Raw genomic sequence first — 57,671 nt, 5'->3', positions numbered from 1 at the left:
CGTGTAGGCGCCCTCGGGGAACCCGGCATCGTGGAAGACGCGCTCGATCGCCAGCGCCGACTCGGGGCACTGGGGCGCGTGCTTGAGCAGCACCGTGTTGCCGATGAGCAGGTTCGGACCGGCGAACCGGGCGATCTGGTACGCCGGGAAGTTCCACGGCATGATGCCGAGCAGCACGCCGATCGAGGACTTCCGGATGAAGGCGCTGCCCTCGGAACCGTCCGCCAGGGTGATCGGCTGGTCGGCGAGGAACTCCTCGGCGTGGTCGGCGTAGTAGTCGTAGATGTCGGCGCAGAAGTCGACCTCGCCCTCGGCCTGGTCGATCGGCTTCGCCATCTCGCGCACGATCGTCGCGGCGAGGTCGGCGTGCCGCTCGCGGTACAGGTCGGCGACGCGGTGGAGCAGCGCGGCGCGGTCGGCGACGGTGCTGGTGCGCTCGCGGTGGGCGCGGTCCGCGACAGCGATCGCCGCCCGGAGCTCGTCGTCGCTGATGGTCGGGAAGGTCTCGAGGGTCGTGCCCGTGGTGGGGTCGGTGACGGCGTACATGGCGTCCTCTCGTGGTGCGGTCAGGCCTGGTCGGTCAGCTGCTTGTTCACACCCGTGACGGGCTGGTTCTCGTCGAAGCCCTTCGGTGCGACCCGGAAGCCCTTCGTGATGACGAGCAGGTAGGCGAAGCCGATCGCCGCCCACACTCCTCCTGCGATCAGTGCGTCGGCGTGGAGCTGCGACCAGAGCACGCCGGTCAGGACCATCGCGAGGCCCGGCAGCACGATGTACTTCCAGCGGTCGCCCGCCGTGTGACGACGGCCCTGCCGCACGGCGAAGTGCACGATCACCGTGGCGTTGACGAACGTGAACGCGACGAGGGCGCCGAAGTTGATGTAGGCGGCGACCGTGTCGAGCGAGAAGCTCATCGCGAGCAGGGTGACCGCGCCGACGAAGACGACGTTGAAGACCGGGGTGTGCGTGCGCGGGTGCACGTAACCGAAGACGCGCTTCGGCAGGACGTTGTTCCGACCCATCACCATGAGCATCCGGGCGACGCTCGCGTGCGACGCGAGCCCGGACGCCAGCGCGGCGACGAACCCGGCCGAGACGAGCACCGCCTGGAACACCGGACCGCCCACGAGCAGGCCGATCTGCGGCAGCGGGTCGTCGGTGAACTCGCCGAACGGGGCGTTCGTCGGGAACCGCAGCTGCGCGAAGTACGCGGACACCAGGAAGATCGCGCCGCCGAGCAGCACCGTCAGCATGATCGCCTTCGGCATGATCCGGATCGACTTGGCCTCTTCGGTGTACATCGTCACCGCGTCGAAGCCGATGAACGAGAAGCAGACCACCGTCGCGCCGGTGAGCAGCGCCGACATCGTCACACCGTCGTGCACGAACGGTTCGGCGCTGACGATCGTGCCGGCACCCGCGCCGTGCGTGAGCTCGATCACGGTGAAGACCACGAACGCGATCATTGCCAGGATCGCGCCGACGAGCAGCACCATGTTGAGGTTCGACGTGCCACGCATCGACAGGCAGATCACCGTCGTCACGAACACCGTGTAGACGACGACCGTCACCCACGGGGGCAGCGCCGGGAACACCTGCTCCAGGTAGAGCCGGATGATGAGGGCGTTCACCATCGGCAGCAGCAGGTAGTCGAGCAGGGACGCCCACCCGACCATGAAGCCGAGGTTCGGGTGCATCGACTCCCGCACGTACGTGTACGCGGAGCCGGCGGCCGGGTAGACGCGGACCATCTTGCCGTAGCTGATCGCCGTCAGCGCCATGATGACCAGCGCGATCAGGTACGCGCTCGGCACGGCGCCGTCGGTCTGCCCGGAGACGATGCCGAAGGTGTCGAACACCACCGTCGGGGTCATGTAGCCGAGGCCCAGGCCGACGATCGCCCAGAGCCCGAGGCTCCGCTTCAGGGAGCCGCCGCGCGCAGGTGGTGCCGAGGCCGTCGGTGCGGGGACCGCGGTCGGTGATGCCATGTGACTTCCCTGCTCTTCGGGGCCGGGCAGCGTCGCCCGGGCCGGTTCGGAGCACCATACCGACGCTCCGGCGCCGTGCGGACCGGCCGCGGTGTACAGGCATCGGGCAGTCGCTGTACACCGCGGCGATGGCTCAGACCGCCGGCTGTTGCTGCGTGATGCAGTGCAGCCCGCCGCCGCGCGCGAAGACCTCGCGGGCGTCGACCGAACGCACCTGACGGCCCGGGTACACGTCGGCGAGGATGCCGCGGGCGCGGTCGTCGGCAACGGGGTCGCCGAACGCGCAGGCGATCACGGCGCCGTTCACCACCACGTGGTTGACGTAGTTCCAGTCGACCGGGCCGTCGTCGTCCGTCAGGGTCGACGGGGCCGGTAGTTCGACGATCGTCGCGTCCGTGGCCTGCTCGAGTGCCCGACGGATCTGCGGCATCACCAGGTGGTCCGGGTGGCCGGCGTCGGGCTGCGCGTGCAGCAGGAGGGTGCGGGACGGCGTGGTGGTGTTGGTGGCGTTGGTGCCGCTGGTGCCGCTCGGGGCGCCCGCGAACGTCGCGACCATGTCGACGTGGCCCCGGGTGCCGAACCCGTCGTAGTCACGTGTCAGGCCGCGGGGCAGCCAGACCACGTCCGTCGCGCCGATCGTCCGGGCCAGCTCGAGTTCGACGCGCTCGCGGTCGGCGTACGGGTTCCGTCGCGGATCGAGCTGCACGGTCTCCGTCACCAGGACGGTGCCCGAGCCGTCGACGTGGATCGCCCCGCCCTCGTTCACGAGCAGCGACGGGATCCGCTCGGCACCGGCGGCGGCCGCGACCGTGGCAGCGACCTCGGCGTCGCGGGTCCACGTCGACCACGGGTTCGCGCCCCAGCCGTTGAAGACCCAGTCGACTGCGCCGAGCTCGCCGGTCACGTCGTCGACGACGAACGTCGGCCCGATGTCGCGCATCCAGAAGTCGTCCAGGGGCGCTTCGAGCACGTCGACCTGCTCCGACAGCAGCCGGCGGGCGTCGCTGCGCGCCACCGGGTCCACGACGATGGTGACGGGCTGGTGCTCGCTGATCGTGTTGGCGGTGGTCGCCCACGTCCGCCGCGCCGCCTCGGCGCTCGCCGCGTCGTCACCGAGCGTCAGGCCGGGGCGCGGGAACGCCATCCAGGTGCGTTCCTGCGGAGCCGTCTCGGGAGGCATCACCCACGTCATGCGCGTGCCTCCGGTCCGGCGTCGGTCGCCGCCACCCCGATGGCCGCGTCGATCGCGTCGCGTGCGCCGAACGCGTGGCGGTCCTCGTCGACCGGGGCGACGAGCTCCGCGTAGAGGTCCGGTCGACGGGTCACGTAGAAGGGGAACAGCCGGAGCCACTCCGTCCGGGCCTCGAGGTCGAGGTCCGCCACGAGCACCGCGTCGGCGTCACGCGGTGCCTCGGCGAGCACGCGGCCGAACGGGTCCGAGATGAACGACGACCCGTAGAAGGTGATGTCGCCCTCGTCGCCCCACCGGTTCGGCACGACCATGAACTGGCCCGCGGTGATGCCGTTCGCGACGATGACCTGCCGCCAGATCGGGGCGGTGTCGAAGTCCGGGAACGTCGGCTCGGAGCCGATCGCCGTCGGGTACACCAGGACCTCGCTGCCGGCGAGACCGTACGACCGCGCGACCTCGGGGAACCACTCGTCCCAGCAGGTCGGCAGGCCGAGGCGTACGCCGAGTCCGGCGGGCTCGTACACCGGGAAGGCATCGTCGTCCGTCCCCGGGCGGAAGTAGGTGTCCTCGTGGTAGCCGGCGCTGATCGGGATGTGGGTCTTCCGGGTCCGGCCGACCAGGGTGCCGTCGGGGGCGACGAGGACGGCGGTGTTGTAGCCACGGGGGTCGTCGGGCTGGTCGTCGTCGGCAGGCCGCTCGTACAAGGAGGCGTGGACGAACACCCCCTGCTCGATCGCCTGTGCGCGGGCGAAGGCTACCGTCGGGCCGTCCTCGAGCGATTCGGCGAGGTCCTTCGGGGTGCCGGTCGCCGGGGTGTCGCCGGGGTAGCGGCGCAGGGTGAGCTCGGGGAGGAACACGGCGGTCGCGCCGGTGGCGGCAGCGGTGGCGATGCCGTCGGCGAGCTGTGCGCGGTGGGCAGCGGGGTCCTCGAGCCAGTGCGTCTGCACGAGGGCGACGCGGGTCGTGCGGCGGGGGGCGCCGGTGTCCTGGTGCAGCGGAGACGGGTGCGGGGGAGCGATGACGACGTCCATCCCGCCATTGTTGATCGCATGGTCAACGAGCGCAAGGTCCAACGACGGAGCCCACCACTGCCAGCAGCAATGGTGGGCTCCGCTGTTACTCCAAGCTGGAGTCGGTCACTAGCGGATGCCGAGGATCTGCTTGATCTTCGAGACGATCCAGTCGATCGCCTGCCCGGCGTTGATCCAGTTGAGAACCCGCTGGATGTTGGCTTTCGCCCAGTTGACGGCGCGAGCTCCGTACTTGGCGAGGAGCTGGAGGATTCGTGCGAACACAGCCATTGCTGCGCCCCCTTCACATATTGATCGGCATTGAACGGCCCCCCGCGTGCACTCGGCAGTCCGGCCGCTTCGGCGCGGCGAGGACAACCTTGCAGCCCTGGTCGCCACCTGTCAAATGTAAAATTACAAAACAGGTGCGAGTGAAATGATGCCGTCTGGATCAGTTAATCTTCCGGCGAGAGGGGGCGCTGCGATGCTCATGTTCAGGGACAGGTTGAGTGCAATGGAGGCGTCTGTCGTCGAGGTCCGCGCATGGAGACCTTTCCAGCGATCCCGAGGCGGATCATGACGGAGACGTCGGCGGTTGTTCGCCGGCGGGGCCGGTGGGCGCGCGCTTGGCGGGCAGAATTCTGCCGTTTCGTGAGTCTGCGTGTGCAAGGCGTCCTACTCGCCGTAGCTTCGGCCGGCGCCATCGCCCTCGGCGTTGGCCGCTTGTTCGCCCTCGGACTCGGGGCTCCTGATGAACAGATCCTCAACGCCGTGGCTGCTGGCGGTGACATCAGCCCCTTCTTCGTCGGCCTCGGCGCTGCGTTGTTCGCATCTGCCGATCTGTCGTCCCGACAGTTCGCGCTCACGCTCCTCCAGGTCAAGGGCCGAGTACTGGTGTTCTGCGCGAAGATCAGCGTGCTCGTCTCGACCGCGGTCATCACCGGCGTCGGCGCGATGCTGCTGATCGCGCCGTTCGCCGTGCATCGCGGAGCAGGCGTTGACCGAGTCGCGATCGCCTACTGGCTCGCGGTGCCCGCGTTGCACGCCTTCTTCGCACTGCTGGGTGCTGCGATCGGGATGATCGTACGGTCCGTCGTCGGGACGGTGTTCGTGTACCTCGCGTTCATCTGGGCGCTTCCGCTCGTCGTCGCGATCGCGGGCATATGGGTACCGAGTATCAGCGGTCCACTCCTTCAGATCGCCCCGGTCACCCTGACGGCCGCAATGCTCGACCCAGCCACTCAGATCGGGGCCGCGGCGAGGTTCTGCCTGATGGACGGCGTTCTCCTGGCTGTCGGCTTCGTTTCGCTGCGCCGATGGAGGATCCGATGACCGCGATGACCGCGATGATCGAGCTGATCGGGATTCGTCAGCGCTTCGGGAGCCGTGACGTGCTGACGGGCGTCGACCTCGAACTCCGTCGAGGCGAAGTCCTCGGCCTCCTCGGCGCGAACGGTTCTGGGAAGAGCACACTGCTGCGGATCGTCACGGGGATCGACGCGCCGGCTGCGGGTCAGGTCTCGACGGAGCCCGGTCAGCGACGCTCGGATCTTCGGGTCGGCGCACTTCTCGACCCAGGGTGGCTGGACGTTCGACTCACCTGCCAGCAGCACCTGGCCATCGCGCTCATCAACGCGAACGGTCGTGCAGTTCGATCAGATGTCCGAACTCGGTTGGTCGAGGTCGGCCTCGGCGATGCCGCGCGTCGACGCGTGAAGCACCTCTCGCTCGGGATGCGTCAACGGCTCGCGCTCGCGCTCGCGCTCGTCGAATCACCTGATGCGCTCATTCTCGACGAGCCACTCAACGGGCTCGACCCTGACGGCGTCTTGTGGATGCGAAACCTCATCCGCGAGTTCACGAGCAACGGCGGGGCAGTCTTGCTCTCCTCTCACCTCATGGCTGAGATGGAACGGATTGCTACCCGAGTGCTGCTCCTGGCAGAGGGCTCGGTGTCCGAGCTGGAGCGAGACCGCACAGTGCTCGAGCGAACCGTCCGTGTCCATGCCGTGGCAGGGCAGCGCGAGCTGTGCGCGGCGCTCGAGGAGGTATCGGCGACGGTCCGCGAGGATGATGGCGGCATGCTGACGGTCGACGGACTCGACGCTGCCCAAGTGTTCTGTCTCGCCCGAGACGTCGGGGCGGTCCTGACGCACCTCGCAGTCGACGTCCAGAGTCTCGAGGAGCAGTACCGTGACGCGGTCACCGCGGTCCGATGATCCACGAGACGCGGTGATGGGTCGGGTCTCGATCGGAGCCGCAGCGCGCGCAGTGATCGTGGCCCGCGTCGAAGCGTGCGGCGGGGCTGTGCTGGTCGCATCGGCTGCTGTGCTCCTCTCTCTTCTTCTTCCTCCGGAGTGGACGCTCTACTGTCGCGTGGGCGCGGTGTTGGCCGGGTTGAGTGCGGCCATCGAGTCGGCGGTCATCGCACCGGCGGGCGTTCGTCAGTTCCGGGTCGAGCTGGCACCCACCGGACTCGTGATCCATCGCGGCGCGTTGTGGCGATCTGTGGAGCACGTTCCTTGGCCGAAGGTCGTGGTCATCCGTCAGCAGACTGGTCCGCTGCTGCACAGGCTCGGGTTGGCAAGGTGTGTCATCTTCACACCGGCGAAGGAGGTCACGCTTCTTCCGATGTCGCCACAGGACGTCCATGTCATCATCGCAGCGAGTCTGGCCAGAAGTGCCTGATCGGCAGAGGCTCCGGCGCCCGCACGCTCGGCTGTTGATCGTCCGTGGCCTCGCCGCCATTCGCTCCGGCTGGATCGTTCTCGGTTTCCTCGTGACGATCTTCGCCCTCGCGCCGGACGGCTGGCGCATGCCCGTTCTCATCCTCGGTGCCTACTACTCCTACACCAGGTTGGTCGTCGTCTTCCACGACTGGATCTCACTTCGTTACGCAGCGGATGTCTCTGGCGTCAGGATCAGCGAGGGTGTCGTCGGACGACAGGACAAGCTGCTTCCCTGGCGATCTGTTTCGTCCGTGTCGCAGAGTCAGTCGCTGGCGCAACGTCTCCTTCGCGTCTCGGACGTGCGGATCTCGGTCAATGCTTCCGATGGTGCCGGAGAGGTAATCCCCAGCATCAGCGAGCGTGAAGCGGCGAGGATACAACGCCTTCACCATCGGGCGTCGCGGTCGGCGCCAGGAGCATCGCCGGTCCGGCGCAAACCTCAGCCGGATCAGCCGCATCGCGGGGCCGAAGCCCAGTCGGTGATCTCACCCGTCCTGCGGGGGTGGGACTTCGTCCTCATCGGTGTGGCATCGGGGGCGTTCCTGTGGTTCATCCCGAGTCTCTACTCGCTGGTCGCCGAATTGGCATCGTTCCTCGGGTCGGCACGAGGAATCCTTCCGACGTTCAACGACCTTCGAGGGATCGGGGGGTGGTGGCTCGCCGTCATCCTGACCGCTTCTGCTGTGTGCAGCATTGCGTACGGATCGCTCTTCGCGTGGCTGAAGTACCGTCGTTTCGTCGTAGCGCTCGGGAGCTCGGGGGAGCTCGTCTTCCAAGCTGGCTTGGCGCAACGAGAGCATCGGGTGGTCGCCGCCAGCGCGGTGTCGGCCTACGCACTCCGCCGTCCTCTCCTCCTCATCCCGCTGCGCCGCGCGTCGCTCCGCGCGATGATCCGTGGTGACGGCGGTCAGATAACAGAGGGCAGGCTGCTCCCGTTGACGAGTGTTTCGAACGGACTGCACATGCTCCACGCCCTCACCGACGTGGATCCCGCCGGGTTTTCGTCCCTGGGACGCCCACAACATGGCTGGTTGATGGCGGGAGGCAGCGCTGGAGTCCTCGCCGGGTTGACCGTCGTGTCCTGGGTCGCGGTCGGCCTCGGACCAGCCCTCGCACTGACAGCGGCGTACCTGCTGATCTGGCGTTATGCGGATTCTCGGTTCGGAAGGATCGACGTCGCCACGAATCAGCGCGGCGTGCGATGGCTCGTAGCGCGTCGAGGGGTCGCGTTCCGATCCGTGTGGCTGATCCCCGAGGAAGCCATTGACTTCTCCCGTTGGAGTGGGGTGTTCCGTCACGCGGGAGTCCAAGTCTTCAACGTTCGAGGCCGTCATGTCGCGCGCCTCACGGTGTGGCCGGTCGACCTTCGCACAAGCCTTCGGTTGCGCCGAACGATCGGTTCTCCGCGGTCATCCACCACAGAAAGGCCAGGAACATGATCGATTTCTTCATCGCGGCAGCGGTCGCGGCATTCTTCGGGATGGCTTGGTTGGCAGGAAAGTACCTGCCGAGATTTGTCGGCCTGTGTTTCCCGCTGCTCGCGATCGTGATGGTCGGTACCGTTGCAGCCAACGCCGGATTGACGTCGGTTCGGGACTGGTTGCTGGGTGGCGTGGTCGTGTGCGTGACGGGTGTCGTCGTTCTCGCTGGCCGGGGGACGCGCCGGGAGCGAGCCCCGCGCCGATCATCAATCGATTGAAGGAGCTCGGTTGACTGCGTGCCGCTGAAGTCATAGCGTCGAGGTCACGAGCGTCAGGCTTGGACTGACGTGCTTACCTCGAAAACCCCCCCCGCTCAGCGGGGGGTTTTCTGTTCGTCCGGTGGCGGACCCGGGGCACGGAAGCTTCGAGAGTTGGGTGGGGCGATGAGCGAACCCATCGTCACGCCGCTCGGCTTCTCGCACGTGCGCCTCACGGTCACCGACATCCGCCGCAGCAAGGCCTTCTACGAGCAGTTGTTCGGCATGTCGCCCGGCAGTGACTTCAGCGACCAGATCGACGACCCGACGATCCACGACGACCCGTGGCGGACCTACGGCGGGTGCTCGTTCACGTTCGGCGGGCAGACCCTCGGCCTGCGACCGGTCGCACCTGCCGGCGACCGGTTCGATCCTGACCGGGTCGGCATCGACCACGTGTCCTTCCGCGTCGGTTCCGTCGACGACCTGCATGCCGCCGTCGCGCGGCTGGACGCGGCGGGCATCGCGCACGGCGACGTCACCGACCTGCCGCCGTTCGGTCTGGTGATCCTGTCCGTGCAGGACCCCGACGACGTCAACCTGGAGTTCGCGGCACCGCGGCCCTGAGCACGGTGCGCCGGTGTCCGCTTGCCGCGTCCGTCACCCGGACCTCCAGGTGCCACGGAAGCGGGGAGCGTTGCCTGATCGCGTCAGATCTCAGGAGGAGACAGCATGAGCAAGACCTGGTTCATCACCGGAGCGTCGAAGGGCTTCGGCCGCGAGTGGGCGGAAGCCGCGCTCGAACGTGGAGACTCCGTCGCCGGCACGGCCCGCGACACCGACGACGTGCAAGCACTCGTCGACCAGTACCCGGACACGTTCCTCGGACTGCAGCTCGACGTGACCGACCGTGCCGCGGACTTCGCGGCCGTGCAGCGCGCGGCTGAGCACTTCGGCTCGCTCGACGTCGTCGTGAACAACGCCGGCTACGGCCACTTCGGCATGGTCGAGGAACTCACCGAGGACGAGGTCCGCGCCCAGCTCGAGACGAACCTGTTCGGAGCGCTCTGGGTGACCCAGGCCGCGCTGCCGATCATGCGGGAGCAGGGCTCCGGGCACGTCATCCAGGTGTCGAGTATCGGCGGGATCAGCGCGTTCCCGACGGTCGGCGCCTACCACGCGTCGAAGTGGGCGCTCGAGGGGCTGTCGCAGTCCCTGTCGCAGGAGGTCGCTGGCTTCGGCATCCACGTGACGCTCATCGAGCCGGGCGGCTTCTCGACCGACTGGTCCGGACCGTCGTCGAAGAAGAGCGACGAGATCGCCGCGTACGCCGGCGTCCGCGAGGCTGCGTCGAAGCGCCCGTCGGCCGCTGACCCCGGCAAGCCCGAGGCGACCCGATCGGCGATCCTGAAGGTCGTCGACGCCGAGCAGCCGCCCCTGCGCGTCTTCTTCGGCAAGGCGCCGCTCGGCATCGCCGAGAAGGACTACGAGTCCCGCCTGGCGACCTGGCGCGAGTGGCAGCCGGTGTCGGAGGAGGCACACGGCTCCTGAGCGACCTCAGCTGATGATGTTGACCGCGCGCGAGATGACCAGGGCCAGCAGGATGAACCCGCCGAGTGCCTGGTAGGCCATGATCATCTTCGCGCGCACGGTCATCGGCATGGTGTCGGTCGGGCTGAACGCCACCATGTTCGTCATCGCGACGTAGAGGTAGTCGAGGTACACCGGACGCCACGTGGCGGTCTTCGGGTCGGTCTCCTGGGGGAACTGGAAGTCGGCCTCGTCACTCGTCCACAGCTCGGGACGACGACGAGCCACCGGCCCGCCCCGGTCGAGCTCCCAGTACACGAGCCCGAACGCGATGATCGTGCTCACCCACACCTGCAGGGCGGTGAGCAGCACCGCGCCGCCGTCGGCCTGGCCACCGAGGAGCACCTCGATCGTCCGGACCACGGTCAGCTGGTTCGCGACGGTCAGCAGGATCGCCAACGAGAAGGACACCCACCGCGACCAGGTCGTCTCGCGGGTCAGTCGTCGCGGGTTGAAGACGACGAGCGGGATCAGCAGCAGGACGCCGAGCACCGGGACCACCCACGACGGGAAGAACAGCACCTCGCTCGGCAGGAGCAGGCTGAGCCCGAGGTTGACCAGGACGGCGATCGCCACCGGCGCGCGGTGTTCGTGGCGGTGGCGGGTCCTGGTCGGGGTCACGGTGTGAGTGTCGCGCACCGGCTGTGTGCGGAGGTGACCCGCCGCGGCGCGTCGGTCCGTCGTGTCCACCGCTCGACGGACGTGGGGTCGCCCCGGAGGTGCACGACGGCGAACCGAGCGGCGGACGACACCGGATCGCCACCGGTCGAGGCTGGAGCCATGACCGAACGCATCCACCGCCCCGTCCGTCTCCTGGCAGCAGCCGTCCTGGCCGGGGGCCTGGCCCTCACCGCGACCGGCTGCTCCTTCATCCTGCAGCAGACCGGCGACGCCTGGGCGGTCACGTACCAGGTGCAGGTCGACGGGCCGGCCGGGTCGGAACTGACCGACGTGCGCGTCGAGGGTGCCGAGAAGCGCGGTGACGCCCCGGAGGTGCACCGGCTCGGGGCGCAGGAGACGAGTACCGCGACGACGAGCGGCTCGGCATGGGAGCACGAGGCGATCGTCCTCGCCGAACAGCGCGCCTCGGTCCGGGCGACCCCGCCGCGGGGTGCGACGGCCACGTGCCGGATCCTGCTCGACGGCAAGCGCGAGATCGCCACCGAGACCGCGGCCGCTGGGCAGCCCGTGACGTGCTCGGTCGACACCCCGGCGTTCGACTGAGGTTCAGCGGGGGACGGGCGTCGCGAGCGAGAGCGGCTCGACCTCGGTGCCGAGCAAGCGCCCGGCCGCCCGCAGTCCGGACAGCAGCGCGCCGTGCACGGTGGCCGGGTCGTCGCCCCACGTGGCCTCGCCGGCGAGCTGCACCCGGCCGGACGGCGCACCGAGCCGGTCGTGGTCGTCCGGCGACGCCCCGACGTGCAGGTACGAGTAGGAGCCGCGGGCGAACGGGTCGTCGGCCCACCGGGTGATCCGGAACGCCTCGGGTTCGGGGACCGAGGGGCCGAACATCCGCCGCAGGCCGCCGATGCCCTCGTCCACGATCATCGCGTCGGGCAGGGTCTCAAGGCGCCGGGCCCCGGTCCCACCGACCAGGGCGGCCAGCACGGGCGCTCCGGTCACGCGGGACATGTCGTACCAGGAGTGCCAGTCGACACCGGCAGGTCCCTGCTGGCGGACCACCCACGAATCACCCCAGAACCGTTCCGGGAACCGCAGGAACACCTTGTCGTAGACCCCCATCCCGAGCCGGCCCATCGCACCGGTGACCGTCTCGGACAGTGGTGGGTCGAAGGTCACGTCACCGGCCTGCAGCACTCCGAGCGGGACGGTCACGACGACGTCGTCCGCCGTGACCGTCGAACCGTCCGCCAGCCCGACCACGACGCCCGTCGTGGACTGCGTCACCGACCGCACCACCGCGGACAGCCGGACGTCGAGTCCGTCGGCCAGGGCCGCGGCGTACTGGGCGTAGCCACCGGGGAACACCACCTCGTCACCGGGGACGTGTTCTTCTTCGAGGCCACGGGCGTCGAGGACGGTCACGGGTGCGCCGCAGAGGTCCTCGGAGCGGTGCGCCATGTACTCGCGGACCCGCGCGGCCCGGTCGCCCTGCCACCGCAGGGACCGCAGCACGGTGTCGACGGCGGCCGCATAGGTCGAGGGCGGCGGTGCGTGTGCGACGACGGCGTCCAGGGCGGCGTCGACGGTGTGCAGGTCCGCGACGAACGCCGAGGTCGAGGCCTCGGACAGCGGCGCGCCGGAGGGGCCGTGCCACGCGATCGGCCGGCCGTCGAACTGGAAGCTCCCGACGGTGAACTCGACGGTCTCGATGCCGAACCGGGGCGCCAGGGCCCAGAGCGGGTTGCCGTCGACGCCGTGGATCCACGAGGCGCCGAGGTCGACCGGCACCCCGATCTCGTCATCGGTCCAGGTGCGCCCGCCGATCCGGTCGCGGGCCTCGAGCACGACCACGCGCTGGCCGTCGAGCGCGAGCGCCCGGGCCGCGGCGAGCCCGGAGACGCCGGCCCCCACGACCACCACGTCGGCGTCCATCAGTGGCCCCCGGTCAGCGGTGCCATCAGGCGGGCGGCGAGGCTCGGCCGCCCCGTCAGGGCCTCTTCGCGGTCGGCCAGGTCGGTTGCCACGAGCCCGGCGTTCGCCCCGAGGAACCGCAGGGGCTCCGGCTCCCAGTCGGGCGACCGGTGGTTCACCCACGGCAGCGCGGTCAGCGGCGAGGACACACCCCGCACGAGGTCGGCGAGCGTCCGCCCGGCCAGGTTCGTCGTCGACAGTCCGTCGCCGACGTAGCCGCCGGCGGTGCCGACGTGCCCGTCCCAGGTCACGGACGCGCACCAATCGCGCGGCACCCCGAGCGGGCCGCCCCACGTGTGGGTGATCGGTGCGTCGGCGACGGCGGGGAACAGCTCCACCAGGGACCGCCGCAGGTGCTCGAAGACCCGCGGCACCCGGTCGTAGCCGGGGGTGATCGCCGACCCCCAGTGGTAGCGGGCTCCGCGCCCGCCGAACGCCAGTCGGTCGTCCGCCGTGCGCTGCCCGTACACGAGCAGGTGGCGGTAGTCGGAGAACGTCTGCCCGTGCTCGAGCCCGATGCGGTCCCACACCGCCGCGGGCAGCGGTGCCGTCGCGATCATGAGCGAGTACAGCGGCAGGATCCGCCGCTTCGTCTGCTCCAGCTGCGAGCCGTACCCCTCGACCGCGATCACCACGGCACCGGCCGTCACGGTGCCACGCGACGTGACCACACGCCCGCGATCCCAGGACGAGGCGGGCGTGTGCTCCGCGATCCGGACGCCCCGGGCCTCCAGGGCGGCCGCCAGGCCACGCACCAGCGCGGCCGGCTGCACCCGCGCGCAATCCGGGGTCCACGCGACCCCCGCCGATCCGGCGGCGTCGCCGGGTCGGGCCGCGCGCCACGTCATGTCGTCGCCCCACTCGGCCGACGCGGCGACCTCGTCGTGCGCCGCGCGCTCCTGCACGGCGGAGCGTGCGTACAGGACGGTGCCGCCCTTCACGTAGTCGCAGTCGACCCCGGCTTCGGAGGCTGCACGTCCGACCTCGTCGACGGTGTCGCGCATCGCTGCGCGCAGCGCGAGTGCCGCGTCGCGGCCGTGCTCACGCGCGACGGACTCGGCGGACCGCGGGAACAGCGCCGAGCACCAGCCGCCGTTGCGTCCGGAGGCGCCGAACCCGGCGATCTCGCGTTCCAGGACGACGATCTGGAGGCCCGGGTCGGCCTGGTGCAGGTACCAGGCGGTCCAGAGACCCGTCAGTCCACCGCCGACGATCGCGACGTCCGCGGTCGTGTCGCCGTCGAGCGGCGGCCGGGGCGCCAGGTCGTCGCGTCCGATGGACGCGAGCTGGTCGAGCCAGAACGAGACGCCCCGGTAGCCGCTCACGGTCAGATCTTCGACGAGGCCTCGGACAGGACGCTCCGCAGGATCGAGGTGATCTCGCGGAACTCCGGCTGCCCGATGGTCAGCGGCGGTGCGAGCTGCACGACCGGGTCGCCACGGTCGTCGGCTCGGCAGTACAGCCCCGCGTCGAACAGCGCCTTCGACAGGAACCCGCGCAGCAGCCGCTCGGACTCGTCGTCGTCGAAGGTCGTCTTGGTGGCCTTGTCCTTGACGAGTTCGATGCCGTAGAAGTAGCCGTCGCCGCGGACATCCCCGACGATCGGCAGGTCCTTCAGGGTGTCGAGTTCGGCCTTGAACAGCGGGGCGTTCTGTCGCACGTTCGCGAGCAGGCCCTCTTCCTCGAAGATGTCGAGGTTCTCCATGGCGACGGCGGCCGACACCGGGTGCCCGCCGAACGTGTACCCGTGGTAGAAGGTCGTGTCGCCCTTGGAGAACGGCTCGAAGAGCTTGTCGCTGATGATCGTCGCGCCGATGGGGGAGTACCCCGAGGTCATCGCCTTGGCGCACGTGATCATGTCCGGCACGAAGTCGTAGGTGTCGCAGGCGAACATGGTGCCGATGCGGCCGAAGGCGCAGATGACCTCGTCCGACACGAGCAGCACGTCGTACTCGTCACAGATCTCGCGCACCCGCTGGAAGTACCCGGGCGGCGGGGTGAAGCAGCCGCCGGAGTTCTGCACCGGCTCGAGGAACACCGCTGCGACGGTGTCGGGGCCCTCGAACTCGATCATCTCGCGGATGCGCTCGGCCGCCCAGAAGCCGAACTGCTCCTCGGTGCCACCCGGGAAGCCCATCTCCTCGGCACGGTAGTAGTTCGTGTTCGGCACCCGGAAGCCACCGGGCGTCAGGGGCTCGAACATCTCCTTCATCGCCGGGATGCCGGTGATCGCCAGGGCGCCCTGCGGGGTGCCGTGGTAGGCGACTGCTCGGGAGATCACCTTGTGCTTCATCGGCTTGCCCTGGAGTTTCCAGTAGTACTTCGCGAGCTTGAAGGCGGTCTCCACCGCCTCGCCGCCGCCCGTCGAGTAGAAGACCTTGTTGAGGTCGCCGGGGGCGTGCTCGGCCAGGCGGTCGGCGAGCTCGATGGCCGCCGGGTGCGCGTAGGACCAGATCGGGAAGAAGCTCAGCGTCTCCGCCTGCTTCGCGGCCATCTCGGCCAGGCGCTTCCTGCCGTGGCCGGCGGCGACGACGAACAGGCCGGAGAGCCCGTCGATGTAGCCCTTGCCGTGGCTGTCGTAGACGTGGTGGCCCTCGCCCCGGACCATGATCGGCACGTCGGCACCGGCCTGGTTCGCTCCGTGCCGGGCGAAGTGCATCCACAGGTGGTCCCGGGACTTCCGCTGCAGGTCGGCGTCGTCGACCGGGGCGAACGGGTCGTAGGACCCGAGGCGGGTGGACTGGCCGGTGGCCTGGCCGCTGGTCGTTTCGGAGATGGTCATCGCGTTCCCCAGTCGTAGAGCTGTTTGCGGAGTTGCAGGTAGACGAAGGTCTCGGTGCCGGCGACGCCCGGGATGGCCCGGATCGTGCCGTTGAGCAGTTCGATCAGGTCGTCGTCGTCCTCGCAGACGACCTCGACCATCAGGTCGAAGCTGCCGGCGGTCATGACGAGGTAGTCGACCGCCGGCAGCTGTTCGAGGGCATCGGCGACTGTTCGGGTGTCGCCGCTGACCCGGATGCCGATCATCGCCTGGCGGTGGAAGCCCAGTTGCATCGGGTCGGTGACCGCGACGATCTGCATGACGCCGGTCTCGGTGAGCTTCTGGACGCGCTGCCGGACCGCCGCCTCGCTGAGACCGACGGCCTTGCCGATCTCGCCGTACGGACGGCGGCCGTCCGCCTGGAGTTGTTCGATGATCCGCTTCGAGGTGTCGTCGATCGGTCCCGGACGTCGTGGTGCTGCCGCCATGCCGGACAGCATGGCAGCGAGGTCCGGACCGCGCAAGGGATTCCGTTGTGAACACCGTGTTTCGCGACGATTTCCGTTGTTACGGTTCTCCACAACCTCCGAATCCGTCTTCCGCACCGCCGGAATCCGTGTCAGGATCACCGCCATGTTGGACACGACGGAACCGGTGACCACGACGCACGAGGTGCGCAACTTCGTCGGTGGCGCTGCTGTCGAGTCGAGCGCGGACACCCGGTTCGACCTGGTCGACCCCACCACCGAGCAGGTCTACGGCACGTCGCCCGTGTCCACCGCTGCCGACGTCGACGCCGCGTTCACGAGCGCGAGCGCCGCGTTCGCGACCTGGCGGCGCACGACCCCCGGCGAACGGCAGCTCGCACTGTTCCGGATCGCGGACGCCGTGGAGCAGCGGGCGCAGGAGTTCGCGGACCTCGAGTCACTCGACACCGGCAAGCCCCGAGCCTCCCTGGTCGAGGACGAGATCCTGCTGTCCGTCGACCAGATCCGCTTCTTCGCCGGAGCCGCCCGGAACCTCGAGGGTCGCAGCGCCGGCGAGTACATGGCCGACCACACCTCGTTCGTCCGGCGCGAGCCCATCGGCGTCGTGGCCCAGGTCACCCCGTGGAACTACCCGCTCAACATGGCGGTGTGGAAGTTCGCCCCGGCGCTCGCCGCGGGGAACACCACCGTGCTCAAGCCGAGCGACACCACTCCGCTGTCCACCCTGCTGCTCGCCGAGGTGGCCGCCGAGTTCCTGCCGCCGGGCGTGCTCAACGTCGTCGTCGGGGACCGCACCACCGGCGCCGCGATGATCGACCACCCCACCCCGCAGCTCGTGTCCATCACCGGCTCCGTCCGTGCCGGCACGGAGGTCGCCCGTGCCGCCGCCGGTGACCTCAAGCGCACCCACCTGGAACTCGGCGGCAAGGCCCCGGTGATCGTGTTCGACGACGCCGACATCCCGGCCGCCGTCGCCGGCATCGTCGCCGCCGGGTTCTTCAACGCCGGACAGGACTGCACCGCCGCCACTCGGTTGCTCGTGCAGGACGGCATCCACGACGAGTTCGTGGCGGCGCTCGCAGAAGAAGCACGGCACAACGCGCGAACCGGGTCAGACGGTTACTACGGGCCCGTCAACAACGCGAACCAGCTCGCCCAGGTCCGGTCGTTCCTCGACACGCTCCCCGACCACGCCACGATCGAGCTCGGCGGCGGGCGGCAGGGCGACGTCGGCTACTTCCATCAGGCAACGATCGTGTCCGGCCTGCGCCAGGACGACCGCATCGTGCAGCAGGAGGTGTTCGGCCCCGTCCAGACCGTGCAGCGGTTCTCGACCGAACAGCAGGCGCTCACGTGGGCGAACGACGTCGAGTACGGGCTCGCGAGCTCGGTGTGGACGACCGACCACTCCCGGGCGATGCGCTTCGCCCGCGACCTGGACTCCGGGTGCGTGTGGATCAACACCCACATCCCGATCGTCGCCGAGATGCCGCACGGCGGCTTCAAGCACTCCGGCTACGGCAAGGACCTGTCCCAGTACGGGTTCGACGACTACACCCGCATCAAGCACGTCATGTCCTACATCGGCTGACCCGACCCGTCCGAAGCAGCAGGAGGCACCATGGCAATGACCGGCACGTTCGCCGAATCCGGAGCCGATCTCCGGCTCGAGCAGATCACCAAGTCGTTCCCCGGGCACACCGCCGTCGACGCGCTGGACCTGACGGTGCCGGCGGGGTCCTTCTTCGCCCTGCTCGGCCCCTCGGGCTGCGGCAAGACCACGACGCTGCGGCTCGTCGCAGGGCTCGAGGAGCCCACGAGCGGCACGATCACGATCGGCGGCGAGGACGTCACCGACACGAAGCCGTACCAGCGGCCGGTCAACACGGTGTTCCAGAACTACGCGCTGTTCCCGCACATGAGCGTGCTCGACAACGTCGCGTTCGGCCTGAAGCGGCGACGGATCCCGGACCCGATGACGAAGGCACGCGAGGCCCTGCACCTGGTCGAGCTCGACGCCTCGGCCGACAAGCGCCCCGCCTCCCTGTCCGGCGGCATGCAGCAGCGCGTCGCCCTGGCCCGCGCGATCGTGAACCGGCCGGCACTCCTGCTGCTCGACGAGCCGCTCGGTGCGCTGGACCTGAAGCTCCGGCACCAGATGCAGCTCGAGCTCAAGACGATCCAGGCCGAGGTCGGGCTCACCTTCCTGCACGTCACCCACGACCAGGAAGAAGCGATGACGATGGCCGACACGGTCGCCGTCATGAACGGCGGCCGGATCGAGCAGATGGGCAGCCCGCAGGACCTGTACGAGCTGCCCCGCACCGCGTTCGTCGCGAACTTCCTCGGCCAGTCGAACCTGCTCGAGGGCGAGGTCCGCGGCACCGACGGCCCGCTGCTCGTGGTCGCGACCCCGGCCGGCACCATCGCCGTCCCCGCCGACCGCGCCGTCGCCACCTCGGGCAGCGTCGTCGTCGGCATCCGCCCGGAGAAGCTCAAGATCCGCACCTCGGAGCCCACGCCCGAACCCGGCCGGAACATCCTCGGCCCCGGCCGCGTGGTCGACGTCTCGTTCTCCGGCGTCAGCACGCAGTACCTGGTGGACGTCCCCGGCGCCGGCCGCGTCTCCGTCTTCGCGCAGAACTCGAAGGGCGGGCCGCGGATCGCGACCGGCACCGAGGTCTGGCTCACGTGGGGCGTCGACCACGGGTTCGGCCTGGAGGCGCACCCCGCGTCCGACGCGACCGTCACCACCCACGCCGCCACGGGCCTCCAGTCCGCACCCGCCACGGCAGGATCGCTCGCGTGACCGGCGGGGGAGCCGGCCCGGACCTGTTCCGCGGACTGACGTCCGCGCGCGTCAGCCGGCGCGGCCTGCTGGCCGGCGGCGGGGCCGCCGCACTCGCGGCGCTGCTCGCGGGCTGCAGCATCAAGGGTTCGGCAGCGTCGGGCGCCGAGAACGCCGTCGACTGGACCGCGTTCTGGAAGGACGCCGAGGCGACGAAGCAGCTCAACTTCGCGAACTGGCCGCTCTACATCGACTCCGACCACGGCAAGTCGGAGTCGCTCGCGCTGTTCCAGCAGGCCACCGGCATCAGCGTCGACTACCAGGCGGTGATCCAGGACAACGCGACGTTCTACGCGACCGTGTCGCCGATCCTGCGGGCGCAGGGAGCCACCGGCTACGACCTCATCGTGATGACCAACGGGTTCGAGCTGACCCAGATGATCAAGAACGGGTTCGTGTGCGAGCTCGACCACTCGCGCCTGCCGAACTTCGCGGCGAACGCGGGCGACTCGGTGAAGGACCCGACGTACGACCCCGGCAACAAGCACTCCGTCGTCTGGCAGACGGGGTTCACCGGGATCGCCTACAACCCGAAGTACATCGACCGCGAGATCACGTCGTTCCAGGACCTGCTCGACCCGGCGTTCGCGGGCCGTGTCGGGCTGATGAGCGACAACACCGAGCTCGGTTCCCTCGGACTCCTCGCGAACGGCATCGCCCCGGAGACGTCGACCCCGGCGGACTGGCGGAAAGCGCAGGCCTGGTTGCGGAAACTGCGCCCGAGCGTGACCGGCTTCTACGACCAGAGCTACATCAACAAGCTCGAGAACGGCGACACCTGGATCACGCAGGCCTGGTCGGGCGACGTCTTCCAGGCGCAGCAGTCCGGGTTCGAGGACCTGCAGTTCGTCACGCCGGAGGAGGGCCAGATGATGTGGCACGACAACCTCATGATCCCCCGGCAGGCGGCGAACCCGGTGGCCGCCCTCGAGTGGATGGACTTCTACTACACGCCGAAGATCGCGGGCATCGTCGAGGACTGGGTCAACTACGTCTGCCCGGTCCCCGGCGCCGAGGCCTACGTCCGCGACGAGCTCGACGACGCGACGGTGGCGGACAGTCCGCTGGTGTTCCCGGACTCCGACGTGCTGGACCGGTCGCACGAGTTCCGGGTGTTCGAGAACTACGACGAGTACTCGGAGTGGAACGGCATCTTCAACGCGGTGGTGCAGTCGTGACGGCGGTCGGGGTCACCGGGCCGGATGCCGCACCGACACCGGGCGCCGGTCCGGCGCCCGTCCGTCGGGGGCGGCGTCGCAGCACACCGTTCCTGCTCGCGCTCGTGGGCACCGCGTACCTCTGCGTGTTCTTCGTCATCCCGCTCGTCTCGGGGCTCATCGTCTCGCTCATGTCGGGCAACCCGGACGACGGCTACACCTTCACGTGGAACTGGGGGATCTACGGGTCCCTGTTCGTCGACCCGCAGGTGCCGTACCTGACGTTCCTCCTCCGATCCCTCTGGTACGGCGCCGCTGCCACGGTCGTGACCATCATCGTGGGGTACCCGGTGGCCTACTTCATCGCGTTCCGTGTGTCCCCGCGGTGGAAGAACCCGTTGCTCATGCTCGTGTTCGTGAGCTTCCTGGTGTCGTTCATCATCCGCACCGACATGTGGGCGTTCGTGCTCGCGTCGCAGGGGCCGGTCGTCACGTTCCTGCAGGCGATCGGCCTGGCCGGCAAGGACTTCCACATCCTCGGCACCGGCGGCGCGGTGATCTTCGGCGACGCCTACAACGACCTGGCGTTCATGGTCCTGCCGATCTACGCCGCCCTCGAGCGCATCGACCCACGACTCGGCGAGGCCGCGAACGACCTGTACGCCGGCAAGTTCCGGGCGTTCTGGCACACCACCTTGCCGCTGTCCCGGTCGGGCATCTTCGCCGGGGTCCTGCTCGTCTTCATCGACAGCGTCGGCGACCCGGTGAACTCGGCCCTGCTGGGCGGCACGAACACGTACACGATCGGCCAGGCGATCCAGGACGCCTACTCCGGCAACCAGCAGTACAACGTCGCCGCGGCACTGTCGACCGTGCTCATGGTCGTGCTCGGCATCATCCTGTTCATCTACGCCCGCGTCTCCGGCACCGACGACCTCGAGGACCTCGTATGACCGCCGTCGCACCGACCCGTCCGTCCGCCGCCCCGGCCACCGGTGGGATCGCCCGCGGTCCGAGCCGCCACGGTGTGAACCGCCGCGGTCCCTGGCTCGCGATCGTGTACTGGGTCACCATCGCGATCACCCTCGTGCCGATCGTCTACATGATCGTGTACTCGTTCAACGACGCCCCGACGAACCGGCTGTCGTTCGCGTGGAACGGCTTCACGACCTACTGGTACGCGAACCTGGTCAACGTGTCCGGGCTCGGAGCCGCGTTCGTCACCTCGGTCGTCGTCGCGTTCCTCGCCGCGATCATCTCGGTCGCGATCGGGCTGCCGCTGGCCCTGGCGCTCGAGCGGTACCGGTTCCCCGGCCGTGGTGCCGTGAACGCCGTCGTGTTCGCGGACATCGCGGCGCCGTCCATCGTGGTCGGATCGGCGTCGCTCTCCTTCTTCTTGTCGGTGGGACTCGGCACCGGGTTCCTGACCGTGCTCATCACGCACGTGGCGTTCGACGTCGCGTACGTCGTGGTGGTGCTCCGGGCCCGGATCTCCGGCACGTCGCGGGTGCTCGAGGAGGCCGCGAGCGACCTCGGGGCGACGCCGTTCCAGGCCTTCCGGCTCGTGACGCTGCCGCTGCTGGCGCCGGGGATGCTCGCCGCCGGGTTGCTGGCGCTCGCGATGTCGATCGACGACTACGTGATCACCTCGTTCGTCGCGGGGCCCGCGGTCACCTTCCCCCTGTTCGTGTACGGCGCCGCGAAGGCCGGGATGCCGCCACAGGTGCTGTGCTTCGGGACGCTCGTGTTCGCGGTGGGGCTGCTCGTCGCGCTGCTGAACGGGGCGCTCAACCGGCGCCTGGCCCGGACGCGGGGGTAGGGGTCCGCGCCCGCACGGTGCACGGTACGTCGGCTGGTGCGCGGTTGACCGCAGGGTGCGTGCATGTAGCGGCGCACGGTGCGTGGAACCTCGCACGGGGTGAAGAGGTGCGCACGGTGCGGACGGGAGGCGCGTGGCGGGCTGGCGTCGTGCCTCCCGTCCGCCTGTGCGGTGCGTCCACCGCACGGTGCGGCTTTCGCGGGCCGGTGCGCGACCGGCGCGGGTCGCACGGTGCGAGGTGCGTGAGCTGGTGCGGGGTTGGGCGCGTGGTGCGCGCTTGTAGCGGCGCACGGTGCGTGGAACCTCGCACGGGGTGCATAGGTGCGCACGGTGCGGACGGGAGGCGCGTGGCGGGCTGGCGCCGTGCCTCCCGTCCGCCTGTGCGGGGCGTCCACCGCACGGTGCGAGGTGCGTGAGCTGGTGCGGGGTTGCGCGCGTGGTGCGCGCTTGTAGCGGCGCACGGTGCGTGGAATCTCGCACGGGGTGAAGAGGTGCGCACGGTGCGGACGGGAGGCGCGTGGCGGGCTGGCGTCGTGCCTCCCGTCTGCGGGTGGGGCGTCCACCGCACGGTGCGGCTTTCGCGGGCCGGTGCGCGATCCGCGCGGGTCGCACGGTGCGAGGTGCGTGAGCTGGTGCGGGGTTGGGCGCAGGGTGCGTGCTTGTAGTGGCGCACGGTGCGTGGAACGTCGCACGGGGCGGCGACGGGCGCACGGTGCGGGCGGGAGTCCCGTGGACGTGACGACCGGTGGACGAGCGTGTTACGGGCACGAGTCGGGCGGTGTGCCGCGGCGCGCGCCACAGCCGCCGCGCGTAGGTTCCAGCCATGAGTGCAGAGCTGACGCTCGGCGCCGAGGAAGAGCTGCACCTCATCGACCTCGAGTCCGGCCGACTTTCCGCGAAGGCCCCGCGCCTTCTGCCCAAACTGCCCACCGACCGCTTCGGCGCCGAGCTGCAGCGCACGACGATCGAGACGAACACCCCGGTGGTGCGGACCCTCGACGACCTGCGGCGGGTGATCGTCGACCTGCGCAGTGAGCTCAGTGCCGCGATCGCCCCGGCCGGGGTCACGATCGCCGCCGTCGGCACCGCGCCGAGGTCGGAGTACGCCGACTTCGAGCTGAGCGCCGGCGGTCGGTACGGCCGGATGCAGGAGCAGTACCGGATGCTCGTCGACGAACAGCTCATCTGCGGCCTGCAGGTGCACGTCGGGGTCAGTGACCGCGACCTGGCGGTGCTCATCGCCCAGCGGGTGGCACCCGTGCTCCCGTCACTGCTCGCCCTGAGCGCGTCGAGTCCGTTCTGGAACGGGCAGGACACCGGGTACGCCTCGTTCCGGAGCATCATCTGGCAGCGGTGGCCGTCGGCCGGCAGTTTCGGTCCGGTGGAAGACGCCGCCGAGTACGACCGGGTGCTCGACGACCTGATCGCCTCGGGCGTGATCGCCGACAAGAAGATGGCCTACTTCGACGTGCGGCCGTCGTCGCACGCGCCGACGCTCGAACTGAGGGTCTGCGACGCGACCCCGGTGGTGGACGACGCCGTGCTCATCGCCGGACTCTTCCGCGCCGCCGTGCGCAAGGCGGAGAAGTCGGTCGTGTCCGGCGCCGAGTGGCACCCTCGTAGTGAACCCCTGCACCGTGCGGCGATGTGGCAGGCCGCCCGCTCCGGGTTGAGCGGTGAACTGGTCGGCCTCGGACAGCACCCCGAACGCCTGCCCGCCGAGGTCGCGGTGCGCCAGCTCGTGTCCCGCCTGCGCCCGGAGCTCGAGGAGCTGGGCGACTGGGGCACGGTGACGGAACTCCTCGACGCGACCCTGGCCCGCGGCAACTCCACCGACCGGCAGCGCACCGCCTACGCCGAGCGCGGGGAGCTGGACGACGTCGTCGCCCTGGTGGTGGAGGACACCGCGGGGCTTCCGTCAGGACGCGACGAGGACCCGGTGGTCCCGATCCCCGGGTACCGCGTCCGTGCCGGTGACGAAGCGGTCGGTCCCGGGGCGCGCCCCCGTCCGGCGTTCCGCGAGCTGGCGGCCTTCTTCGACGGCTGGGACGCCGAGACCGCGATCGACCGCTGCACCGCCCGTGACGCCTGGACCCGCGAGCACCACGTCGGCTTCGTGGTGGACGGCGGTGCGCAGGCGTTCGGCTGCGACCTGGTGCCCCGGACGATCAGCGCGTACGAGTGGTCGCAGCTCGAGCGGGGCCTGGGGCAGCGTGCCCGCGCGATCGAACTGTTCCTGCGTGACGCGTACGGCGAGCGGCGGATCGTGGCCGACGGCGTGCTGGACGCGGACCACTTCGTCGGCGCGAAGGGCTGGGACCCGGACGCCACCCGGCTGCCGGCGACCGCCGTCCGTGCGCCGGTGCTCGGGTTCGACCTGGTGCGGAACGAGTTCGGCGGCTGGCGGGTGCTCGAGGACAACGTCCGCTCGCCCTCGGGCGTCGCGTACGGCATCGCCCTGCGCGAGCTGATGGACGACGTCGTGCCGGACGCCCCGCGGCCGGCGCACCTGCGCGACCCGCACGGCGTCATCGACCGGCTGCGCCGGACCCTCTGTGCGAACACCACCGCGGTGACGCGCGCGACCGACCCCGTGATCGCACTGGTCAGCGACGGCCCCGGCGCCGGCGCGTGGTTCGAACACCGCAGGCTGGCCGACGGGGCCGGGTTGCGCCTCCTGTCCGGGTCGGACCTGGACGTCCGTGACGGACGCGTGGTCGACGCGACGACGGGCGACGTGCTCGACGGGCTGTACCTGCGGATCGACCGCGACGTCAGTGCGCTGACGGCGGAGCACGCTCCCGACCTCGGTGCGCGGATCCTCGACGCGGCGGAGGCAGGCCGCGTCTACCTGGCGAACGCGCCGGGCAACGCGCTGGTCGACGACAAGGCGATGTACGTCACCGTGCCGGACCTGATCTGGTACTACCTGGACGAGAAACCCCTGCTGGCATCGGTGCCGACGTACCGCACGAGCATCGAGGTGGAACGGCTGTCGGTCCTGGACCGCGTCGGGGAACTCGTCACGAAGCCGGTCGACGGCGAGGGCGGGCGCGGGGTCTTGATCGGACCGAGCGCGAGCGCCCCCGAGGTGGCCGAGCGACGGCGTGAGATCGCCGCGGACCCCGCCGGGTGGGTGGGGCAGGAGGTGGTGCAGCTGTCCTCGCACCCGACGATCGGACCGGCCGGTCTCGACCCGCGGCACGTGGACCTGCGGGCCTTCGTCTACGCGACGGGGACCGGACCGGACGACGTGCACCTGGCCGACGTGGCCCTGACCCGCGTCGCTCCCGAGGGCAGCATGGTCGTCAACTCGTCGCAGGGCGGCGGCGCGAAGGACACGTGGATCGTCGGGAACGCCCCGGCGCACACCGACCCCGCCCCGGCGGACACCGAGGGAGAGCGCTGATGTGTGGACTCGCGGGTGAGATCCGGTTCGACGGCCGAGCGCCGGACGTCGGGGCGGTTGCCCGGATGACCGGCTGCATGACGCACCGCGGCCCGGACGGTGACGGGCTCTGGGCTCGCGGGCCGGTCGCCCTCGGCCATCGACGGCTGTCGATCGTCGACCTGTCCACCGCGGGCGCGCAGCCGATGGTGTTGGCCGAGGCCGGGCTGACGATCGCCTACAACGGGATGGTCTACAACTACCGGCAGCTCCGCGACGAGCTGCACGGCAAGGGGCACCGGTTCGCGTCGACGTCGGACACCGAGGTCATCGCCGTCGCCTACGCCGAGTGGGGCACCGCGTTCGTCGAGCACCTGATCGGCATGTTCGCCATCGCGATCTGGGAGCACACCAGCGGTCGGCTGGTCCTGGCCCGGGACCGGCTCGGCATCAAGCCGCTCTACGTCGCGCCCGTCCCCGGCGGGCTGCGGTTCGCGAGCTCCCTGCCCGCGATCCTTGCGGGAGACAGCGGGTCGGGTGTCGACACGTCCATCGACCCCATCGCCTTCGCGTCCTACATGAGCTTCCACTCGATCGTCCCCGCACCCCGCACGATCCTGTCCGGCGTCGGCAAGCTCCCGCCCGCCACCGTCCGGGTGATCGAGCGCGACGGCACCGCCCGCGACACCGTCTACTGGGAGCCGCGGTTCGAACGCGACCCCGCAAAGGCCGACTGGACCGACCGGGACTGGGAGCAGGCGTTCATCGGGTCGCTCCGCACCGCGGTCGAGCGCCGCATGGTGGCCGACGTCCCCGTGGGCGTCCTGCTGTCCGGCGGGATCGACTCGTCCCTGGTCGTCGGGCTGCTCGCCGAGGCCGGGCAGCAGGACCTCGCCACGTTCAGCATCGGCTTCGAGACGGCGGGCGGTGAGTCCGGCGACGAGTTCGAGTACTCGGACCAGGTCGCGGAGCACTTCGGCACCGACCACCACCGCATCCACATCCCCTCGTCGCGCCTGCTCGACGGCATCGACGGTGCGGTCGCCGCGATGAGCGAGCCGATGGTCAGCCACGACTGCGTCGCGTTCTACCTGCTGTCGCAGGAGGTCTCCCAGCACGTCAAGGTCGTGCAGTCCGGTCAGGGCGCCGACGAGGTACTCGCCGGCTACGACTGGTACCCGCCGCTCGCCGACGTCCCCCGCGACCAGGCCGCCGAGGCCTACCGTTCCGTGTTCATGGACCGCCGCTGGCCGGCACTGCAGGGGCTGCTCGGGGAGCGTTGGAAGAGCGACGACGACACCCCGTCGGCGTTCGTCGACCGCGAGTTCGCGCGTTCCGGAGCGGAGACGAGCGTCGACGCCGCGCTCCGCAGCGACACCACGATCATGCTCGTCGACGACCCGGTGAAGCGCGTCGACAACATGACGATGGCGTGGGGGCTCGAGGCCCGCGTGCCGTTCCTGGACCACGAGTTCGTCGAGCTCGCCGGTGCGATCCCACCCGCGCTGAAGCTGTCGGACGGCGGCAAGGGCGTCATGAAGCGGGCGTCGCGCGGCATCGTCCCCGACAGCGTCATCGACCGCAGCAAGGGGTCGTTCCCGGTGCCCGCGATCCGCCAGCTCGAGGGTCCGTACCTGGAGCGCGTCCGTGACGCGCTGCACGCACCCGAGGCGCGGGAGCGCGGGCTCTTCGACCCGGGTACGGTCGAGCGGATGCTCCAGGACCCGAACAGCACGCGGACCGAGATCGGCGCGAACGCGCTCTGGCAGCTCGGCCTGATCGAGATGTGGTTGCAGCAGCAGGGGGTGCGGTGATGCAGCCGGGAGGCGCGGCGAGCGTCGCGTCGTCGGCGGACGTCCGTCCCTCGGTCATCACCAGGGCCGCGGCCGACCTGGGTGCGCGGCTCGCCGCCGCGTGGGGGTCGTGGGGCCCCACCATGACCCGGAACGCCCGGCGCGTGGCGTTCGTCTCCGACCGGCACGGCACCCCCGAGGTGTTCGTGCAGGACGTCGTCGTCGACGGCGAGGTGCCCGAACCCGTCCGGATCGCGCTGTCCGACGACCCGGTGATCCGGGTGTCGTGGTCGTCCGACGGGGAGTGGCTCGCCGTGGCCATCGCGACCGACGGCGGCGTGAAGCAGCAGGTCTGGGTGGTGCGGCCGGACGGCACCGACGCCGCGCAGATCGCCGGCTCGCGGTACCAGCACGCCGAACTCGGGCCGTGGAGCCGCAGCGGGCACCGGGTCGTCATCACCCTGCCCTCGACCGAAGCCGACCAGCCGGCCCGCTCGTACCTGGTCGACCCGGTCTCCGGCGACCGCGACGACCTGGCCGTCGGCGAACTCATCCACATCCTCGACCTGTCGGTGGAGGAACGGCTCGTCGTGCTGAGCGACGGGCAGCGCGGCCAGGAGTTCGTCGTCGTGGTCGACCGACTGACCGACGAGAGCCACGCCCTGTTCGCCGACGACCCCGACGGGTCCGCTGACATCGCGTTCCTGCGGCCCTCGCCCGCGAGCGAGACCAGCCCGCTCGTCGCCTACGTCGCCACCGAGGCCGGACTGCCCCGCCGCGGACTCGTCGCCCAGCCCGTCGGACCCCACGGCTGGCGTGGCACATCCCGGCGGATCATCGAACGCGACGACGCCGAACTCGAGTACCTCGACGCCGACGACGCCGGCCGCACGCTGCTGCTCGTCTGGAACGTCGACGGGCGCAGCGAACTCGACCTCATCAACACCCACGACGCCTCGCGGACACCGGTACCCGACCTGCCCGGGTACGTCGTCACCGACCCGGTGCTGAGCCGTGACGGCCGGAGCGTGCTGCTCGCCGTCGAGGGACCGACCCGACCGCGGGAGCTCTGGCGGCTCGACACGAACGCGCTCACCTGGAGCCGGGTCACCGACGTGCCCGCACTGCCGGACGCGTCGCTGGTCGAGCCGACGCTCGAGCGGTTCGCCGCCCGTGACGGACTGGAGCTGACCGGCTGGCTGTACCGGGCGGTGGAGCCGGCCGCGTCGTCGGCGGATGCCGATGGCGTGACGCAGGACGTTCCTCCCGGCCCGCGCGCAGCGCTCGTCCACCTGCACGGCGGACCGGAGTCGCAGGAGCGACCCACGTTCTCGCCACAGCACCAGGCGCTCGCCGCCGCCGGGGTGACCGTGTTCGCCCCGAACATCCGCGGATCGTCCGGCTACGGGCACGAGTTCGTGCACGCCGACGACCTGGCGTTGCGGTGGAACGCGCTCGCCGACGTCGTCGACTGCGCGCGGTTCCTGGTGACCAACGGGTACGCCGAGCGGTCCCGCGTCGCCGTCGAGGGGCGCTCGTACGGCGGGTACGCGACCCTCGCGTCGTTGGCGTTCACGCCCGACGTGTTCGCGGCCGGGGTCGCGGTGTGCGGGATGAGCGACTTCGCGACCTTCTACCGGGACACCGAACCGTGGATCGCCTCGGCGGCCGCGACGAAGTACGGACACCCCGTCGACGACGAAGCGCTGCTCGCGGCCCTGTCGCCGATGCGTGCCATCGACGACGTCACGGCGCCGCTGCTCGTCGTGCACGGCGAGCTCGACACGAACGTCCCCGTCGGCGAGGCGCACCAGGTGGTCGCGGCGCTGCGGGAGCGGTCGCACGACGTCGAGTACCTCGAGCTCGCGGGTGAAGGGCACGAGTACCGGCGGGCGTCGTCGCGGGCGCTGCTGGTGCGGCGGATGGTGGAGTTCGTGGCGGCGCGCTTGGGGTGAGGCGGGCGCGGGGCGCTCGGTCTGGTGCGAGGTTCCGTACTCCGTGCGGTGCACGTGCGCTCGCACCGAGCACGGAACCTCGCACGGGCCGTGGGCCCCCTCGCACCGTGCGAGCCGCAGCACGGCGTCACCGGGTGCAACGATGCGCCGGCGGCGCTCGCCGCGTCGGAGAATGGTGGGATGACGACGACTGACCTGATCCGACCCGGAGAGGTCCTCGTGACCTCGGCAGCGGACGTCGAGCAGGTCGTGCAACGCGCCACGAACCAGTACGCCTCCGGGGTCGTCGCGGACACCGCCGGGTGGGCGGACGGCGATCGACGGCGGATCGAGGACCTCGGGTTCCGCGGCGGGGACTCCCGCGGCGAGGCGCTCCGGACCCTCGACCTGACCATCGCCGACGACGGCACCCCGACGCGCGTGCTCGACGCGCCCGCGATGGCCGCGCTGAACAGCCACCATGCGCGGTTCGCCGAGCGGCGCGGCGACGTGGTTCGCTACCAGACCGACGTGTCGGTGTGGACGGGGATCCCCGCGCAGCCCACGCCGCAGGACTGGGAGGACGTCCGGGCGCTGCTCGGGTCGGGCGGGATGCTCGGCGTCGGTGCGGCTGCCGTCCTGCCGTCGGGGTGGGAGCTCGTCGAGGGCGCCGGGGGCGTGCAGCTCACCGGTGAGGCGATCGAGGGTGCGCCGGACCCCGAGGCCGTCGTGCTGACGCCGGACGACGTGCCGGAGATGACCGCGCTGGTGGAGCGGACGAAGCCCGGGCCGTTCCTGCCGCGCACGATCGAGCTCGGCACGTACCTGGGCATCCGACGCGACGGCCGGCTCGTCGCCATGGCGGGGGAGCGCCTGCACCCGCCGGGGTGGACCGAGATCAGCGCGGTGTGCACGGACGAGGCGTACCGGGGGCAGGGGTTCGGGCGTCGGTTGGTGCTCGCCGTCGCGCACGGGATCCGGGAGCGGGGCGAGATCCCGCTGATGCACGCGGCCGCCGGGAACACCGGGGCGATCGGGCTGTACCAGCACCTCGGGTTCCGACTGCGGGACCGGGGAGCGCCGCGGTTCGTGCGGGTGCCGTGAGCTGCGTTCGGCGAGGCCTCGGCAACTGATGTACGGGAATGTCACCGGTGGAGTATCGTCTGCGGAGACCGTCATCGTCCTCCGGGGAGAGCCTTGCCATCGAACCTGCCTGTCCGCCCGATCGCCGCACTGTTCGCTGCTCTGAGCGTCGTCCTCGGAACTGCCGGACCAGCCGCGGCTGCGGCCGCTGCCGTCGCCGAGACGACCATCGGCCTCCGGGTCGCCGTCACGAAGGACGGCAACGGTCCCTTCACCGCGAACGACGGGCCAGGTGGTGACGCGAACGACTCGAACGGGATCGTGCGGACGCTCGATGCGGTCACGTACACCGTGACGACGAGCGCGAACGGCGGGCCGAGCATCGGCCAGCGGTTCGTCCTGACCGCACCGGCCGGCACGACATGGGCGGGACTGCCCGCATCGTGCACGGCCGAAGGGTCCCGTGTCGACGGTCGGGAGCTGCACTGTGGCATCGGTGACCTCAGGGAAGGTCAGGCGATCGCCGTGCCGGCCGTGCTGGACATCTCGAGCGACCTGCAGAACGGCGACGTCATCGACGTCACCGCAGCTGCGACCGCTGACAACTCGGGCAACGGTGTCGTCGAGGCGGACGCACCACGCACGACCGTCTCCGCGGCAGCTCGGTACGACCTCTCGAAGAACATCAACGCCTCGGTGCTCACCCCCGGGTTCACTGGTCCGGGGGGCGAGCGGGGGATCCGGCTGGTGTACCCGATCGCCGTCACGTGGGAGCCCGTCGTCCCCGGACAGGGCCTGCTCGGCTTCGAGAAGAGTGTCGGCCCGATGACCTTCACGGACGACCCGTCGGAGATCCTCGGCGACCTGCCGTCGCGTGCCCAACTGTGGAACGGTTCCGCACCCGCCTGCGGGGTCAACGAGGTCACCGAGTGGCGGATGTCGAACCTCCCGGGCGGTCGGGGTGGGGGAGCGCGGAACGTCGTCGACTCCGGAACGATCGAGTGCTCGCAGGCGGCCCCGGGCGACGACATCGACGTGACCATCTCCGGGACCGTCACGGATCCCGCCCGCGTGCCGACCCAGTCCGTCGGCGGCGGCCCGATCGCCGGTGGCGACAAGGCGTACTTCGTGTCCGGCTACATCAGCGTGTGGATGCCCTACCCGCCGACGGGCACGTCGGTCGTCTCCGTGAACGAGTACTCCCCCCTCCAGACGACCTCGGCCAGCGGCGCGCAGAACTACCCCGGCTCCACGGAGCCGATGGCGAACAACACGGCGTCCCGCAACATCGTCGAGCTCGGCCCGGGGAGCGCCGGCAAGCGTCTCTACCGCGCTGTGGGTGGGACGGTGGTGGCGGGCTCCGCGAAGGCGGGTGATCCGTGGGCGACGAAGGGCGACGTGCTCCGCAGTGAGGTCACCGTGCACAACGACGGCATCGGGGAGTACCGCGGCACGATCCTCTGCGACACGTTCGACCGCACGACGCAACGTCTCACGCGAGCCGGGACCGAGCAGCAGGCTGCATGGGTCGCGGGCCTCGCCGACGGGGAGATCGAGTACGCGGCGTACGACATGGGGTCCGCGGCGAGTGGGCAGCAGCAGGCCTGCGGCGACGCCGACCTGGCGTGGTACGCCGATCCGGACGACGTCCCGGGCGGTATCGCCGGCGTCGGAGCGGTCCGCGCGACGGGGGACGTCCTCGGTGGGACCTGGGCCGTGCTCTACTCGCGCGTCACGGTCGAGGGAGCGACCGACGGCACTCGTGCGCACGACTTCGGACACGTCATGTTCGGTGACCACGTGACGACCTGGACGCACGACACCTCGGTGCCCGAGGTCGGAGCCGGCGGCTTGGCGGACAGCGTCCTCATCACGGAGAACCTCGCCCGGACGACGAAGAAGATCGTCGATCCGGGCCACGACGCCGGGACCACCCCCGACCGGACGAGCTTCACGGTGGCGGGCACCACACTCGAGTACGCCCTCTACCCGACCCTGACCAACGGCAACACGACGGGTCGGCCCACCACGGTGACGGTCCGCGATGTGCTGCCGCTGCACAGTCAGTACGTCCCCGACAGCGCGTCCGTCCGACCAACGGTGATCGACACCGTCGCGGACGACGCCGGGAAGGACCACCAACGTCTCACGTGGGAGTTCTCGGACGTCGAGCCCAACGTCACCATCGATCCGATCACGTACGAGGCGCACGTTTCCGCACTCGCCCCAGCGGGCCCGATGACCAACCGGACGAGCATCTCGTCCCCCTCGGACAAGTCCGAGCAGTTCCGGCGCGAGGCCGAGCGTGCGGTACAGATCGTGAACACCGGTGGCATCGGTGTGGAGAAGCGGGCGACCGAGCCCGTCGTGGCCACCGGTGACCCGCTGGAATGGGAACTGGGTTACACCAACACCGATGCGTCGAACGTCCACGGCCTGGATCTCATCGATGTCCTGCCGTACGTGGGTGATCCACAACGATCGGACTTCCACGGGTCGTTGGCGCTCACTGCCGGCGTGGCCGTCGACCGATCTGCGGGTGAGACCGTGCGGTACACCACCGCCGAACCGGGCTCTGTCTCGCTCGACCCGGAGGACCCGTCCAACCGACCTGGTGGCTCCACCGTCTGGTGTGCTGCGGAAGACTTCGGGAAGTCGGGGTGCGCATCGTCCTTCTCGGCGGTGACCGCGTTCCGGATCGAGCGGACGAGTGCGGTCCAGCCCGGCGCGACCGTGAACCACCATCTCTCCCTCGTGACCACCGGCCAGCAGGACGGTGACACGTACGTGAACCGATTCGGGCTGCGCGCGTCCAACCTCGCGCTTCCGGTGCGGTCGAACCCGGCGAGCATCCGCGTCGCGTCCGGCGCCATCGGTGACCTCGTGTGGACCGACACCGACCGTGACGGCCTGCAGGACGACGACGAGCAGGGTCAGCGAGGGGTCGGCGTCCACCTGGCTGGCACTGACGACCGCGGTGACGAGGTGTCCCTCGACACCGTGACGGACGCCGACGGGACGTACTCGTTCGACGGGCTCCGCCCAGGCGCCTACGTCGCGACGTTCCGTGCGCCCGACGGCAGGCAGTTCACGCGGGAACACGTCGGCAACGACGACGCGGTGGACTCCGATGCGGACGGAGACGGTGTGACCGGCACGGTCGTCCTGGATTGGATCCACACACCGGAGGGGGCGAAGGACGTGATCACGCGTGACCAGACCGTGGACGTCGGAATCGTGCCCGCAGCGGAGACCGTCTCGCCGGAGGTCCCGACCAGCCCTGCGGACGGAGCCGGACCGGGTTCCGCTGCCGGCCCGGCCGATCCCGGTCCTGGGACCGCTGCCGACCAGATCGGGGGACGACTCGCCTTCACCGGGAGCGGCCCCGTCGTCGCCGGCATCGTCAGTGCGCTGTTCCTCGTGCTGATCGGCTCCGCCGTGCTCCGGAGGCGACGTCGCGCAGTGCAGCGCTGAGACGGTCGATCGCCCACGAGGCCGCTGCTGACCGGGGGAGGGCGTGCTCGGACCCGGGTTCGGAACGGTCAGAAGGCGGCGAGGGCGTGGCGGAGCATGTCGTGTCCCTGCGCCTCGAAGCCCTCGTCACCGACGGCGTGAGCCCAGGTCGCGGTGCCGACGGCCTCGCGGAGTTGGAGCCATCGCCAGGCGTCCGGCTCGCGCGGATCGTGGCCGTAGCCCGCGAAGAACGCCGCCTCGAGGGCGGGATCGTGCTGCCAGTGGAGCACTGCGAGGCGGGTGAGGTCGAAGGACGCCGGGCGCCAGCCGAACCGGCCGAAGTCGATGACGCGCAGCCTGCGGGCGCGGATGCGGCTGTCGTTGTCGGCGTTGGAGTCGTCGTTTTCGCCGTTGTCGCCGTTGCCGACGATCCAGTTGCGTGGGTGGAAGTCGCCGTGGGTCGGGACCAGGGGCTCGTCCGCGTGGTCGGTGGGGAGCATCTCGAGCGCCGCGCGGGTCCGGGCGACGACGTCTGCCGAGATCCGGTGCGGGGCATCGAGCGCGCGGAGGGCCTTCGCCTGTTCGTGCAGCAGGAACGTCGAGTCGTGCCGGATGCCCTGGTCGTGCAGGCGCCGGAGGACTGCGCCGGCCTGCCGATGGACGTCAGGGGCGTGCTCGTCCGCGGTGCCGAGCGCGAGGTGACCGGGGACGCGTTCGAGGACGAGGACACGGTGCCCTTCGTCGGCGGACACGAGGGCGCCGGCGTCCCCGGCAGTGCGCAGGGCGTCGGTCACGGTCCGGTGGGCCTCGAGTTCCCGGGGGAAGTGGGTGTTGTCCTGGCCCGAGGCCTTCACGGTGTAGCTGTCGTCGCCGGCGACGACGTGCAGGACCCTCGTGTCGAGCAGACCCCACGAGTCGTCCGCCACCAAGACCGCGTCGGGGAGCGTCCGGAACACGAACGCGATCTGGTCGTCATCGAGTCCGGTGTCGCCCCACTGCATGGCGGCACGCTACCCGGTCCGCTCTGCGCACCGCGGCCGTTCTGGGGGCTTGTCGGACCTTCCGCTCCCTCGGACACTGATGCAGCCGTCCGCCACCGTGGTTCGGGTGCGGTGTGATCAAGGAGGGCGCAGTGCGCACGTCATCGAAGGCCGCAGCCGCGGTCGCACTCGGGTTCGTCCTGACGGCGGTCTTCGCCGCACCGGGGATCGCCGGAGCGCCCAACTGCCGAGGGGACAGCATCTCGGTTCACGACCTCGCCTCCGGGTGCCACGGCGGCTCTGGTGTGATCGCGCTCGACGACGGCCGGACCTTCGCGGTGCCCGCCGCGGGCGTCACGCTCACCGCCGCGCCCGTCGCCGAAGGGGACACCGACCCCGGTGACGTGGTGATCGCGAACCGTGGTGCCGCGGGCATCGCCGTGCAGGTCGACGAGGTGTGGGCCGGATCGCCCACCGCCGTCCGGCAGGAACGCGCAGCCCAGCAACGGCGAACGCTCGGGGCGACGATCCGTGGCACCGTCTCGCACGGCGGCGCCACGACGTCCGCGAGCTGCGGGAGCAAGGCGTACGTGCTGACCGGCGCGCACTGGGAGTCCCCGGTCCGGTGGCGGTACAACCCGAGCGGGGCGAAGGTGTCGAACGTCGCAGCGATCCAGCGCGGCGCCGAAGCGTGGACCGGCACGATCACGGCGTGCGGTCAGACCGTCCGGTCGACCGCGGCCCAGGAGTACCTCGGCACCGCGACGCAGAAGCCTGCGGTCACCGCCGACGGGGGCTGCGGGACCTCGAACCGGACGAGCGTCATCGGGTGGGGCAAGTTGCCGTCGAAGACCCTCGCGCTCACGTGCATCTGGTCCTTCACGGATGGGGTCGCCTTCGAGACCGACCAGCGCTACTCGACGAGCCACCGGTGGGGATCGACCAGCACCTGCTCGGGCAACCGGTTCGACCTGCGCGGCATCGCGACGCACGAGTGGGGGCACTCGTACGGGCTCGGACACACGGCGCAGAAGTCCGGGCTCGTGATGAAGCCGTCGTCGACCGTGTGCGACACGGCGCAGCGGACGCTCGGGCTGGGGGATGTGCGGGGGATCGCGGCGTTGTACTGAGCGCTGCTTTCGTCCACTCGCCCGTATCGGCGCGCCGCCCGTCGTTTCGACCCCCACATATGGGGGTGCGGTGCTGAGTGATGCTCCGTAACGTGCTGTGGAGTTGCACAGTGCAGCCATGGGGGCTGTGCGCTGGTGCGACGTGCTGAGGGGTTCTTTTCGCGTGTTCGCTGCGTCGTTGTCTGGTCGTGTCCGTGGAGTTCTGCTGGCGGTGGTGACGTTGGTCGCGCTGTTGGGTTCGTTGCTGGTGGTGGTGTCGCAGCCGACACCGGCGCAGGCGGCTGTGACGGGGACGGGCGGGCAGTACGTGCCCATGCCGTCGAATGCCCGGGTGCTCGGTGGTGGCACGTCGAAGGGCACCTACCGGACTGTCAAGGTTGCCGGGGTGGATGGTCTGCCGTCGTCCGGGATCGGTGCGGTGACGATGATGGTCACGATCGTCGCCCCGGCCGGGCAGGGCCAGCTGTTCGGTCGTCCGTCGTCGTCGGATCCGTCGACGCTGCTGATGGTCTACAACGCCGGCGTCGGTGGGAACACGTCGAACTCGAGCCTGCTCGCGGTCGCCGATGACGGCACGATCCAGGTGATGACCGAGACGGCGCAGTCGACCGTGATCATCGACATCACCGGTTACTACACGTCGACGAAGAACGGCGTCTCGGCGGGTGGCTTCGTGGCGATGTCGCCGGCGCGCGTGCTGGATTCCCGGGACGGTACTGGTGCCGCAGCTGGGCAGATCCCGGCGGGATCTCAGCGCACCATCCAGGCGAGCGGATCGAACGGTATCCCGGCGGGTGCGGCGGCGGTCGCGGTGAACATCGTCGTGATCAACCGTGAGGCCAAGGCCGGTTACGTCCGTCCCACGCCGACGGATGGGGTCCGCAGCACGGGTGTCCTGAACTACAACTCCACCGCGGGTCTGACGACAGCGATGAACGCGCAGGTCGCACTGAACTCCGCTGGGAAGTTCAGCCTCAGCACCGCCGAGGGCGGCGGGAAGATCGACCTCGTCGTCGACATTCAGGGCTACTTCCTGCAGTCCAACCCGGGTGGCGGTTTCACACCCCAGGCCGGCCGGCTCGTTGACACCCGGACAACGGCCAGCATCGCCGCGGGTGCGTCGTTCGCGGTGCAGGTTGGTGGTCGCGCTGGTGCTCCGACGGTCGAAGGTGGACTCTCGGCTGCTGCGGTGACGTTCACCGCAGTGAACAACAGCGGTGCGGACTCCTACGCGAAGATGTGGGCTGACGGGGCAGCGGAGCCAGACTCCTCAGCGATCAGCAGCGACACGACCTCGATCGTGTCGAACACCGTCGTCACACCGGTGGGCGCGAACGGGAACATCCGGATCAAGAACATGGGCAAGGCCGCGATGAACTACGTCGTCGACCTGCAGGGCACCTACAACTCGCTTCCCGGTGGCCCGTCCGACACGAATCGAACCGGTCAGCGGACGTCGGCGACGACGCTGCCGTTCCCGATCACGGACCAGACCAACGCGTCCGTCGATGTCGGAACCGGGAACCTGCTGGTCACCACCTCGGCGATGTCGTTGCCTGGGGCGACGAGCTCGACGCCGATCGGTGCCGCGTACAACTCGCGCAGCACCACCGTCGGGGACGTCAACACGATGGATGCGAACCGGTGGCAGTACGCCCTCGCCGGCGCGGGTGATCTCACCGCGAACGCCGACGGTGTCATCTACACGGACGCTGTCGGTACGGCGTGGCAGTTCCGTCCGTCCGGGGCGCAGGGTGCGTTCATCAGCCCGGCTGGTTTGCAGCAGACCCTGACCCGCGTCGACAACAGCACGACGCACGAGTACACGCTGAAGGGGTGGACGTCGAACTCGACGACGCACTTCAACCTCGCGGGCCAGCCCACGTCGATCGTGGACCGGAACAAGAACCAGATCAGCTTCAACTCCGACGAGCCCGGCTTCACCCTGAAGTCCCTCGTCTCGACTGCGGGTGTGTCCGGGGCGCGGACGGCGAACTCGTCGTACGCGAACGGTGTGCAGACGTTCTCGCAGACCAGCGGCTCGAGCTCGCGTTCGGTGTCGTGGACGAAGAACAGCACCGGCGACATCACGACGTACACGGACGCGCTCGGCAAGCAGACCACGTTCGGGTACACCAACGGCGACCTCACATCGATCACGGCGCCCGAGGGCGGTGTGACGGCGTTCACCTACGACTCGTCCGACCGTGTCACCAAGGTCGAGCAGCGGAACACCACCGCCGGTTCCCCGGGCACCGCTGTGACGCGGTTCTCGTTCAAGGACGACACCACGACACTGGTCGCCGACCCGCGGTCCGATCAGTCGGCTGCTGTGGCGGATGCCAAGCGCACCACCTACACGCTCGACGGCAACGACCTGGTGACGAACGCCGTTGATCCGGCCGATCGGGAGCGGGGCCGCGAGTACAACCCGGCGAACAACGGCGTCGCCACCGCCACCGTCGGCAAGGAGGGCGGCACTGGGACCTCCGCTCAGTCGAAGTCGACGAACGACTACGGCAAGAACGAGAGCCAGTCCTTGACGAAGAGCACGAGCAGCTCCGGAGCATCGTCGTCCGCGACCTATGACGCGCCGGGGGCTGCGAACAAGTACCTGCCGTCCTCAACCACTGACTCCGCTGGTGACAGCACGTCGTACGGGTACAGCGGTGTCGGCAACCAGACCTCCACCAGCACGGGCTCGGGAGCAGACGCGGCGAAGGCGGAGCTCGACTACAACTCTGACGGCACCGTCAAGACTGCGACGGCCCCGGGCAACGGGGGGAACCCGACGAAGTACGAGTACGAGAACAAGCAGCTCAAGAAGGTCACCGCACCGAACAACCCCTCGAGCAACACCGACATCATCGGCGCCAAGGAGTACACGTACGACGCGTTCGGACGTGTCCGGACCGAGACCGACGGTCGCGGGAACACGACGACCTACGGGTACGACAACGACGACCGAACCACCTCGATCGCCTTCAGTGACGGCACCGCGACGGTGACCAGGTCGTACGACGGAAACGGCAACCTCCTCACCGAGACCTCCGCCACCGGCACCATCACCAACGCGTACGACCGGCGGAACCGCCTCACCTCCACGGTGAACACCGCCGGTGGCGGCACGGTCTCCTACGGTTACGACCTCGCCGGCAACACCGTCACGGTGACCGACGCGCAGGGGCAGGTGACACACGCGTACGACCCGTCGAACGTGCTCACCGCGACGACGTACCCGACCACTGCGGGTACGGCGAAGCAGGTCTACCTGACGGACGACCACGGCCGCCGTACCAACACCTGGCTCGGCGCCCCCAGCAACGCGACCCCCGGGGTGGAGCCAGCGTCGTGGACGGGGCACCAGCAGGTCGAGTACGACTCCTCCGGCAAGATCACCCACATCAAGGCGTGGACCGGCAAGGACACCACGCTCGAGGTGAACACGAAGTACTGCTACCAGTTCGAGGCGCCCTCCGACGGACCCTGCGACGACAGCGACAAGTCCAAGGACCGCAGCAAGCTGCAGTGGACCCGCGACGGTTCCGGGCAGGCTACGAAGTACGGGTACACCTCCGGTCGACTGACGAAGATCACCCAGTCCGGCGGCGACACCCCAACCAACTGGGCGTTCACCTACGACAAGGCCGGCAACCGCACCCGCGCCACCGCAACCAACGCCACCACCGAAGCGACGGTCAGCGACCAGCAGCTGAGCTACAACGCGCTCGGCCAGATCACCACCACCGGGTACGCGTACGACAAGACCGGCAACATGACCGCCTCGCCCGGTGCGACGTACACGTACAACGGTGCGCAGCAGATGACGTCATCGACGAAGGACGGCAAGAAGACCACGTACGAGTACGCCGGCGCGGACATGAACAAGCTGCTCTACCAGGCGACCGATGGGGGAGCGGAGTACGGCTACACCTATGGCACATCCGATTCCAACGGTGTCCCCGTGATCGCCGGCCGCGAGCTCGTCGGCACCGGCACGGCTGCGGTGATCAGCGACCCGACCACGGGCCAGCCGCTGGATCTTCGGACCACGGACGGCACGACGAGCATGTACGTCCTCGACGGGATCGGGAACCCGGTCGCCTCGATCGCGGACACCGGCGACGTGGCTTACAAGGTGACCTACGACGCCTACGGCGAGGAGCAGGTCAGCGACGACGGCGGCAGCAGCGCGCAGTGGCAGCAGAACCCGTACGGATACAAGGTTGGTATCCGCGCCAGCAACACCGACACCGAACTCACGAAGTTCGGCTACCGCTGGCAGTCCGCCGGTACCGGCACCTGGATCGAACGCGACACCCTCGACGCCCCACTCAGCCCTTCCGATGCCAACCGCTACGCGTTTGCAGGAGCGGACCCGATCAACCGGTCGGATCCCACGGGTAGATCTGTGGGCGGCGCAGTTGCAAGTGGCGTGGTGAACGGTCTGGGTGTTGCTGCTGGCGCCGTGATCTGCGCCTCAACTGGCGGGCTTGGTTGCCTACTTGGGGGCGTTGCTGCGGGTGTCTTCTTCGGCGCTGTCGGAGGAGTTGCCTCCGAAGCTGTCGAAGGTGGCAACGACTACGGGACGAGCGCTCTCGAAGGAGCGGTGGAAGGCGGCGTCTCGGGCCTCGTCGGGGGCGGACTTGGTCTGGCCGCGACCCGCTTCCTCCCGACCCGGCTGTAAGGAATATCGTTGTGGATATGACCCTCTTTTGGTTGATCTGGGCAGCATTGCTAGTTGTTGGCCTGTTTGGCGTATTCCTTCTACTGCTCAGTGCAAGACGCACCGTGCGAGCTGAGGGATTTGGGCGAGGTAGGATGCACCGCGGACCGGGAGCTTCCGCCTATTGGTCAGGCTTACTAATATTGGTTGCCGACGTTGTCATCATATTTGTGTTCGCATACGCGTTTTCCGCATGAGAGGGTGCGGATCTCCAGGCATGGAGCAGACCGGCCGTCACTAGCTCGAACTTCAACCGGTTCCCAGAGATCAGTGGCGGGGAATTCGTCTGGAACGGCACGGATGCGGTCATTAGCGACCCGACGTTTGGCCAGCCGCGGAACCGGCGGAGCGTGCGAGGGCACGTCGAGTATCTATGTCCTCGGGAACCCGGTCGCAGACTTTGGCGGTCGGGGGCAGGTCTGTCACTACGTTTGCGGTGGAGTTACGTTCTCTGTCGATTCAGGCGGGCACACCGGTCTCACCTTCTCCCTCGGGGCAGGAAGCCCGGGTGTCGGCGGATCAGTATCGAGCAGCAGGGGCAACGTAGGGACCGGCTACTCAACGCCTATGTGTAGTGCTACTGTTTCACAATCGATTCGGCTGAGTTGGGAAATACTGTGGCATCCTTTCTGTTGTGACGATGACCGTACTCGCTGCAATTCCAAAGGATGGGAATTCACTTCCGCCCTGGCTGTTCGTAGTCTTCGCCGTCGTCATCATTGGCATCGCGCTCACGTTGTTTCTTCGGCGTAAGCGGTAAAAGGAGAATTGCTCGAGTTGATTGAGCGCGACCCGCCGGGGGAACTGGCGGAATCGGGAATGAACGACATGAATCTTCTCGCGATCAACCCTCCTGGTCCCGACGGGGGTATCCCCTTCGGGGTTTGGATAGCCGTCGTGGCTGTCATCATCGTGATTGGTACCGTCACGGCGATGAGGCGCAGGCGAAAATGAAAACCGCGGAGGGTTGATCTGCACCTGATGATCTTGCTTGTTCTGACGCTGGGCATCGGGGCGGCCTTCGTGCCACTTGCCATCGGAGTATCCGCCTCCAGCGCCAGTAGGCGGCAAGGGCGTTCCTCGAGCAATCAGCAGGTCCCGTGGCCTGAATGATCGTTCGAGGTGCCGGTCGCGACATCGTGGATTCTCTAGGATCGACACATGTCGACGACCATGCCCGGCTTCGGGACCGAACGCATCGCGCAGCTCGGCCTGCGTGACCGCGTCTACGACCGGGTGCTCGAGGTCCTGATGGGCCACGACGTCGAGCCCGGCATGCGACTGTCGATCGACGGGCTCGCCCGTACCCTCGGCGTCTCCCCGACCCCGGTGCGCGAAGCCCTCGTGCAGCTCGAACGCACCGGGCTCGTCACCCGAGAGGCGAACAAGGGCTACCGGGTCTCCCCGCCCCTGGCTGGAGACCAACTCGAGGCACTGTTCGACGCCCGGTTGATCGTGGAGAGCGGCGCCGTCGAACTCGCCGCACGCGGTGACGTCGACGCCCTGCGGGAGCGGCTCCGCACGGCGCTCGACGAGCAGGCTGCGGTGGCCGCCGAGGTCGCGTCCGTCGGGGCGGCGCACGCCCCGGAAGAGCTGATGGCCCGCTTCTTCCGCAGCGACTGGCAGTTCCACCAGCTGATCTTCGATGCCACGCGGAACCCGTTCCTCGAGGAGATGTCCGAGATCATCACGACGCGGGTGCACCGTATGCGGCAGATCGTCGAGGGTGGCGGGGACGACACCGACCGCGCCGTGCACGAGCACCGAGCGGTGGTCGATGCCCTCGCGGTCGGGCCGACCGAAGCGGTCGCGGCGATGCGGCACCACATCGACGCCGTCCGGCTCCGGTCGCGCGAGGACGCTTCGCACACGAGCTGATCCCGCAGGGGTTGCGCTCTGTCGAGGTGCGAGTATCTTTCCTATAGGAAAGAGGTTCACTGCCGAACCCCGACATGCGAAGGAGCATTCCGTGAGCACACCGCAGGATTGGGTCGACCAGGATTGGGACCCGACCACCTGGACGTCGGACACCTGGCCGATCGCCGCCTGTCTGCACGGTTTCGCCCAGGTCACGCGCGACGGCACCGCGTTCCACGATGCCCCGGCCGAGGTCTGGGACGACGTGTTCGCGCAGATCGAGGCCGCCGGGTTCTCACTCGCCGAGCTCGCCGACAGCCACATCCGCCCCGCGGACCTCGAGCGCTCCCGCCGCGACGAGCTGTTCGCCGTCGCGAAGGCGCACGGTATCGGGATCCCCTCGGTGCACCTGCAGCGCAAGAGCGTCATCCAGCCCGGGCACGAGGAGGACAACCTCGCCTACGCCCACCGCACCATCGACGCGGCGGCCGAGTGGGGCATGCAGGTCTTCTCGACCGGGCTGCACCAGCCGTTCTCCGACGCCCAGAAGCGCGCGCTGTGGTTCTGGACGGCGCCGGGCCCGAAGGACCCGGACGACCCGGAGGTCTGGGACGCCGCGGTCAAGCGATTGCGGGAGCTCGGCGAGCACGCTGCGAGCGTCGGGCTGCCGATGGCGCTCGAGCTGTACGAGGACACGTACCTCGGCACCGCCGACAGCGCCGTGCGACTGGTCGAGGAGATCGGGCTCGACAACGTCGGGCTGAACGCGGACGTCGCGAACCTGATCCGTCTGCACCGTCCGGTCGAGGACTGGCGGGAGCTCTTCGCGAAGACCATGCCGCACACGAACTACCTGCACGTGAAGAACTACACGCGTGACGAGGCCGGCGACGGGAGCTGGGCGACGAGCGCTCCGAGCACCATGGAGACGGGCCTCATCAACTACCGCCAGGTCCTGCGCGACGCCGTCGCCGACGGGTTCCGCGGGATCGTCATGACCGAGCAGTACGGCGGGGACAGCCTCGGCGTCTGCGCCACCAACCAGCAGTACATCCGATCCGTCCTGGCGACGACGAAGCTCGACGCGACGGCGACGGCGACGGCGACGGCGACGGCGGCCCCGACTGCAGCAACCAGCACCGAAGGAGCAATCCGATGAGCACCCTCGACATCGCCGTCGTCGGATCCGGCTACATGGGCGGCGGGATCGCCCAGGTCCTCGCCCTCGCCGGCCACACCGTCCGGATCGCCGACGTCTCGGCCGAGATCGCCGCGTCCAACCGCGCCCGGCTCATCGCAGAGACCGAGCAGTTCGTCACGGACGGCCTGTTCCCCGCGGACGCCGTGGCGCGCGTCGACGCCCACCTCAGCGCAGCCGCCTCCATCGAGGAAGCGGTCGCCGAGGCCGACTTCATCGAGGAGGCCGTCCCCGAGAAGATCGAGATCAAGCACGCGACCCTCCGCCGCATCAGCGAGGCCGCCCGCCCCGACGCGATCATCGGCTCGAACACCTCGACGATCCTGATCGAGTCGCTGGCCGAGGCCGTCGTGGGCCCGGAGCGGTTCCTCGGCGTGCACTTCTCGAACCCGGCACCGTTCATCCCCGGCGTCGAGCTCATCCCGCACCCGACCACGAACGAGCACGCGATCGCGGTCGGCGAGACCGTCGTCGCCGCGACCGGCAAGCAGTCGGCGCGGGTGAAGGACTCGACGGGCTTCGTCCTGAACCGCCTGCAGTACGCACTGTTCGAGGAAGCCACGAAGATCGCCGACGAGGGCATCGCCACCCCCGACGACATCGACACCATCGTGCGGACCACGTTCGGGTTCCGCCTGCCGTTCTTCGGCCCGTTCGCGATCGCCGACATGGCCGGTCTCGACGTCTACGCGTTCTGCTTCGAGTCGCTGCAGACCCGTTGGCCCGAGCGCTTCGCCACCCCGCCGTCGCTGCAGCAGCACGTCGACGCGGGCGAGCTCGGCACGAAGTCCGGCGCCGGGTACCTCGAGGTGCCGGCCGACCGGACGCCGGAACTCGTCGCCTACCGCAACAAGGCCTACGTCGCGATGCAGAAGCTGCTCGACGACCTCGGCCCGGCACCGATCCACTGAGCGGCACGACGATGCGCAACGAACAGCAAACCGCCGTCCTCACCGGGGCCGCCTCACCGCGGGGCATCGGCCGCGCCACCGCCCACCACCTGGCCGAGGCCGGATGGGACATCGGCATCATCGACCTCGACCAGACGGCGAGCGAACAGGTCGCCACCGAGATCCGCGAGCAGCACGGCGTCCGCGCGGTCGGCGTCGGCGCGAACGTCGCCGACGAGACCGCGGTCCGGGCAGCGTTCGACACGATCGAGGCCGAACTCCGTCCGATCACCGCACTGGTGAACCTGGCCGGGGTCTCGTCCGCACACGCCTACCTCGACCTGCCCGAGGGGGAGTGGCACCGCGTGCTGTCGATCAACCTCGACGGCGTGCACTTCGCCAGCCTGCGGGCGGCGGAGTCGATGGTGCGGTCCGGCTACGGGCGCATCGTGAACCTGTCGTCGGTCTCCGCCCAGCGCGGCGGCGGCACCTTCAGCAAGACCCCGTACACGGTGGCGAAGGCCGGCGTGATCGGCCTGACCCGCGGCCTGGCGCGCGAGCTCGGGCCGCACGGCGTCACCGTCAACGCCATCGCCCCTGGCCCGATCGACACCGACATCATGGGCGGCACGCTGACCGAGGAGCGCAAGACCGAGATGGCGGCGGACGGCGTCCTGCCGCGGATCGGCACCCCGCGGGACATCGCCGCGGCGATCGCCTACCTGATCAGCGAGGACGCCGGGTTCGTCACCGGTCAGACGCTCAACGTCGACGGCGGCCTGTACATGCACTGACGGCCGTGCGCGACGGGTCCACCTCGTCCCCCTCCGCAACACCTCCGCACCGTGCTCGCAAAGGAGCGAACCCGTGTCACTTCCCCATGCCCCCGCGCTCGGGTCGACGAACGACCCCGGCCTCAAGTCCGCCATCGGCAAGGCGACGAAGCACCTCATGCCGATGCTCGTCATCCTGTACTTCGTCGCGTTCCTCGACCGCACCAACGTCGGGTTCGCCGAAGAGGCCCTGAGCGTCGACCGCGGCATCTCCGACGCGGCGTTCGCGCTCGGCGCCGGCATCTTCTTCATCGGCTACGCGATCTTCGAGATCCCGTCGAACCTGCTGCTCAAGCGCTTCGGTGCCCGGTTCTGGCTCGCCCGCATCGCGGTCACGTGGGGCATCGTCGCCGCGCTGTTCGCCTTCACGACGAACGACACGATGTTCATCGTCCTGCGCTTCATCCTCGGTGTGACCGAGGCGGGGCTGTTCCCGGGCGTGATCATGTACCTGTCGGAGTGGTTCCCGAACAAGGTGCGCGTGCGGATGTTCGCGATCTTCTACCTGGCGCAGCCGTTCTCGCAGATGATCGGTGCCCCGTTGTCCGGCGGGCTGCTGAGCTTCGGTGACCAGGCGACCCCGTTCCACGGCTGGCAGGTCATGTTCTTCGGTGAGGGGATCCTCGCGGTGCTCGCCGGCATCGCGGCCTTGGTGTTCCTGACGAACAGTCCGCAGCAGGCGAAGTGGCTCGAGCCGGGCGAGAAGCAGTCGCTCACGGCGGCGATGGCACGCGAGGACACCGCCCGCAGCGCGGATGGTCCGACCGGCATCTGGAAGGCCATGGCGAGCGGCCGGGTCTGGTACTTCACGATCATCTACTTCTGCCTGCAGGTCGCCGTGTACGGCACGACGTTCTACCTGCCGCAGCAGGTCTCCTCGCTGCTCGGGCAGGACGTCGGGTGGCAGGTCGGCCTCGTGACCGCGATCCCGTGGCTCGTCGGACTCGTCGCCTGCTACCTGGTCGGGTCGAAGGCGGACTCCGTCGGTCGCCGCCGTCGCTGGGGGACCATGTTCTACGTCACGACCGGGCTCTCGATCCTCGGTTCGGCCTGGGCTGGCGCGAACGGGCAGCCGATCCTGGGCATCGTGTTCATCACGCTGGCGGTCGCGAGCTTCCTGGCCGTCGGTCCGATCACCTGGGCGTACCCGACGGCGTTCCTCACCGGGGCTGCTGCCGCGGCGGGCATCGGCCTGATCAACTCGCTCGGCAACCTGGGCGGGTTCGTCGCCCCGATCATGCGCACCGCGATCAACGAGGTGGTGCCGACCGACAGCGGTGCGTTCGGGATCGTCTCGCTCGGGGTCCTGGCGTTCGTCGCAGCGGTGATGATCTTCTGCACGAAGTTCTTCCGGGGGTCGAAGGCGGATGACCTCCTCGACACCTCGCATGTCCGCACCACGACGTCGAAGGAGACGAACGCGTGACCAGACTGTTCAACGACCCGGCGGACTTCGCCGACGAGGCGACCGACGGCTTCGTCGTCGCGAACGAGCGGTGGGTGCGGAAGGTGCACGGCGGCGTCGCCCGCGCCACCACCAGCCCCGACCGTACGGTCGCCGTCGTGATCGGGGGCGGTTCCGGCCACTACCCGGCCTTCGGTGGACTCGTCGGGCCGGGCCTGGCTGCCGGTGCCGCGATGGGCAACCTGTTCGCCAGTCCCAGCGCGCAGCAGGTGGCCGGTGTCGCCCGGGCCGCCGAGCACGGCGGCGGGGTGCTGCTGAGCTACGGCAACTACGCCGGTGACGTCCTGAACTTCGACGCCGCGGCCCGCACGCTCGAGGCCGACGGAATCCCGGTCCGCACGGTCCGGGTGACGGACGACGTCACCAGCGCCCCGGCCGACGAGGCGACGAAGCGTCGCGGCATCGCGGGTGACCTCTGCGTCTTCAAGGTCGCCGGTGCCGCCGCCGAGCAGGGCCGCAGCCTCGACGAGGTCACGGCCGTCGCCGAGCGCGCCAACGACCGCACGCGGTCGTTCGGCGTCGCGTTCTCCGGGTGCTCCCTGCCCGGTGCCGACGAACCCCTGTTCACGGTGCCCGAGGGCCGGATGGCCATCGGCATGGGCATCCACGGTGAGCGGGGCATCGACGAGACGGACGTGCCCACCGCCGGCGGCCTGGCCGAGCTGCTGGTGTCCCGTCTGCTCGACGAACTGCCCGACGGCGTGGCGCTCGACGGAGCGAACGGACCGCGCGTCGTCCCGATCCTGAACGGGCTGGGCAGCGTCAAGTACGAGGAGCTCTTCGTCGTCTACCGCTCGGTGCAGCAGCGGCTGGCCGACGCGGGGATCGTCATCGTCGAGCCGGAGGTCGGCGAACTGGTCACGAGCTTCGACATGGCCGGCGTCTCGCTCACCCTGTTCTGGCTCGACGACGAGCTCGAGGAACTCTGGGCAGCAGCCGCGGACACCCCTGCGTACCGCAAGGGTGGCGCCGTCCCGCAGGAACGCGTCGACCCCTCCACCGTCGAAGCGGACGCCGAGGCGGTCGCCATCGGCGCGGCGAGCGACGACTCGCGCGCGGTGGGCGAGCGGGTCGCGGCCGGCTTCGCCGCCGTCCGTGCGCTCCTCGACGAGCACGCCGACGAGCTCGGACGCATCGACGCCGTCGCGGGTGACGGCGACCACGGCATCGGCATGCAGCGCGGCGCGCACGCCGCAGAGGCTGCAGCTGCTGGTGCAGTAACCGCCGGCGCAGGTGTCGGATCCGTCCTGCGGATCGCGGCAGACGCGTGGTCCGACAAGGCCGGTGGGACGTCCGGTGCGATCTGGGGAGCCGCCCTGGAGGCACTGGGTCGCGTCCTCGGGGACGAGGATCGCCCGTCAGCCGCCACGGTCCAGAGCGCGGTGCACGCCGCCACCGAGGCCGTCCTCGCGTTCGGCGCGACCACCGGCGACAAGACCATGGTCGACGCGCTCGTGCCGTTCGACGAGGTGCTGCGCACGCGGATCGACGCGGGAGCGTCGCTCGCGGACGCCTGGACGGACGCCGTCAGCGCCGCCCGCGAGGCCGCCGACGCCACCGCGTCGCTCGTCCCGAAGATGGGCCGCGCACGCACCCACGCCGAGCAGGCCGTCGGCACCCCGGACCCCGGAGCGGTGTCGTTCGCGCTCATCGTGGAGACCCTCGCACCGTGATCACCATCGGGGTGTCGCTGAAGACGTACTTCTCGCACGCCCGGACCCTGGAGTGGGCCGGGGCCGTCGCGGAGATCGCCCGGCGGCACCCCGCGACGCGGTCGGGAGCGGCGACGCTGTTCGTGGCGCCGACGTTCCCGGCGCTCGTGCCCGTCCGCGACGTGCTCTCCGGGTCGGGAGTGATCCTCGCCGCGCAGGACCTGTCGTGGGCCGACGAGGGAGCGTTCACCGGCGAGGTCTCCGGCACCGAACTGCGGGAGATCGGGGTCGACCTGGTCGAGATCGGGCACGCCGAACGACGCTCCCTGTTCCACGAGGACGACGCGACCGTCACGGCCAAGGTGCACGCGGCGTTCCGCAACCACCTGCGCCCGCTCCTCTGCGTCGGGGAGACGACCCGAGCCTCCCGTCCGGGTGCAGCGGACGCTGTGGCGGAGGTGACCGCGCAGCTCGACCGCGGTGTCTCGACGGCCGTCGCTGACGGACTGGGCGGGGCGCTGACCGTCGCCTACGAACCGGTGTGGGCCATCGGCGCGCCCGCGCCGGCGCCGGACGACCACATCGTGGCGGTGCTCGCGGGGATCGAGCAGCACCTCGCCACGCGGTCCGAGCTGCGCGGGAGCACCGTGTTGTACGGGGGCAGCGCCGGGCCCGGTTTGCTCACCCGGGGTGCCGGACGGATCGGCGGGCTGTTCCTCGGTCGGTTCGCGCACGACCCGGCTGCGGTCGAGGCGATCCTCGACGAGGTCGCAGCGGGCTAGGACCCGTCGCGGGTGCCTGCCAGCCCGTGGTCGTGCGCGTAGACCACGAGCTGCACGCGGTCCCGCAGCGAGAGCTTGCCGAGGATGCTCGAGATCTGGGTCTTCACGGTCGACTCGGTGACGTACTCCTTCGTCGCGATCTCGGCGTTCGAGAGCCCGCGCGACGCCCAGCCGAACACCACCCGTTCCCGCTCGGTCAGCGCCTGGAACTCGGACGGCTGCGGAGCCGGTGCCCTGGCGACGTCGGCCCCGAACAACTGCGCGAGGTCGTTCGGCGCGATGACGGAGCTGCCCTCGTGCACCGCCCGGACCGCGGCGAACAGGAACGTCGGCGTGGCGTCCTTGAGCAGGAAGCCGCTCGCGCCGAGCCGGATCGCGGTCGCGGCGGCGGGGTCGAGGCCGAACGTGGTGAGCACCACGACGCGGGGGAGCGGCCCCTCGACGGCACCGGAGAACAGCTGACGGACGGTCTCGACACCGTCCATGCCGGCCATCCGCATGTCGAGCAGCATCACGTCGGGCCGGAGCTCCCGGATGCGGTCGAGGGCCTCGGCGCCGTCGGAGGCCTCGCCCACCACGTGCATGTCGTCCTGGGCGTCGAGCACCACGCGCAGACCGGCGCGGAACAGCGCCTGGTCGTCGGTGAGCAGGATCCTGATCGGTTCGGTCATCGGACGGGTCCCCCTTGGACGTCGAACGGGATGCGGGCGCGTGCGGCGAACACGTCGTCCAGCGCGGCGGCGTCGAACGACCCGCCGAGTGCGGTGAGGCGGGTGTGCATGCCGTCGATCCCCCGGCCGGAGCCCCCGGTCGTGCCGTCGCCGACGACGTTCTCGACCTCGAGCACGACGTCGGCGCTCCGCCAGGTCTCACGGACCACGACGGGCAGACCCGGTGCGCCGTGCCGGAGTGCGTTGGTCAGCATCTCCTGCAGCACGCGCCGGGCCGCCGTACCGGTGTCCGGCCGGAGCGGGACCGGGACGCCACGCACCGTACGGTCGACGTCGACACCGGCCTCGCGGATGCCCTGCACGATCTCCTCGAGCGAGCCGGGGTCGGTCGTCTCCCCGGAGCCGTCGATGTGCCCGAGGACCTGCCGGACCTCGACCAGCGAGCTGCGGGCGGTGCTGGCGATGGTGGCACTGACCTCGCGGATGCGGGCCTCGTCGGCCAGGAACGGCACCGAGTCGGCCTGGGCGATGATCACCGCGAGCGAGTGGCCGACGACGTCGTGCACGTCGCGGGCGATGTCCGCGCGGATGCGCTCGGACTCCGCCACGTCGATGGCGCGGGTGGCGGTGGCCTCGGCCTCGGTGGCGACGGCCTCGGCGCGCGACGCGGCAGCTTCGGCGTCGGCTCGACGGACGGATTCGCGGTCGCGCGACCGGAAGGCCCGGACGGCGACCCCGCCCGCCCACACCCCGAGGAGCGCGGCGACCGGTGCGGCCATCGCGAGGAACGCCTGGTCGCGGGGGCCGTTGAGCAGCACCAGGTACCGGAAGCCGGTGACGGCGAGGTAGAACGTCGCGCCGACGCCCGCGACGAGCGCGAGCACCCCGGAGAGGATGACCTCGGTCCGGGTGCCGACCACGGCCGCGGTGCCGATGACGACGAAGATGGCGAGGTCGACGAGCGACGGGCGCTCGCCGCCGCCCACCTGGATGATCCCGAGGACGACCACCATCAGCATCGCCGCCGACGGGGAGACCCGACGCAGGGCGATCGCGCCGGCGGCGGCGAGCACCGCGAAGAAGCTCGCGTGCTCGAGCTCGACCTCGATCGGCAGCAGGAAGACCAACGCCGCCAGGACCGCCCACGCCACGTCGACGACGATCGAACGGGTGGCGAGCGGCCGGATGAGCGTGCGCCGGTCCGTCACGGCTCGATCATCGCATGCCGCCCGCGTCGGGCGGCGTGCGCCGACGTCACGCGCCGGGGGTCATGGCGGCGAGGGCGATGACGGTGGTGGCGACGATCGCGGCACAGAGCAGCAGCGTGGCGATGGTGTGTTTCGTCGAGGACTCCATGTCACCAGACTCGCTGGACGGCGCCCCGTGGGCATCGGGCGCAGGGGCGAAGCGCTTCGTCCCTGCGGGTGAAGCGAGATGCGACCACCCGGTACTCGGGGATCAGACCACGACGGAGCCCCGCTGGCGGTGCGCGATCGAGACGGACTCGCCGGACACCGCGTTGAGCGGCGACGACAGGAACGCGATGAGGTCGGCGATCTGCTGCGGTGTCGAGTCGCCGGGGCCTCCGGGGCGGACCTCGGCGGACGGGGTGTCCGTCACCGTCCCGGGGTTGACGATGTTCACCGTGATCCCGGTGCCCGCCACGTCGTCGGCCAGGTTCTTCGCGATGACGCTCACCGCCGTGTTCCGGAGCGACGCCGTGATGTTGCCGGAGAAGTAGGCGTTCTGCCCGCTCACGACGACCACGCGGCCGAACCCGGCCTCGCGCTGCGCGGGGAGCACGGCGTTCGCGACCCGGAGGAACCCGAGGGCCTTGCCGTCGATCGCGTCGAGGACCTGTGCGGGGTCGGACTTCCGGGCCGGGTCGAGGGTGCTCGCACTCGGTGCTGCGGTCACGACCAGGACGTCGATGCGCCCGTGCCGCTCGAGGACGGTGGCGATGCCCGCGTCCACCGAGTCCTGCGAGGCGGTGTCGATCGACACGCTGCCGTCGGAGTTCTCCGCGCTGCGGGACGCGACGACGACGGTCGCCCCCTCGGTGCGGAGGCGGTCGGCGACGGCGGCACCGATGTACCCCTTGCCTCCGACGACGAGTGCGACACGGTTCTTGAGTTCGAGGTCCACGCGCCCACGCTATGCCGGGCCCGCACCGCTGTCCGCGAGCCGGTCACCCGAGCAGGGGCTCGAGCCGCGTCACCGCCCGCCGCAGGTGCACCAGTGCGTCCCCCGGCGACGACACCCGAGCGGCCGGCGCCGACAGGGTCAGCCCGGCCACGAGTTCTCCGCGCTCCCCGCGGACGGGGAGCGCCAGGCACCCGAACCCCGCCGTGAACGCGCCGACCTGGTGCACCGGTCCGAGGCCGCCCTCGGCGTGCAACCGCCCCATCGCGCTCGACCCGGGTGTCGCCCGCAGTGCGGCCTCGTCGAGCAGGGGGAAGTCCGGGTCCACGTCGATGTCGCGCACGCCGGCGACGTCGTAGCGCGCCAGGTGCACGCCGGCCCGGACGGCGGATCGGACGTCGGCGAGCACCGACCGCACGGCACGGGGGAGCGGTGCGAGTGCCGGAGCCGCCGACACCCCGGCCAGGTCGGCGACCTTGTGGCCGAGGGCGAAGCCGCGCAGGTCGGGCAGTCGGACGAGGTACTCGTCCTCGACGAGCAGCGTGATGAGCCGGTAGGTGGTGGCCCGCGGCATCCCGAGGGCCTCCGAGATCTGCTGGGCAGTGACGCCCGGTCCCGCGTGCGCGGCGGCCTCCAGCACCGCGAGGGCGTTCTGGATCGCCTTCGGCTGCCGTGCGCGGAGTCCGGGTTCGCTCACCGCACCCCCGCCTGGTGGTCGGTTCCGGCGGACGGACGGGAGGCCCCCAGCAGGTCCGCCTCGACCGGCACGTCGTACACGGCGCGGCTCCGACCCCGTCGCCAGGGTCGCCGACGCGTGGCCACCAGGAACGCGACCACCACCGCGGCGACCGACCCGACGGCGATGGCGACGGCCGGCCAGCGGGGCGACGCCGCCTCGACCCCGAGGTAGGTGAGCAGGACGGCGGTGAGCAGGACCCCGGTCGTGACGGCGACGACCGCGACCCCCGCCGTCAGCTCGCCGATGCGCCGCAGGAACACCGGTGCCGCGAAGCACGTCAGGGCGTAGGCGGCGATGTACCCGAGGGCGGCGACGACGAGCTCGGCCTCCATCAGGGTCCAGGTCGGGATGCCGCTGGCCAGCCCCAGGACCGGCAGTACCGTGAGCACGCCGCAGGCGACCGCGCCGGCGACGAACGGCGTCCGGAATCGCGGGGACGCCCGGCCGAGCACGCGGGGGAGCACACCCTCGCGGCCCATCGCGAACAGGACCCGCACGAGCGCCGTCGTCGAGGCGATCGCGCACGCCGCGAACGACGCCGCGATCCCGATGTCGAGCGCCCACCCGATCCACTGCATGCCGAAGGCGTTCGCCAGTTCGTTGACGGGCGAGGCGCTCGACGCGAGGTCGGCTCCCATGGCCGCGAACCCCATCTGCTGGGCCGCAGCGCTGACCACGTAGAGCGCCCCGGCGACCAGGACGGTCCACGAGATCGCGCGGGGGATCGCCTGGAACGGGCGCCGGGCCTCCACGCCGAGCACGGACGCGCTCTCGAACCCGACGAACGCGGTCACGGCGAGGGCGGTACCGACCGCGAACGACGCGGGCTGCGTCGGCCCGAGGGCGACGGCGGAGGCGTCGACCGGGTGCAGGCGCGCGACGAGCGCGACGATCAGGACCACGATGACCGCCACCGACAGCGACTCGACGAGCAGCGTCAGCCGGGTCGACAACCGGACCCCGAGCGCGATCACCGCGAAGACGGCGGCGCCCATCACCAGCACGACGACGATCGTGACCAGGGCGTCGTCGCCGGCGGCCGGGACGAAGCGGGACAGCAGGTAGTCGAGGTAGTACCCGCTGCCGGTGAGCGAGAACATCGCGATGAAGCCGTAGCCGAGCAGCAGGGCGGCGCCCGCGACGACCCCGGCGACCGGGCCGAGCCCGATCGAGACGTAGGTGTAGAGCGAGCCGGTGCCGGCGACGCGTCGGACGAACTGGTTCACCGTGCGCCCGACCAGGAACGACAGCGCCATCGCGGCCAGGAGCGACCACGTGGCACCCTGCCCCGCGACCGTCGCGACGAGGACCGGGATGGTGGTCGCGGCGGCGGACGGTGCCACGGCGGACACCGACTGCGCGAGGACGTCGACCGGGCCGATGCTCCGCCGGGACAACCCGTCGACGGGGGAACGCGTGCCGATGCCGGGCACCCGTGGCGGGTCGGCGATGGCTCGGTCGAGCGCGGTCATGCGGCAACCGTAGGGCTGCGCCGTTGCGCCCGTGTCTCCGTGGTGTTTCGGCGGCGTCTCGCGCAAATGAGACGTCCCCGGTGAGCACGTCCCATTCGGCGGCGACAGGGCTTCACGCCGGTGGAACGGCACCGCAACGGCGGCACGGGACCGTGGTCTCACCCAGCACCACCACCTGCGTCCCACCCACCCGAACCGGAAGGCCACGATGTCCAGCATCACGAAGGACCCCGCGTCACTCGGAGCCGCACCCGCGCCGCAGCGGACCATGCGCGGCTCGCTCGGCGTCACCGCGATCGTGTTCATGGTCGTCGCGGCCGCCGCCCCGCTCACCGTCGTCGGCGGCGCCGCCCCGCTCGGCATGCTGCTCGGCAACGGCGTCGGGTTCCCGTCGCTCTACGCCGCGTCGGCCGTCGTGCTGCTGCTCTTCTCGGTGGGTCTGGCCGCGATGACCCGGCACGTGCCGCGGCCCGGCGCGTTCTTCACCTTCGTGGGGCACGGGCTCGGTCGTCCGGCCGGAGCCGGCGCCGCGACCCTGGCGCTCCTGACGTACACGACCATCCAGGTCAGCGTGCACGGCTACATCGGGTACCTGCTCGGCGTGACCGTCACGGGCCTGGGCGGACCGGACATCCCCTGGTACGTCTGGTCCCTGGTCGTCGTGGCCCTGGTCGGGATGCTCGGCTACCGGCACATCGACCTGTCGAGCAAGGTGCTCGGCGTGATGCTCGTCGGCGAGGTCGGCATCGTGCTCGTCCTGGTCGCGGCGATCGTGTTCCGCGGCGGGGCCGACGGCCTGTCCCTCGCACCGTTCGAGCCGACGCAGATCATGTCCGGCTCGCCCGGCGTCGGGCTGATGTTCGCCATCGCGGCGTTCATCGGGTTCGAGGCCACCGCGATCTTCCGCGACGAGGCGAAGGACCCGGAGCGGACCATCCCGCGTGCGACGTACACGGCCGTGATCGGCATCGGCGTCTTCTACACGCTCGCGTCGTGGGGGCTCGTGATGGCCTGGGGCCCGGACGGCATCCTCGCCGAGGTCGCGAAGGACCCGGGCTCGCTCATCCTCACCACCGCGGCGCAGTACATCGGCAGCGCGGGGGAGGCCGTGCTCAACGTGCTCCTGCTGACGAGCATGTTCGCCTGCGTCCTGTCGTTCCACAACGTCATCACCCGCTACCAGCACTCGATGGCGAACGCGTCGCTGCTGCCCGGCCGGCTCGGCGACGTGCACCGGAAGCACGCGTCCCCGCACACCTCGAGCCTGGTGCAGACCGTCACCGCCGCCGTCCTGATGGTCCTGTTCGCGGTGCTCGGCCTCGACCCGGTGCTGCAGGTGTTCAGCTGGTTCGCCGGTGTCGCCACCCTCGGCGTCGCGATCCTGATGGCCGCGACGAGCCTCGCCGTGATCGTGTACTTCCGCCGCAACCCGGGCGACCGGCGGGTGTGGAACACCGTGGTCGCACCGGTCCTCGGGTTCCTCGGCCTCGTCGCCGCCGCAGTCCTGATCTGGGTGAACTTCCCGACCCTGGTCGGTGACGTCGATGCATCGGGCGCGAGCGTCTTCGGCGTCGTGAGCATCGTGCTCACCGGCCTGGTCGTGGTCGTCCCCGTCATCGGCGTGGTGCAGGCGGTCGTGCTGCGACGCCGCAGCCGGAGCCGCTACGAGCAGATGCTCGACCGTCTCGCCACCGAGAGCTGACCCGCCGGGCGCACCACGCGCCTCCCGGCCGAACCGACCAGACCCCACGCACGACGCAACGCGCAAGGAGCACCACGCACATGACGATCACCGACCCGACCACCGCGACCACCGACGCAGCCACCACCACGCACCCGCTCGGCAGCCTGACCCCCGAGGAGTTCACCGCCGTCCGCGACCTCGTCACGGCGCAGCCGGACTGGACCGACACCACCCGCTTCGCGTACGTCGGCCTCGAGGAACCGCACAAGCAGGAGGTCCTGGCGTGGCAGGCCGGCGACGGCCCCCTGCCGGACCGGACGGCACGCGTGATGCTGCTCGACATGGCCACCGGCCGCTCCACGGACCGCGTCGTGTCGATCACCACCGGCACGGTGCTGCGGACCGACGTGCTCGACGGATCCCGCGGCCAGTTGCCCGTCCTGATCGAGGAGTTCGACGCCGTCGGCGAGATCGCCGGCGCGGACGAGCGCTGGGTCGCCGCCCTGGCGAAGCGCGGCCTGTCCGTCGACGAGGTCAAGTGCGTGCCGCTCTCGGCCGGCTACTACGACTACCCGGAGGAGCAGGGGCGGCGCATCCTGCGCGTGCTCGCGTTCAAGCAGGACCACCCGGCCGACCACGTGTGGGCGCACCCCGTCGACGGCCTGTCGGCCTACGTCGACGCCGCGAACCGGGCCGTCACGCGGATCGTGGACGTGGCGGAGATGCCCGTACCGACGACCTCGGGCAACTTCGACGACCCCGTGGTGCAGGGCGAACCGCTCGACCTCAAGCCGATCGTCATCACCCAGCCCGAGGGGCCGTCGTTCCGCGTCGACGGCGAGTTCGTCGAGTGGGCGAACTGGCGGTTCCAGGTCGGCTTCGACGCCCGCGAGGGGCTGGTGCTCCGCCAGATGTCGTGGCAGGACGGCGAGCGGCTGCGCCCGATCGTGTACCGGGCGTCGATCGACGAGATGCTCGTGCCGTACGGCGACCCGTCTCCGGTGCGGTTCTGGCAGAACTACTTCGACACCGGCGAGTACCTGTTCGGCCGGTTCACGAACTCGCTCGAACTCGGCTGCGACTGCGTCGGTGAGATCCAGTACTTCGACGCCGTCCTGGCCGACGAGCTCGGGAACCCGCAGACCATCCGCAACGGCATCTGCATGCACGAGGAGGACTTCGGCACGCTCTGGAAGCACGGCGACATCTACACCGGTTCGCAGGAGGTCCGTCGATCCCGCCGGCTGGTGATCTCGTTCTTCACCACCGTCGGCAACTACGACTACGGCTTCTACTGGTACCTGTACCTGGACGGCACGATCGAGTGCGAGGCGAAGCTCACCGGCGTGCTCTTCACGTCGTCGTACCCGGGTCGTTCGGAGTCCGGCGCGGATTACCCGTACGCCTCCGAGGTCGCACCCGGCCTCGGTGCCCCGTACCACCAGCACCTGTTCTCGGCGCGACTCGACATGATGGTCGACGGACTGTCGAACGCGGTGGACGAGGTCGACGCGGTCCGGGTGCCGGTCGGACCGGGCAACGAGCACGGCAACGCGTTCACGAAGTCGGTGACCCGCATCGCGTCGGAGTCGACGTCCGGGCGTCTCGCCGATGCCTCGAAGGCCCGCACGTGGTTCGTCTCGAACACCGAGGAGCGCAACCACCTCGACCGCCCCACCGGATACGTGCTGTACCCGCAGGACGCCCCGGTGCTGCTCGCGGACGACTCGTCGTCGGTGGCCGCACGCGCCGAGTTCGCACGCAAGCACCTGTACGTCACGCAGTACGACCCGGCGGAGCGTTTCGCCGCCGGTGACTTCGTGCACCAGAACCCCGGCGGCGACGGAGTGGCCCGGTACGTCGAGGGGGACCGGTCGCTCGACGGCGAGGACATCGTGCTCTGGCACACCTTCGGCCCGACGCACTTCCCGCGACCCGAGGACT

At 70.1% G+C, this 57,671-nt stretch carries 46 protein-coding genes (2 of these 46 only partly in view); 29 read left to right on the top strand and 17 right to left on the bottom strand.

Annotated elements, in window-relative coordinates:
* The 5 genes from EDF63_RS03505 to EDF63_RS03485 all read right to left on the bottom strand — a co-directional run.
* A protein-coding gene (locus tag EDF63_RS03505) for an NAD-dependent succinate-semialdehyde dehydrogenase (RefSeq protein ID WP_123311244.1) crosses the window boundary here: on the bottom strand, positions 1-546 show its 5' portion. It extends 813 nt beyond the left edge of the window; only the first 546 of its 1,359 coding nucleotides appear in the window; its start codon is at positions 544-546; its stop codon lies off the left edge, out of view.
* Positions 547-566: 20 nt separating this feature from the next.
* Complete coding sequence (locus EDF63_RS03500; RefSeq protein ID WP_123311242.1) at positions 567-1,988, bottom strand: APC family permease; 1,422 nt, start codon at positions 1,986-1,988, stop codon at positions 567-569.
* A gap of 133 nt (positions 1,989-2,121) precedes the next feature.
* The gene (locus tag EDF63_RS03495) at positions 2,122-3,180 is read right to left on the bottom strand and encodes an agmatine/peptidylarginine deiminase (protein WP_123311240.1); all 1,059 of its coding nucleotides are present in this window, start codon (positions 3,178-3,180) and stop codon (positions 2,122-2,124) included.
* Positions 3,177-4,211 carry a nitrilase-related carbon-nitrogen hydrolase gene (locus EDF63_RS03490; protein ID WP_123311238.1) on the bottom strand — a complete coding sequence of 345 codons (1,035 nt, stop codon included), beginning with the start codon at positions 4,209-4,211 and terminating at the stop codon, positions 3,177-3,179. The genes EDF63_RS03495 and EDF63_RS03490 overlap by 4 nt, the downstream gene beginning before the upstream one ends.
* Before the next feature lie 108 nt (positions 4,212-4,319).
* The gene (locus tag EDF63_RS03485) at positions 4,320-4,481 is read right to left on the bottom strand and encodes an aureocin A53 family class IId bacteriocin (RefSeq protein WP_123311236.1); all 162 of its coding nucleotides are present in this window, start codon (positions 4,479-4,481) and stop codon (positions 4,320-4,322) included.
* A 360-nt stretch (positions 4,482-4,841) separates the two neighbouring features.
* Between EDF63_RS03485 and EDF63_RS18600 the strand changes: the two genes are divergently transcribed.
* From EDF63_RS18600 to EDF63_RS03450, 7 genes are all read left to right on the top strand, one after another.
* Positions 4,842-5,522, top strand: a complete 681-nt coding sequence (locus EDF63_RS18600; RefSeq protein ID WP_185021273.1) for a hypothetical protein — start codon at positions 4,842-4,844, stop codon at positions 5,520-5,522.
* Positions 5,519-6,409, top strand: coding sequence for an ABC transporter ATP-binding protein (locus EDF63_RS03475; RefSeq protein ID WP_185021272.1), 891 nt, complete (start codon positions 5,519-5,521; stop codon positions 6,407-6,409). The genes EDF63_RS18600 and EDF63_RS03475 overlap by 4 nt, the downstream gene beginning before the upstream one ends.
* The gene (locus EDF63_RS03470) at positions 6,384-6,878 is read left to right on the top strand and encodes a PH domain-containing protein (RefSeq protein WP_148061707.1); all 495 of its coding nucleotides are present in this window, start codon (positions 6,384-6,386) and stop codon (positions 6,876-6,878) included. Before EDF63_RS03475 ends, EDF63_RS03470 begins: the two co-directional genes overlap by 26 nt.
* A 34-nt stretch (positions 6,879-6,912) precedes the next feature.
* On the top strand, positions 6,913-8,358 hold the full coding sequence (locus EDF63_RS03465; protein WP_185021271.1) for a PH domain-containing protein: 1,446 nt from the start codon (positions 6,913-6,915) through the stop codon (positions 8,356-8,358).
* Positions 8,355-8,618, top strand: coding sequence for a hypothetical protein (locus EDF63_RS03460; RefSeq protein WP_123311226.1), 264 nt, complete (start codon positions 8,355-8,357; stop codon positions 8,616-8,618). The genes EDF63_RS03465 and EDF63_RS03460 overlap by 4 nt, the downstream gene beginning before the upstream one ends.
* 165 nt (positions 8,619-8,783) lie before the next feature.
* Complete coding sequence (locus EDF63_RS03455; protein WP_123311224.1) at positions 8,784-9,224, top strand: VOC family protein; 441 nt, start codon at positions 8,784-8,786, stop codon at positions 9,222-9,224.
* Between the two features lie 105 nt (positions 9,225-9,329).
* The gene (locus tag EDF63_RS03450; RefSeq protein WP_123311222.1) at positions 9,330-10,148 is read left to right on the top strand and encodes an SDR family oxidoreductase; all 819 of its coding nucleotides are present in this window, start codon (positions 9,330-9,332) and stop codon (positions 10,146-10,148) included.
* A gap of 6 nt (positions 10,149-10,154) precedes the next feature.
* Here the strand turns inward: EDF63_RS03450 and EDF63_RS03445 are convergent, their stop codons facing one another.
* Positions 10,155-10,808, bottom strand: coding sequence for a DUF1345 domain-containing protein (locus tag EDF63_RS03445; protein WP_123312194.1), 654 nt, complete (start codon positions 10,806-10,808; stop codon positions 10,155-10,157).
* Between the two features lie 159 nt (positions 10,809-10,967).
* On the opposite strand from EDF63_RS03445, the gene EDF63_RS03440 reads away from it, so the two are divergent.
* Positions 10,968-11,411 carry a hypothetical protein gene (locus EDF63_RS03440; RefSeq protein ID WP_123311220.1) on the top strand — a complete coding sequence of 148 codons (444 nt, stop codon included), beginning with the start codon at positions 10,968-10,970 and terminating at the stop codon, positions 11,409-11,411.
* Positions 11,412-11,414: 3 nt separating this feature from the next.
* On the opposite strand, the gene EDF63_RS03435 is transcribed toward EDF63_RS03440, so the two are convergent.
* The 4 genes from EDF63_RS03435 to EDF63_RS03420 all read right to left on the bottom strand — a co-directional run bounded on the left by EDF63_RS03435 (position 11,415) and on the right by EDF63_RS03420 (position 16,043).
* Complete coding sequence (locus EDF63_RS03435) at positions 11,415-12,743, bottom strand: NAD(P)/FAD-dependent oxidoreductase (RefSeq protein ID WP_123311218.1); 1,329 nt, start codon at positions 12,741-12,743, stop codon at positions 11,415-11,417.
* Complete coding sequence (locus EDF63_RS03430; RefSeq protein ID WP_123311216.1) at positions 12,743-14,107, bottom strand: FAD-binding oxidoreductase; 1,365 nt, start codon at positions 14,105-14,107, stop codon at positions 12,743-12,745. The genes EDF63_RS03435 and EDF63_RS03430 overlap by 1 nt, the downstream gene beginning before the upstream one ends.
* A 2-nt stretch (positions 14,108-14,109) precedes the next feature.
* Complete coding sequence (locus EDF63_RS03425) at positions 14,110-15,441, bottom strand: aspartate aminotransferase family protein (protein WP_260232996.1); 1,332 nt, start codon at positions 15,439-15,441, stop codon at positions 14,110-14,112.
* 119 nt (positions 15,442-15,560) lie between these two features.
* A complete protein-coding gene (locus EDF63_RS03420; RefSeq protein WP_035809531.1) occupies positions 15,561-16,043 on the bottom strand; it encodes an Lrp/AsnC family transcriptional regulator in 483 nt (160 codons plus the stop codon).
* Positions 16,044-16,176: 133 nt separating this feature from the next.
* On the opposite strand from EDF63_RS03420, the gene EDF63_RS03415 reads away from it, so the two are divergent.
* From EDF63_RS03415 to EDF63_RS03370, 10 genes are all read left to right on the top strand, one after another.
* Positions 16,177-17,622 carry a gamma-aminobutyraldehyde dehydrogenase gene (locus EDF63_RS03415; protein WP_123311212.1) on the top strand — a complete coding sequence of 482 codons (1,446 nt, stop codon included), beginning with the start codon at positions 16,177-16,179 and terminating at the stop codon, positions 17,620-17,622.
* A 30-nt stretch (positions 17,623-17,652) separates the two neighbouring features.
* Positions 17,653-18,840 (top strand): ABC transporter ATP-binding protein, encoded by a 1,188-nt coding sequence (locus tag EDF63_RS03410; RefSeq protein ID WP_123311210.1) that lies wholly within the window; start codon positions 17,653-17,655, stop codon positions 18,838-18,840.
* A complete protein-coding gene (locus EDF63_RS03405; protein WP_221180517.1) occupies positions 18,837-20,057 on the top strand; it encodes a PotD/PotF family extracellular solute-binding protein in 1,221 nt (406 codons plus the stop codon). The genes EDF63_RS03410 and EDF63_RS03405 overlap by 4 nt, the downstream gene beginning before the upstream one ends.
* Entirely contained in the window at positions 20,054-20,989 is a 936-nt protein-coding gene (locus EDF63_RS03400; RefSeq protein WP_123311207.1) for an ABC transporter permease, read from the top strand. The genes EDF63_RS03405 and EDF63_RS03400 overlap by 4 nt, the downstream gene beginning before the upstream one ends.
* Positions 20,986-21,855: an ABC transporter permease gene (locus EDF63_RS03395; RefSeq protein WP_111083719.1), complete on the top strand. Its 870-nt coding sequence runs from the start codon at positions 20,986-20,988 to the stop codon at positions 21,853-21,855. The genes EDF63_RS03400 and EDF63_RS03395 overlap by 4 nt, the downstream gene beginning before the upstream one ends.
* Before the next feature lie 823 nt (positions 21,856-22,678).
* Positions 22,679-25,264 carry a carboxylate--amine ligase/circularly permuted type 2 ATP-grasp protein gene (locus EDF63_RS03390; RefSeq protein WP_123311205.1) on the top strand — a complete coding sequence of 862 codons (2,586 nt, stop codon included), beginning with the start codon at positions 22,679-22,681 and terminating at the stop codon, positions 25,262-25,264.
* Entirely contained in the window at positions 25,264-27,057 is a 1,794-nt protein-coding gene (locus tag EDF63_RS03385; protein WP_123311203.1) for an N-acetylglutaminylglutamine amidotransferase, read from the top strand. Before EDF63_RS03390 ends, EDF63_RS03385 begins: the two co-directional genes overlap by 1 nt.
* Positions 27,057-28,991: a prolyl oligopeptidase family serine peptidase gene (locus EDF63_RS03380; RefSeq protein WP_123311201.1), complete on the top strand. Its 1,935-nt coding sequence runs from the start codon at positions 27,057-27,059 to the stop codon at positions 28,989-28,991. The genes EDF63_RS03385 and EDF63_RS03380 overlap by 1 nt, the downstream gene beginning before the upstream one ends.
* A gap of 180 nt (positions 28,992-29,171) precedes the next feature.
* On the top strand, positions 29,172-30,074 hold the full coding sequence (locus EDF63_RS03375; protein WP_185021270.1) for a GNAT family N-acetyltransferase: 903 nt from the start codon (positions 29,172-29,174) through the stop codon (positions 30,072-30,074).
* 93 nt (positions 30,075-30,167) lie between these two features.
* Complete coding sequence (locus EDF63_RS03370; RefSeq protein WP_123311199.1) at positions 30,168-33,527, top strand: SdrD B-like domain-containing protein; 3,360 nt, start codon at positions 30,168-30,170, stop codon at positions 33,525-33,527.
* A gap of 68 nt (positions 33,528-33,595) precedes the next feature.
* Here EDF63_RS03370 and EDF63_RS03365 read toward each other — a convergent pair whose 3' ends face one another.
* The gene (locus EDF63_RS03365; RefSeq protein WP_123311197.1) at positions 33,596-34,507 is read right to left on the bottom strand and encodes an aminoglycoside phosphotransferase family protein; all 912 of its coding nucleotides are present in this window, start codon (positions 34,505-34,507) and stop codon (positions 33,596-33,598) included.
* Positions 34,508-34,638: 131 nt separating this feature from the next.
* Here EDF63_RS03365 and EDF63_RS03360 point away from each other — a divergent pair, with 131 nt between their 5' ends.
* Entirely contained in the window at positions 34,639-35,616 is a 978-nt protein-coding gene (locus EDF63_RS03360) for a matrixin family metalloprotease (protein ID WP_185021269.1), read from the top strand.
* 214 nt (positions 35,617-35,830) lie between these two features.
* Positions 35,831-40,303 (top strand): RHS repeat-associated core domain-containing protein, encoded by a 4,473-nt coding sequence (locus EDF63_RS03355; protein ID WP_185021268.1) that lies wholly within the window; start codon positions 35,831-35,833, stop codon positions 40,301-40,303.
* Positions 40,304-40,927: 624 nt separating this feature from the next.
* Here the strand turns inward: EDF63_RS03355 and EDF63_RS18365 are convergent.
* The gene (locus EDF63_RS18365) at positions 40,928-41,320 is read right to left on the bottom strand and encodes a hypothetical protein (protein WP_148061706.1); all 393 of its coding nucleotides are present in this window, start codon (positions 41,318-41,320) and stop codon (positions 40,928-40,930) included.
* Positions 41,321-41,503: 183 nt separating this feature from the next.
* Here EDF63_RS18365 and EDF63_RS03350 point away from each other — a divergent pair, with 183 nt between their 5' ends.
* The 7 genes from EDF63_RS03350 to EDF63_RS03320 all read left to right on the top strand — a co-directional run bounded on the left by EDF63_RS03350 (position 41,504) and on the right by EDF63_RS03320 (position 49,019).
* The gene (locus tag EDF63_RS03350) at positions 41,504-42,220 is read left to right on the top strand and encodes a GntR family transcriptional regulator (protein WP_123311191.1); all 717 of its coding nucleotides are present in this window, start codon (positions 41,504-41,506) and stop codon (positions 42,218-42,220) included.
* Between the two features lie 91 nt (positions 42,221-42,311).
* On the top strand, positions 42,312-43,358 hold the full coding sequence (locus tag EDF63_RS03345) for a sugar phosphate isomerase/epimerase (RefSeq protein WP_123311189.1): 1,047 nt from the start codon (positions 42,312-42,314) through the stop codon (positions 43,356-43,358).
* Positions 43,355-44,308 (top strand): 3-hydroxyacyl-CoA dehydrogenase family protein, encoded by a 954-nt coding sequence (locus tag EDF63_RS03340; RefSeq protein ID WP_123311187.1) that lies wholly within the window; start codon positions 43,355-43,357, stop codon positions 44,306-44,308. Before EDF63_RS03345 ends, EDF63_RS03340 begins: the two co-directional genes overlap by 4 nt.
* An 11-nt stretch (positions 44,309-44,319) precedes the next feature.
* Positions 44,320-45,081, top strand: coding sequence for an SDR family NAD(P)-dependent oxidoreductase (locus EDF63_RS03335; protein WP_123311185.1), 762 nt, complete (start codon positions 44,320-44,322; stop codon positions 45,079-45,081).
* Positions 45,082-45,154: 73 nt separating this feature from the next.
* Positions 45,155-46,546 carry an MFS transporter gene (locus EDF63_RS03330; RefSeq protein WP_123311183.1) on the top strand — a complete coding sequence of 464 codons (1,392 nt, stop codon included), beginning with the start codon at positions 45,155-45,157 and terminating at the stop codon, positions 46,544-46,546.
* Positions 46,543-48,258 (top strand): dihydroxyacetone kinase family protein, encoded by a 1,716-nt coding sequence (locus EDF63_RS03325; protein WP_123311181.1) that lies wholly within the window; start codon positions 46,543-46,545, stop codon positions 48,256-48,258. The genes EDF63_RS03330 and EDF63_RS03325 overlap by 4 nt, the downstream gene beginning before the upstream one ends.
* Positions 48,255-49,019: a triose-phosphate isomerase family protein gene (locus EDF63_RS03320; RefSeq protein WP_123311179.1), complete on the top strand. Its 765-nt coding sequence runs from the start codon at positions 48,255-48,257 to the stop codon at positions 49,017-49,019. The genes EDF63_RS03325 and EDF63_RS03320 overlap by 4 nt, the downstream gene beginning before the upstream one ends.
* Here the strand turns inward: EDF63_RS03320 and EDF63_RS03315 are convergent.
* From EDF63_RS03315 to EDF63_RS03295, 5 genes are all read right to left on the bottom strand, one after another.
* Positions 49,016-49,690 carry a response regulator transcription factor gene (locus EDF63_RS03315; RefSeq protein WP_123292887.1) on the bottom strand — a complete coding sequence of 225 codons (675 nt, stop codon included), beginning with the start codon at positions 49,688-49,690 and terminating at the stop codon, positions 49,016-49,018. The genes EDF63_RS03320 and EDF63_RS03315 overlap by 4 nt on opposite strands.
* Positions 49,687-50,898 (bottom strand): sensor histidine kinase, encoded by a 1,212-nt coding sequence (locus EDF63_RS03310; protein WP_123311177.1) that lies wholly within the window; start codon positions 50,896-50,898, stop codon positions 49,687-49,689. Before EDF63_RS03310 ends, EDF63_RS03315 begins: the two co-directional genes overlap by 4 nt.
* 250 nt (positions 50,899-51,148) lie before the next feature.
* Positions 51,149-51,835 carry an SDR family NAD(P)-dependent oxidoreductase gene (locus tag EDF63_RS03305; protein WP_123311175.1) on the bottom strand — a complete coding sequence of 229 codons (687 nt, stop codon included), beginning with the start codon at positions 51,833-51,835 and terminating at the stop codon, positions 51,149-51,151.
* Between the two features lie 43 nt (positions 51,836-51,878).
* Positions 51,879-52,529, bottom strand: a complete 651-nt coding sequence (locus EDF63_RS03300; RefSeq protein WP_260232959.1) for a helix-turn-helix domain-containing protein — start codon at positions 52,527-52,529, stop codon at positions 51,879-51,881.
* A complete protein-coding gene (locus EDF63_RS03295; RefSeq protein ID WP_123311173.1) occupies positions 52,526-54,043 on the bottom strand; it encodes an APC family permease in 1,518 nt (505 codons plus the stop codon). Before EDF63_RS03295 ends, EDF63_RS03300 begins: the two co-directional genes overlap by 4 nt.
* Before the next feature lie 208 nt (positions 54,044-54,251).
* On the opposite strand from EDF63_RS03295, the gene EDF63_RS03290 reads away from it, so the two are divergent.
* Together EDF63_RS03290 and EDF63_RS03285 are read left to right on the top strand one after the other, a co-directional pair.
* On the top strand, positions 54,252-55,745 hold the full coding sequence (locus EDF63_RS03290) for an APC family permease (protein ID WP_123311171.1): 1,494 nt from the start codon (positions 54,252-54,254) through the stop codon (positions 55,743-55,745).
* Between the two features lie 80 nt (positions 55,746-55,825).
* Positions 55,826-57,671 carry the 5' portion of a primary-amine oxidase gene (locus tag EDF63_RS03285; protein WP_123311169.1) on the top strand. The gene runs 188 nt beyond the window's last position, so only the first 1,846 of its 2,034 coding nucleotides appear in the window; it begins with the start codon at positions 55,826-55,828; the stop codon falls past the right edge of the window.

The organism is Curtobacterium sp. JUb34 (genome assembly GCF_003755065.1).
GTDB lineage: Bacteria > Actinomycetota > Actinomycetes > Actinomycetales > Microbacteriaceae > Curtobacterium.
This window is presented reverse-complemented; position numbering and strand designations above follow the sequence as displayed.

Bases quoted from the DNA above. Each gene is read 5' to 3' on its own strand.
- EDF63_RS03500 (WP_123311242.1), bottom strand. From the start codon at position 1,988: ATGGCATCACCGACCGCGGTCCCCGCACCGACGGCCTCGGCACCACCT.
- EDF63_RS03495 (WP_123311240.1), bottom strand. From the start codon at position 3,180: ATGACGTGGGTGATGCCTCCCGAGACGGCTCCGCAGGAACGCACCTGG.
- EDF63_RS03490 (WP_123311238.1), bottom strand. From the start codon at position 4,211: ATGGACGTCGTCATCGCTCCCCCGCACCCGTCTCCGCTGCACCAGGAC.
- EDF63_RS03485 (WP_123311236.1), bottom strand. From the start codon at position 4,481: ATGGCTGTGTTCGCACGAATCCTCCAGCTCCTCGCCAAGTACGGAGCT.
- EDF63_RS03475 (WP_185021272.1), top strand. From the start codon at position 5,519: ATGACCGCGATGACCGCGATGATCGAGCTGATCGGGATTCGTCAGCGC.
- EDF63_RS03460 (WP_123311226.1), top strand. From the start codon at position 8,355: ATGATCGATTTCTTCATCGCGGCAGCGGTCGCGGCATTCTTCGGGATG.
- EDF63_RS03455 (WP_123311224.1), top strand. From the start codon at position 8,784: ATGAGCGAACCCATCGTCACGCCGCTCGGCTTCTCGCACGTGCGCCTC.
- EDF63_RS03450 (WP_123311222.1), top strand. From the start codon at position 9,330: ATGAGCAAGACCTGGTTCATCACCGGAGCGTCGAAGGGCTTCGGCCGC.
- EDF63_RS03440 (WP_123311220.1), top strand. From the start codon at position 10,968: ATGACCGAACGCATCCACCGCCCCGTCCGTCTCCTGGCAGCAGCCGTC.
- EDF63_RS03435 (WP_123311218.1), bottom strand. From the start codon at position 12,743: ATGGACGCCGACGTGGTGGTCGTGGGGGCCGGCGTCTCCGGGCTCGCC.
- EDF63_RS03425 (WP_260232996.1), bottom strand. From the start codon at position 15,441: ATGCACTTCGCCCGGCACGGAGCGAACCAGGCCGGTGCCGACGTGCCG.
- EDF63_RS03420 (WP_035809531.1), bottom strand. From the start codon at position 16,043: ATGCTGTCCGGCATGGCGGCAGCACCACGACGTCCGGGACCGATCGAC.
- EDF63_RS03415 (WP_123311212.1), top strand. From the start codon at position 16,177: ATGTTGGACACGACGGAACCGGTGACCACGACGCACGAGGTGCGCAAC.
- EDF63_RS03410 (WP_123311210.1), top strand. From the start codon at position 17,653: ATGGCAATGACCGGCACGTTCGCCGAATCCGGAGCCGATCTCCGGCTC.
- EDF63_RS03395 (WP_111083719.1), top strand. From the start codon at position 20,986: ATGACCGCCGTCGCACCGACCCGTCCGTCCGCCGCCCCGGCCACCGGT.
- EDF63_RS03390 (WP_123311205.1), top strand. From the start codon at position 22,679: ATGAGTGCAGAGCTGACGCTCGGCGCCGAGGAAGAGCTGCACCTCATC.
- EDF63_RS03385 (WP_123311203.1), top strand. From the start codon at position 25,264: ATGTGTGGACTCGCGGGTGAGATCCGGTTCGACGGCCGAGCGCCGGAC.
- EDF63_RS03380 (WP_123311201.1), top strand. From the start codon at position 27,057: ATGCAGCCGGGAGGCGCGGCGAGCGTCGCGTCGTCGGCGGACGTCCGT.
- EDF63_RS03375 (WP_185021270.1), top strand. From the start codon at position 29,172: ATGACGACGACTGACCTGATCCGACCCGGAGAGGTCCTCGTGACCTCG.
- EDF63_RS03365 (WP_123311197.1), bottom strand. From the start codon at position 34,507: ATGCAGTGGGGCGACACCGGACTCGATGACGACCAGATCGCGTTCGTG.
- EDF63_RS03350 (WP_123311191.1), top strand. From the start codon at position 41,504: ATGTCGACGACCATGCCCGGCTTCGGGACCGAACGCATCGCGCAGCTC.
- EDF63_RS03340 (WP_123311187.1), top strand. From the start codon at position 43,355: ATGAGCACCCTCGACATCGCCGTCGTCGGATCCGGCTACATGGGCGGC.
- EDF63_RS03335 (WP_123311185.1), top strand. From the start codon at position 44,320: ATGCGCAACGAACAGCAAACCGCCGTCCTCACCGGGGCCGCCTCACCG.
- EDF63_RS03315 (WP_123292887.1), bottom strand. From the start codon at position 49,690: ATGACCGAACCGATCAGGATCCTGCTCACCGACGACCAGGCGCTGTTC.
- EDF63_RS03295 (WP_123311173.1), bottom strand. From the start codon at position 54,043: ATGACCGCGCTCGACCGAGCCATCGCCGACCCGCCACGGGTGCCCGGC.
- EDF63_RS03290 (WP_123311171.1), top strand. From the start codon at position 54,252: ATGTCCAGCATCACGAAGGACCCCGCGTCACTCGGAGCCGCACCCGCG.